This is a genomic window from Scytonema sp. PRP1 (assembly GCF_036697665.2).
Lineage (GTDB): Bacteria > Cyanobacteriota > Cyanobacteriia > Cyanobacteriales > Nostocaceae > Kalymmatonema > Kalymmatonema gypsitolerans.
Map to the genome: position 1 here is coordinate 57,672 of NZ_JBAHYJ020000120.1, position 54,995 is coordinate 112,666.

The 54,995-nt window shown below is 42.5% G+C and carries 44 protein-coding genes, 1 tRNA gene, 1 pseudogene and 1 riboswitch (1 of these 47 only partly in view); of the genes and pseudogenes, 23 read left to right on the top strand and 23 right to left on the bottom strand.

Translation table 11 applies throughout. The features are described 5' to 3' along the window. The 4 genes from rfbF to V5G28_RS32070 form a co-directional block, all read right to left on the bottom strand. On the bottom strand, nt 1–332 hold the beginning of the coding sequence (gene rfbF / locus V5G28_RS32055) for a glucose-1-phosphate cytidylyltransferase (protein WP_096564747.1). It extends 442 nt beyond the left edge of the window; only the first 332 of its 774 coding nucleotides appear in the window; it begins with the start codon at nt 330–332; its stop codon lies off the left edge, out of view. 771 nt (nt 333–1,103) lie between these two features. Beyond that, a complete protein-coding gene (locus tag V5G28_RS32060) occupies nt 1,104–3,293 on the bottom strand; it encodes a tetratricopeptide repeat protein (protein WP_096564746.1) in 2,190 nt (729 codons plus the stop codon). A 58-nt stretch (nt 3,294–3,351) separates the two neighbouring features. Next, complete coding sequence (locus V5G28_RS32065; RefSeq protein ID WP_332988213.1) at nt 3,352–4,131, bottom strand: PP2C family serine/threonine-protein phosphatase; 780 nt, start codon at nt 4,129–4,131, stop codon at nt 3,352–3,354. Between the two features lie 51 nt (nt 4,132–4,182). Further along, on the bottom strand, nt 4,183–4,857 hold the full coding sequence (locus V5G28_RS32070; protein WP_332988214.1) for a vWA domain-containing protein: 675 nt from the start codon (nt 4,855–4,857) through the stop codon (nt 4,183–4,185). A 617-nt stretch (nt 4,858–5,474) separates the two neighbouring features. Here V5G28_RS32070 and V5G28_RS32075 point away from each other — a divergent pair. Next, nucleotides 5,475–6,899 carry a response regulator gene (locus V5G28_RS32075; protein ID WP_336231514.1) on the top strand — a complete coding sequence of 475 codons (1,425 nt, stop codon included), beginning with the start codon at nt 5,475–5,477 and terminating at the stop codon, nt 6,897–6,899. A 194-nt stretch (nt 6,900–7,093) separates the two neighbouring features. On the opposite strand, the gene V5G28_RS32080 is transcribed toward V5G28_RS32075, so the two are convergent. Continuing rightward, nucleotides 7,094–7,756 (bottom strand): HD domain-containing protein, encoded by a 663-nt coding sequence (locus V5G28_RS32080; RefSeq protein ID WP_332988218.1) that lies wholly within the window; start codon nt 7,754–7,756, stop codon nt 7,094–7,096. A gap of 216 nt (nt 7,757–7,972) precedes the next feature. Here V5G28_RS32080 and pheT point away from each other — a divergent pair, with 216 nt between their 5' ends. The 3 genes from pheT to V5G28_RS32095 all read left to right on the top strand — a co-directional run bounded on the left by pheT (nt 7,973) and on the right by V5G28_RS32095 (nt 11,324). Beyond that, nucleotides 7,973–10,411 carry a phenylalanine--tRNA ligase subunit beta gene (gene pheT, locus V5G28_RS32085; RefSeq protein WP_332988221.1) on the top strand — a complete coding sequence of 813 codons (2,439 nt, stop codon included), beginning with the start codon at nt 7,973–7,975 and terminating at the stop codon, nt 10,409–10,411. A 104-nt stretch (nt 10,412–10,515) separates the two neighbouring features. Beyond that, nucleotides 10,516–10,785, top strand: coding sequence for a YciI family protein (locus V5G28_RS32090; RefSeq protein WP_041032143.1), 270 nt, complete (start codon nt 10,516–10,518; stop codon nt 10,783–10,785). Between the two features lie 134 nt (nt 10,786–10,919). Continuing rightward, entirely contained in the window at nt 10,920–11,324 is a 405-nt protein-coding gene (locus tag V5G28_RS32095; protein WP_096564742.1) for a hypothetical protein, read from the top strand. A gap of 475 nt (nt 11,325–11,799) precedes the next feature. Here the strand turns inward: V5G28_RS32095 and V5G28_RS32100 are convergent, their stop codons facing one another. Continuing rightward, nucleotides 11,800–12,171, bottom strand: a complete 372-nt coding sequence (locus tag V5G28_RS32100; RefSeq protein WP_096564741.1) for a nuclear transport factor 2 family protein — start codon at nt 12,169–12,171, stop codon at nt 11,800–11,802. A 686-nt stretch (nt 12,172–12,857) separates the two neighbouring features. Between V5G28_RS32100 and V5G28_RS32105 the strand changes: the two are divergent. Together V5G28_RS32105 and rnc are read left to right on the top strand one after the other, a co-directional pair. After that, nucleotides 12,858–13,220: pseudogene (locus tag V5G28_RS32105) on the top strand (Swt1 family HEPN domain-containing protein); the annotation flags it as partial. Between the two features lie 111 nt (nt 13,221–13,331). After that, nucleotides 13,332–14,021 (top strand): ribonuclease III, encoded by a 690-nt coding sequence (gene rnc / locus V5G28_RS32110; RefSeq protein ID WP_332988297.1) that lies wholly within the window; start codon nt 13,332–13,334, stop codon nt 14,019–14,021. 51 nt (nt 14,022–14,072) lie between these two features. Here the strand turns inward: rnc and V5G28_RS32115 are convergent, their stop codons facing one another. After that, nucleotides 14,073–15,266 carry a sensor histidine kinase gene (locus V5G28_RS32115; protein WP_332988232.1) on the bottom strand — a complete coding sequence of 398 codons (1,194 nt, stop codon included), beginning with the start codon at nt 15,264–15,266 and terminating at the stop codon, nt 14,073–14,075. Between the two features lie 268 nt (nt 15,267–15,534). Continuing rightward, nucleotides 15,535–15,749, top strand: a riboswitch (cyclic di-AMP (ydaO/yuaA leader). 97 nt (nt 15,750–15,846) lie between these two features. Between V5G28_RS32115 and ntrB the strand changes: the two genes are divergently transcribed. The 9 genes from ntrB to V5G28_RS32160 all read left to right on the top strand — a co-directional run bounded on the left by ntrB (nt 15,847) and on the right by V5G28_RS32160 (nt 25,374). Beyond that, nucleotides 15,847–16,695 carry a nitrate ABC transporter permease gene (gene ntrB, locus V5G28_RS32120; protein ID WP_096564739.1) on the top strand — a complete coding sequence of 283 codons (849 nt, stop codon included), beginning with the start codon at nt 15,847–15,849 and terminating at the stop codon, nt 16,693–16,695. A 314-nt stretch (nt 16,696–17,009) separates the two neighbouring features. Beyond that, a complete protein-coding gene (locus V5G28_RS32125) occupies nt 17,010–18,422 on the top strand; it encodes an ABC transporter substrate-binding protein (RefSeq protein ID WP_332988235.1) in 1,413 nt (470 codons plus the stop codon). A 138-nt stretch (nt 18,423–18,560) separates the two neighbouring features. After that, nucleotides 18,561–19,400 (top strand): ABC transporter ATP-binding protein, encoded by an 840-nt coding sequence (locus tag V5G28_RS32130; RefSeq protein WP_332988300.1) that lies wholly within the window; start codon nt 18,561–18,563, stop codon nt 19,398–19,400. Between the two features lie 115 nt (nt 19,401–19,515). Next, the gene (locus V5G28_RS32135) at nt 19,516–20,208 is read left to right on the top strand and encodes a universal stress protein (protein ID WP_332988237.1); all 693 of its coding nucleotides are present in this window, start codon (nt 19,516–19,518) and stop codon (nt 20,206–20,208) included. Between the two features lie 639 nt (nt 20,209–20,847). Beyond that, nucleotides 20,848–21,468 carry a hypothetical protein gene (locus V5G28_RS32140; RefSeq protein ID WP_332988239.1) on the top strand — a complete coding sequence of 207 codons (621 nt, stop codon included), beginning with the start codon at nt 20,848–20,850 and terminating at the stop codon, nt 21,466–21,468. A gap of 86 nt (nt 21,469–21,554) precedes the next feature. Next, nucleotides 21,555–23,297, top strand: coding sequence for an OmpA family protein (locus V5G28_RS32145; RefSeq protein ID WP_332988241.1), 1,743 nt, complete (start codon nt 21,555–21,557; stop codon nt 23,295–23,297). 13 nt (nt 23,298–23,310) lie between these two features. Further along, nucleotides 23,311–23,808 (top strand): Rab family GTPase, encoded by a 498-nt coding sequence (locus V5G28_RS32150; RefSeq protein ID WP_096564734.1) that lies wholly within the window; start codon nt 23,311–23,313, stop codon nt 23,806–23,808. A 3-nt stretch (nt 23,809–23,811) separates the two neighbouring features. Beyond that, complete coding sequence (locus tag V5G28_RS32155) at nt 23,812–24,183, top strand: hypothetical protein (protein WP_332988246.1); 372 nt, start codon at nt 23,812–23,814, stop codon at nt 24,181–24,183. A gap of 81 nt (nt 24,184–24,264) precedes the next feature. Beyond that, nucleotides 24,265–25,374 (top strand): sensor histidine kinase, encoded by a 1,110-nt coding sequence (locus V5G28_RS32160; RefSeq protein ID WP_442994311.1) that lies wholly within the window; start codon nt 24,265–24,267, stop codon nt 25,372–25,374. Between the two features lie 41 nt (nt 25,375–25,415). Here V5G28_RS32160 and V5G28_RS32165 read toward each other — a convergent pair whose 3' ends face one another. Genes V5G28_RS32165 through V5G28_RS32180 form a run of 4 tightly spaced genes read right to left on the bottom strand, consistent with a single transcriptional unit; the run spans nt 25,416 to nt 26,386 of the window. Continuing rightward, nucleotides 25,416–25,619: a chlorophyll a/b-binding protein gene (locus V5G28_RS32165; RefSeq protein ID WP_332988248.1), complete on the bottom strand. Its 204-nt coding sequence runs from the start codon at nt 25,617–25,619 to the stop codon at nt 25,416–25,418. Nucleotides 25,620–25,663: 44 nt separating this feature from the next. Next, nucleotides 25,664–25,867, bottom strand: a complete 204-nt coding sequence (locus V5G28_RS32170; RefSeq protein WP_096564730.1) for a chlorophyll a/b-binding protein — start codon at nt 25,865–25,867, stop codon at nt 25,664–25,666. 58 nt (nt 25,868–25,925) lie between these two features. Further along, entirely contained in the window at nt 25,926–26,138 is a 213-nt protein-coding gene (locus tag V5G28_RS32175) for a chlorophyll a/b-binding protein (RefSeq protein WP_332988252.1), read from the bottom strand. Between the two features lie 44 nt (nt 26,139–26,182). Beyond that, complete coding sequence (locus tag V5G28_RS32180; protein ID WP_332988256.1) at nt 26,183–26,386, bottom strand: chlorophyll a/b-binding protein; 204 nt, start codon at nt 26,384–26,386, stop codon at nt 26,183–26,185. Between the two features lie 714 nt (nt 26,387–27,100). Here V5G28_RS32180 and V5G28_RS32185 point away from each other — a divergent pair. Next, a complete protein-coding gene (locus V5G28_RS32185) occupies nt 27,101–30,241 on the top strand; it encodes an MFS transporter (protein ID WP_332988258.1) in 3,141 nt (1,046 codons plus the stop codon). 81 nt (nt 30,242–30,322) lie between these two features. Here V5G28_RS32185 and V5G28_RS32190 read toward each other — a convergent pair whose 3' ends face one another. Continuing rightward, complete coding sequence (locus V5G28_RS32190) at nt 30,323–31,030, bottom strand: rhomboid family intramembrane serine protease (protein ID WP_332988260.1); 708 nt, start codon at nt 31,028–31,030, stop codon at nt 30,323–30,325. A 207-nt stretch (nt 31,031–31,237) separates the two neighbouring features. Here V5G28_RS32190 and V5G28_RS32195 point away from each other — a divergent pair, with 207 nt between their 5' ends. After that, the gene (locus V5G28_RS32195; protein ID WP_332988262.1) at nt 31,238–33,331 is read left to right on the top strand and encodes a tetratricopeptide repeat protein; all 2,094 of its coding nucleotides are present in this window, start codon (nt 31,238–31,240) and stop codon (nt 33,329–33,331) included. Between the two features lie 49 nt (nt 33,332–33,380). Here the strand turns inward: V5G28_RS32195 and V5G28_RS32200 are convergent, their stop codons facing one another. Both V5G28_RS32200 and V5G28_RS32205 read right to left on the bottom strand, forming a co-directional pair. After that, entirely contained in the window at nt 33,381–35,219 is a 1,839-nt protein-coding gene (locus V5G28_RS32200; RefSeq protein WP_332988264.1) for a serine/threonine-protein kinase, read from the bottom strand. A gap of 502 nt (nt 35,220–35,721) precedes the next feature. Continuing rightward, entirely contained in the window at nt 35,722–37,275 is a 1,554-nt protein-coding gene (locus tag V5G28_RS32205) for a YcjF family protein (RefSeq protein WP_332988266.1), read from the bottom strand. 631 nt (nt 37,276–37,906) lie between these two features. Between V5G28_RS32205 and V5G28_RS32210 the strand changes: the two genes are divergently transcribed. Then, nucleotides 37,907–38,431, top strand: coding sequence for a DUF937 domain-containing protein (locus V5G28_RS32210; RefSeq protein ID WP_332988268.1), 525 nt, complete (start codon nt 37,907–37,909; stop codon nt 38,429–38,431). A gap of 273 nt (nt 38,432–38,704) precedes the next feature. Here the strand turns inward: V5G28_RS32210 and V5G28_RS32215 are convergent, their stop codons facing one another. The 3 genes from V5G28_RS32215 to V5G28_RS32225 all read right to left on the bottom strand — a co-directional run bounded on the left by V5G28_RS32215 (nt 38,705) and on the right by V5G28_RS32225 (nt 41,937). Further along, nucleotides 38,705–40,018, bottom strand: coding sequence for a hypothetical protein (locus V5G28_RS32215; protein WP_332988270.1), 1,314 nt, complete (start codon nt 40,016–40,018; stop codon nt 38,705–38,707). Between the two features lie 265 nt (nt 40,019–40,283). Beyond that, nucleotides 40,284–41,045: an ABC transporter permease gene (locus tag V5G28_RS32220; protein ID WP_332988271.1), complete on the bottom strand. Its 762-nt coding sequence runs from the start codon at nt 41,043–41,045 to the stop codon at nt 40,284–40,286. After that, complete coding sequence (locus V5G28_RS32225) at nt 41,029–41,937, bottom strand: ABC transporter ATP-binding protein (protein ID WP_332988273.1); 909 nt, start codon at nt 41,935–41,937, stop codon at nt 41,029–41,031. Before V5G28_RS32225 ends, V5G28_RS32220 begins: the two co-directional genes overlap by 17 nt. A gap of 144 nt (nt 41,938–42,081) precedes the next feature. Between V5G28_RS32225 and V5G28_RS32230 the strand changes: the two genes are divergently transcribed. Further along, complete coding sequence (locus tag V5G28_RS32230; RefSeq protein ID WP_073630404.1) at nt 42,082–42,264, top strand: hypothetical protein; 183 nt, start codon at nt 42,082–42,084, stop codon at nt 42,262–42,264. Between the two features lie 107 nt (nt 42,265–42,371). Here the strand turns inward: V5G28_RS32230 and V5G28_RS32235 are convergent, their stop codons facing one another. The 3 genes from V5G28_RS32235 to V5G28_RS32245 all read right to left on the bottom strand — a co-directional run bounded on the left by V5G28_RS32235 (nt 42,372) and on the right by V5G28_RS32245 (nt 48,666). After that, nucleotides 42,372–45,020 carry a polynucleotide kinase-phosphatase gene (locus tag V5G28_RS32235; RefSeq protein WP_332988304.1) on the bottom strand — a complete coding sequence of 883 codons (2,649 nt, stop codon included), beginning with the start codon at nt 45,018–45,020 and terminating at the stop codon, nt 42,372–42,374. Between the two features lie 19 nt (nt 45,021–45,039). Then, on the bottom strand, nt 45,040–46,428 hold the full coding sequence (locus tag V5G28_RS32240; protein ID WP_332988278.1) for a 3' terminal RNA ribose 2'-O-methyltransferase Hen1: 1,389 nt from the start codon (nt 46,426–46,428) through the stop codon (nt 45,040–45,042). A 702-nt stretch (nt 46,429–47,130) separates the two neighbouring features. Continuing rightward, nucleotides 47,131–48,666 (bottom strand): slipin family protein, encoded by a 1,536-nt coding sequence (locus V5G28_RS32245; protein WP_332988280.1) that lies wholly within the window; start codon nt 48,664–48,666, stop codon nt 47,131–47,133. Between the two features lie 337 nt (nt 48,667–49,003). On the opposite strand from V5G28_RS32245, the gene V5G28_RS32250 reads away from it, so the two are divergent. After that, on the top strand, nt 49,004–49,132 hold the full coding sequence (locus V5G28_RS32250; RefSeq protein WP_336231515.1) for a hypothetical protein: 129 nt from the start codon (nt 49,004–49,006) through the stop codon (nt 49,130–49,132). A 152-nt stretch (nt 49,133–49,284) separates the two neighbouring features. Here V5G28_RS32250 and V5G28_RS32255 read toward each other — a convergent pair. The 3 genes from V5G28_RS32255 to V5G28_RS32265 all read right to left on the bottom strand — a co-directional run bounded on the left by V5G28_RS32255 (nt 49,285) and on the right by V5G28_RS32265 (nt 52,135). Next, nucleotides 49,285–49,354, bottom strand: a tRNA-Trp gene (locus tag V5G28_RS32255). A gap of 207 nt (nt 49,355–49,561) precedes the next feature. Continuing rightward, a complete protein-coding gene (locus tag V5G28_RS32260) occupies nt 49,562–51,175 on the bottom strand; it encodes an MFS transporter (RefSeq protein WP_332988283.1) in 1,614 nt (537 codons plus the stop codon). A 255-nt stretch (nt 51,176–51,430) separates the two neighbouring features. Next, nucleotides 51,431–52,135 (bottom strand): 5'-methylthioadenosine/S-adenosylhomocysteine nucleosidase family protein, encoded by a 705-nt coding sequence (locus tag V5G28_RS32265; protein ID WP_332988285.1) that lies wholly within the window; start codon nt 52,133–52,135, stop codon nt 51,431–51,433. A 98-nt stretch (nt 52,136–52,233) separates the two neighbouring features. Here V5G28_RS32265 and hpnA point away from each other — a divergent pair, with 98 nt between their 5' ends. The 3 genes from hpnA to V5G28_RS32280 all read left to right on the top strand — a co-directional run bounded on the left by hpnA (nt 52,234) and on the right by V5G28_RS32280 (nt 54,779). After that, nucleotides 52,234–53,232, top strand: a complete 999-nt coding sequence (gene hpnA / locus V5G28_RS32270) for a hopanoid-associated sugar epimerase (RefSeq protein ID WP_332988306.1) — start codon at nt 52,234–52,236, stop codon at nt 53,230–53,232. A 111-nt stretch (nt 53,233–53,343) separates the two neighbouring features. Beyond that, nucleotides 53,344–54,366, top strand: coding sequence for an adenosyl-hopene transferase HpnH (gene hpnH, locus V5G28_RS32275; protein ID WP_096564713.1), 1,023 nt, complete (start codon nt 53,344–53,346; stop codon nt 54,364–54,366). Nucleotides 54,367–54,524: 158 nt separating this feature from the next. Continuing rightward, on the top strand, nt 54,525–54,779 hold the full coding sequence (locus tag V5G28_RS32280; protein ID WP_332988290.1) for a hypothetical protein: 255 nt from the start codon (nt 54,525–54,527) through the stop codon (nt 54,777–54,779). The last annotated feature ends 216 nt before the right edge of the window (nt 54,780–54,995 follow it).

Below are 54,995 nucleotides of genomic sequence, written 5' to 3' on the forward strand. Positions count from 1 at the left end.
TTCAAACGTCCGCCAGTCATTGTATTATCACCCGTATCTACTAGGGTGACACGCCAAGGTTCTGCGTAACCCGAAAGCACATTCATCTGGTTAAATCGCATATCAAAGGTAACATCTGACATATGTAAGAAGTAGTTCGCAAAATACTCCTTAATGACGTAACCTTTGTAACCACAGCATATAATAAAGTCATTAATGCCGTAGGTGGAGTAAACCTTCATTATGTGCCATAGTATTGGCTTACCGCCAATCTCCACCATAGGCTTGGGTCTAACGCTAGTTTCTTCACTTAAGCGTGTACCAAGCCCTCCAGCTAAAATCACTGCTTTCATGGGATTATCTCTAGGTTTTCAGGTAGATGAGTAATCAACTATCTTAGGACTGAGGAGAGAAAAATTGATTTCTCAATTTTCTCAGTATATAATCTAACTGCAAATTAGCAGTTAAGTATGAAGATCAGATAAATAAATCTATCTTAAGTGTGAAAAAATGAATAAGCTTTGTAAGTACCTGGAACTTAGAGATAACAGTATTTAGGCAGTTTCTAAAAAATACAAAATAACCGACTCTTACTATTTCAAAATGACAAGAAATAACCTGCTATAGATAGGGTTTTTAAATGATTAGACTACAAATTCTAAGGTGGGCATTGCTCACCAAAAGACTTCAAAAATTACGTGAGTAATTTTTTATAGGCAATACCACCCTACGGAGAAGGTTTGTCATTCAAAATACAAAATATAATAAACAGCAAAATTGTTAAGCCTCGTGGTGGAACAGCTTAATTTTCTCTGCAATTAACTTGTTCTTAGTACAGAATTGCACAAGTTTGTTTAAAAAGTTTTATCAAAGAGTGTGGTAGATACAAAAGAATAAGGCTACTCTCCCTTAAAGCCTAATTATGAGCTATAACGCTACAGATTTAGGAAAAACTGTAGTTGTACCAATTCTCCATGAAGATCCACTTAATATTTATTAAATAAACCGCCTTAGCGTACCCGAAGGGAGCGCTTAGCGCTTAGCGTGTCCGCAGGACATAGACGCCAAGTACGCGGCTGAGTCAAAGAGTAAGTATTAAGTGCTTTTTTTAGAGAGAATTGATATTAGTTGCTTTGTTGCGATACATTTGTGGTTTGCAAAAAAGTATCACATTTATTTTCAACGACAACACAGATGCTGCTTAATGCTTGTTGATAATTATCCATATCCTCTTGTTCGAGAGATATTTTGGCAGCTGTCTGTAAATCATCAACTGCTTGCTTATGGTACTGGCTAGATTTGCCACCTCCATATTGTGCAAGTTCGTAACGGACAACGCCTCGTTTTAAATAGACTTTTGCCAGTTTTGAATTGATATTCAATGCTTGGTTAAAGTCCTGAATTGCTTGTTTGTATTCTTGCTCAAAATCGCTGCTATATTGGGCAACTTGATAACGCACCAAACCTCGCTGAAAGTATGCTTCTGCCCTTGAAGAATTCAGGTTCAGTGCCAGGTTGAAGTCATCAATTGCTTTTTTATATTCCTGTTGAGAATCGCCACTATATTTAGCAATTTGGGAGCGAACAATACCCCGTCTGATGTATGCTTCTACTTCATTTGCATTGAGACGCAGGGCATTGTTATAGTCTGCAATTGCTAGGTTATATTCTCTATCTGGATCGCTGCTATATTCGGCAAGCATATAGCGGGCATTACCCCGATTGACATAAGCTTTCACTTCATTAGGACTGATGCCAATTGCTTGATTGTAATCAGCAAGTGCTGCTTCATACTCTTTTAGGTTGTAGTGAGCATTGCCACGGTTGACATAAGCTTTTGGATGTTTTGGCTCTTTTTGTATTGCTTCAGTGAAATTTTCAATGGCTTTTTCGTAATCTTTGATTTTGTATGAAGCATGACCCTGCTTGTAGTAATCAGCAAAATTTTTCTTCTTCTTAATCTTGTCTTTTGCCAAAGAAATCAAATTTTGCTGAGCGTAAGGACTTTCGGCAATAAAGGGGCGATTTGTAAATTTAACCATTAAATCCAAATACCCTAAAGCACCAAATAGACCAACCAAGCAAAAAACAATAGGGTATAATTTCCGCTTTTTAGGAGGTTTATAGTAAGAAATATTTTGCGGAACAACTGGAGGGCGATAATTCGTGCGGGTAAATGGAATCGCTGGTTGCGGTGTGCGAGGAACTTGAACTTGGCGTTTTTTGGGTTGTACTCGCGGTTGTAAATGTTCTCTATTTGCTATTGCCTTTATAGATGGGAATGGATCACGTCCACCTAATCGCAAAGTACGTTCGCACCAAGGACATTTGTCCAAGTGGTTGCTATAGCGATGCTGCGGGTTAACAGTACAGGTGATTAAGGAATTTTCGGCATCAGCAAGCGCCGTTAGCCAAGTTTGAGCGCTGGGGCGTAGCTGCGGATCGTTGTGACTCTCCTCAAAACAACGTACAAAAAGTTCCTGCAAGCTTAGAGGAAGAATATCCCAAGGAGGTGCAATCGGCGTGGGAATGTATGGTACACGCCGCTTGAGACTGTAGGTAAAATGTCCTGCTGCAATGCGTGCTTCGTATGCTGGAGGTTCACCAGCTCCTTGATAAATGCCTGAAAATGGGTGTGTGCCTTCCATCAACAGTTGAAATATCAGCACTGCTAACCCAAACACGTCGTGGGTAAAATTGCGATCGCACTGAGCAAAGGTTTTGTTCTGAAGTTCTGGTGGGGTAAATTCTGGTTTCCCTACATGACACCGGTAAATCACTCCACTATTTGGATCTTGTACCTGGAATGAATCGGTGTCTACTATTGTCACTAATGCCGTGTCACTGACAAGGATATTTGACTCATTCACATCGCCAACACAGTACCCACTGGCGTGCAACGCCGCAAAAGCCGAAGCTAGATTGCGAGCTGTGCGGATTAAGTACTGATAGTTGAACAAAGGACAGTGCTGGCGGCGAGTTCTAGGATTATAAAAGTCGATGATTGGACGCATTCCCTGAATGCGTGGCATCAAAAACCCTATCACTTGAGCGCTTGCATCGGTTGAGTGCAACAACTCAATGGGCCATGCTATTGAAATATGCCCCAAGCTGGCGGTTGGGTTTTCCGGCGGGTGGGCAAGCATCACCTGCAATTTGCGAGCTTGGGCAGGTGTTGGCTTGTGATAAACTTTTGCCACTAAACCAGCATCTGTTGGCACTGTGTATATACACGCTTCACCGCCTCGTCCCAAACTTACGGTAAGGTTGATATTATTAATTTTTTGGTTGGAAAGACAACGTAGTACCTGCATGATATAATTTATGGATACGTTATAAATGTATACACTTTTGCACAGACGGATTCTCCAATCAATTGCTTAAAGCAGCAATGATTAATGTGAGGTCATCATCTGTACGTTGGGTAATCCGATCCGAACGCAGAAACTTCACCAACTGTTCCTTTGCCACTGTCTTATCATCAGCATTCGCTGTAAAGTCGAACAGAGGAACGAAGAACGGTTTATGAGGCGCACCCACAGCCATATTCATCGCAAGCATTTGTAGTCCATCAGTGAGGACACCAACGTTGACTATCGCTTGACGCCATACCCTGAGTTGAGCAGCATCTAAGGCTGTCGGCGAGGTCAAAAATACTGTCTCATTAATATATTCTCCACTATCAGGCATAGTCAGTGCAATTAGATTTCCCTGAGCATCCCTCGCTACCGCCACACCATCCCCTATTTGTGCTACTGCTACAACTTCTGGGGTCGCGACTGCAATAATCAAAGTGCTTGCTAAATCCAATGGCTGCTTTTCACAAGCAACAGCTTCTTCCTCAACAGCTTTTTTGGCAGCGATTATTGCCTCAAGCAAAAGCGATCGCACAGCATCATCATCGATTAGGGTTCGCCCTGAGATTTCTTTGATTGATATGTTTTCTATCGCTGTTTCCACAGCAACCATTGCTCCCAGCTTACCCATGCTTGCAGATCCAGCTCCATCTGCCGCAGCAACAACCAAAATATTATCTGGCAAAATCTGCCAGTGGTGAGCATCCTGACACAACTGCTTGTTCTTTAAGTGGCTCGTACCACAGACCGATGCGGCTACTACCCGCCAATGAGGTATCTGTCTAGAAGTGTTCATATGATAGTCTTCCGTTGCTGCTCTTGGGATGAGCATTGCGCCATATCATTACTAAACAGAACCCCAACCAATTGGCGGTAGCGCCACCTGTTCCTCTACCTTGGAATGAGAAACAGCTGACATACTAGCTGACAGCCAAACAAACATTTCAACAAAATTCAGCCCTTCGAGTCTCAAAGGTGTACGTACAGCTATTTGACTTAAGCGTGTCATGTTCGCATTGTCTACTCCTACAGTAAAAAATGCCACACGCTTACTCGCTTCGTCTGCGTGCAAACGCCGCGCTGCTTGCTCTACAACATCTTCAAACTCGCCTTGCGGCTCACCATCAGTAATCATGAACACCCAAGGACGATAGTAAGCAATGCCGTTAGTGCGATACTGAGCTTTGCGGTCTTGGAGCAGATCCAAAGCTTTATGAATTCCAGCACCCATCGTAGTCAGTCCTTGTGCTGTCAGTATCGGCGGACTGAATTGGTCAGCAGTCACAAAGTCCTGTACTACATTTACATGACTATCAAAAGTAACTATTGCTACTTCCACCCTCCTTGCTGCCAAGGAATTTTTCGTTAATTCTTCCTTGAAAGTCTGCAACCCCTGATTCAATGAATCTATTGGCATACCTTGCATTGAGCCAGATGTATCTAGGAGAAGTACACAAGGACAACGCGGTTCTGGGTTTTCCGCAAACTCCACTACTTCATCAAGTTTTAATGTATCAGGCATAACTTTTCGTGTTATGTTATAGTCCAAAGCCAAGCTTTCCTTTTCCTCAAAGTATATAGTTTATAGCACCAACGAAACTATATGTAAGTTGTTTAATCCTAGATAGTTTACTATTTGTTAAACAAAATTTTGCTGCTAATTTTTTTACAAATTTCTGAAATCTTACCAGAGACATATCCCTGTAAAACTGAACCAACTAGGAGTCGGCATTGGCTACCGCAAAATACAAGCAAATTTTATACATAACACGTATAGAATACAATAAATTAGTACGTCAGTTGACACAAAATTTTAAAGATTCGATGTAGAAAGGTAGGATTTTAGATAAAAGCAATTAACTAGAGTTCATAAAATCAGTACGATAGCTAGACCTTTGTTACGTTGCTTGATTAATTAAAATTGAAATAACTTGAAACAATCTTTCGTTAGCTATGTTACGGGAAAATGTAACATACTAGCTATAATGTTACCTCTACAGCTTGTAATATATGTATACAATATCAGATTCTAAGAATATTTCTTTATAGGGAAATATCGAGGTAAACGAAATACCTTATTTACCGATAAGAAAGAAAATTCAAACAATCGGTCTTATTTTCCAGTAAATCTCTAAAGAAATGAATAATTTTGGCACATTCACCAAACTACGTCCCCTCAGTTTATTGAGACACCTATCTAATTGTTCTGAGAGTACTTGTTTACAAGTCCTTAGCAACTCCGTTTCCTGGTCAATTTATTTAGAACAGGGGAGAATAACTTATGCAACCCATTCAGTCGAACCCTTTGACCGACTTGAACGTCATTTGCGTCGCCTGAGCCATCATGTTCCTAACATCATCCCTGAAGTTCGTGTTCAATTACGTTTGATGTTTGAACCAGACGCAAAAAGTCAGTCAGTTGAACATAAAAATCATACCAGAGAACAGTCAATTCCCCCTCCACTCCCTCCTGAGTACCAAGCTATTTGCTGGTTAGTTAGTGAACGATACCTACATTCTACACAAGCAGCTGTGCTGATCCAAGAATTGGTCAAAGAAGTGCTTGAGCCATATCTTTTAATTAAGCATGGAACTTTTACATTAAAAGATTCTCATTATCGAGTTCCAACCATTTGCAAGCTGGATGTAGAAAAAATTGTGGAACGCTGCCAACAAAAGTTGCAGAATTGGCAGTCATTAGGTCCCCAAATTTCTTCTCCTTATCAGCGTCCATATTTGTTAATTAAAACCACAAACAGTCCAAAGAATTTATCAGGAATAGACCCTCAGTTAACTGAGTGGATGAAGGGTTTTAGTCTGCGGCATCTGTCAGTGATTATGAATCAAGACGAAGTCCAACTGGCTAGAATATTATACCCTCATATTTTAAATGGCACAATATTATTGCATGAACCAGACCCTCCCTTTGATAAATTACCAAAGACATTTCCAGATTTAGAACAAGCTTCTACTTATGTCGCCCAATCAGCTAATACTAAATTAGTTGATTCTGCAGTAGCATCAAGTACCACTATCTCCAAGGATAATCCTATCTCTACAGAGAACAGAGTTACTCATCAGCGACCAACGCCGATTTCTCCTCAAAAAGAAGAAGTTCAAGAATTAGCAACATCTAAATTTAATAATAATGGAAACTCGGGACATGATACAGAAATTCCTGCTCATTCAAGTCATCGGAAAATCTATACAGTTGTTTCTGTAGATGATAGCCCCACCATCCTTAAAGAAATTAGCCGCTTTTTAGAAGATGAAAATTTTTCTGTAGTGACGATCAACGACCCACTGAAAGCAGTTATGTCGATTATTCGGCATAAGCCAGACCTAATTTTACTAGATTTGAATATGGAAGGCATAGATGGTTATGAATTATGCCGGATTGTCCGAAATAATTCAATGTTCAAAAAAACTCCCATAATCATGGTAACGGGAAACAAGGGATTTATTGACAGAGTAAAAGCAAGATTTGTCGGGGCATCTGGATATTTAACTAAGCCTTTTTCTCGCGCAGATTTACTGAAAATGGTGTTTATGCATTTGGCTTGATGATTGAGTGATTAGTTAATAGTCAATCTTTAAAAAAAACTTGAATTAGGATGTAAGAAAACGCTTTCTATCCTAATCTTATTGCGTAAATATATTCTATTTTGTAACTTTAAATTCGATTTTTATATTTCAATTAGTTATAGCCAAATGACACGCTTGTTAAGACCAAACTCTTGTGCTGACTCGTTAAGAGTTTAATCCCTTAAGTCTTCTAGTTCTCTGGATATAGATTTGAGTTGTTGTGCTGACAAAGCCTGATTAGCACTTTCAAAAAATACTGATAAATTGCCTAGCCCAAGGTGTTCGTATACACTTGCTTGTAAAGCCATTTCTAATCGATCTAGTTGGCGAACAAACTGTGATTCAGCAGATTGCCCTTTTTCGTATTCTTCCCATAAATCAATCCACTCTAATCCATGAGGAAGTTTACTTAGTACTTGAACAATAGACTGCTTTTCTAATTGATATTTTTGATTTGGTTCAATTGCATCTTTTGGAGTAAAATCCCCTGCATATATTTCTCCCAAATCGTGTATTAAAGCCATACGAATAACCTTGGTTGTGTCTAACTCAAGGTGATATTCATCAGCTAAAAATAAAGCTAATAGCGCAACACAAAACGAGTGTTCGGCAACACTTTCACAATACTTTGGCTCAATACCGTGCTTTAACCAACCTTGACGATACAGATGCTTAAGATGATTAAACTCAAAATAAGCTTCAATAATAGGCAAAGTTTGCTTGCCGTCTAAAAGAGTAATAGGTAAAGCCGCTTTTGTGTGCATGATTTCAAGTGAACTATAAAAACCTATAGGGGACAAGCATTTGCTGTTACTTATACAGAATAACTTTACCACCAGCCCCTCCCTTTACGATTGTTGGATTTTGAGTGCCTAAAAGAAGTGGCTGTTGCCTTGGTACCCATAGTTCTGATTTTTTGCTTAAGTACCGTCGCAAGCTTGGTGTCTGCAAATAAAGACCTTGTGCCAATGCGTGAGGAATTTGATGGAATAGTTCTAGAATAGTCTGTGCATTATTATTTCGCTTAGATTTCAGACAAGGCAACACTTGACATGCGTATTTCACTGAAATGGTTGCAAGAACTAGTGGAGTTGAAACTTAGCCCAGAAGAACTAGCAGAAACACTGACATTAGCTGGGTTTGAGGTGGAAGATATTGAAGATCGCCGCACTTGGGCTGCGGGCGTTGTTGTGGGGAAAGTGCTTGAACGCCAACCCCACCCCAACGCTGACAAGTTGAGTGTTTGCCAAGTCGATATCGCCACGGGTGAAACTTTAAATATTGTCTGTGGTGCTTCCAATGTCCGGGCAGATCTCTATGTTCCAGTAGCAACCGTAGGTACTTACTTACCAAACATTGATTTAAAAATCAAACCTGCGAAACTACGAGGTGTTCCGTCTCAGGGGATGATTTGTTCGCTTAAGGAACTGGGTTTACCTAGCGATGTTGACGGAATTCATATTTTTACGCAAGAGAACCTGCAAGTTGGTAGCGATGTCCGTCCACTGTTGGGTTTAGATGATGTCATTTTAGACGTGACTGCGACTGCTAACCGTGCTGACGCCTTGAGTATGGTTGGCATAGCGCGGGAAGTCGCAGCCCTGACAGGGGGAAAGCTAACGCTTCCCGAACCAGGTGAACAGACGCATGGTACGTCTCTAGAAACGTTTCCTCTAGCTTTAAAAATCTCTGATACGCAAGCTTGCCCAGCATACATTGGCACAGCAATTGACCAAGTAAAAATTGCACCATCACCTGAGTGGCTGCAACAGCGCCTGCGTGCTGCTGGAGTGCGACCGATAAATAATGTCGTGGATATCACGAACTACGTTTTGTTGGAATGGGGACAGCCGCTCCACGCTTTTGACCGCGATCGCCTACAATCGGTTGCTGGTAGTGACCGTCTGACAATCGGTGTCCGCTTCGCCAATGCTGGGGAAACTCTCAAAACCCTCGATGGACAAACTCGGACTCTATCTACCCAAAATTTGTTAATCACCGCCAATAATAAACCTGTGGCGCTGGCGGGAGTCATGGGTGGTGAAGAAACCGAAGTGCATGATGGTACTCAAAACTTGGTATTAGAAGCTGCGCTGTTTGATTCTGTGGCAATTCGCCGTTCTTCCCGTAGCGTAGGCTTAAGAAGCGAGGCGTCTGGGAGATACGAACGGGGAGTGAACCGCGCTGAGTTGGAAGTCGCCACACGCCGCGCTTTATCACTGATCAGCGAACTGGCTTTTGGAACTATAGCCACACAGGAAATTGCCGACTCCCGTCCTGATCGTTCGACTTGGACACATTCGATTGAACTGCGTTTAGACCGAGTGAATCAGGTTCTCGGACCAGTCGATTTGGGAGAGCAAACAGGTGAAATCCAAGGCGAAGATGTTGAACGCATCCTAACAGCACTGGGATGTCAGGTGACTCCCATAGATGATCGTACGTGGACGGTTTCTGTACCTCCGTATCGTTACCGCGATTTAGAAAGGGAAATAGACTTAATTGAAGAAATTGCCCGTCTCTACGGCTACGATAAATTTTACGACACCCTACCAGAGAAGTCAGAAGCAGGTTATTTGCCCCTTGAGCAAGAACTGATACGCAAGTTACGAGCATCGCTACGGGCGGAAGGATTGACAGAATTAATACACTATTCCTTGGTAAAACCAGGGGAAGACAGACAAATCGTCCTGGCAAACCCGTTGTTTGTCGAATATTCTGCTTTGCGAACCGATTTGATCTCAGGGTTGATTGATGCGTTTCAATACAACTTAGAACAAGGCAATGGTTCGCTGAACGGCTTTGAGATTGGGCAAATTTTCTGGCATGAAGAAGGTTTGCAAGAAGCAGAAGCTATTGCTGGGATTATGGGAGGCGATACTTCCAACAGCAAGTGGACAAGAGGCGATCGCGAGCAACCTATGACTTGGTTTGAAGCGAAAGGTATTCTAGAAAGTGTCTTTCAACAACTCGGCTTGCAAGTGGAATACCAAAGCGATCGCAGAGATTCTCGCTTGCACCCAGGACGTACCGCTTCGTTGTGGGTACGGGGTAACAGCCTTGGTATCTTTGGGCAACTACACCCGCAACTGCGACGAGAAAAAGGCTTACCAGATTCAGTCTACGTGTTCCAGTTGGATCTAGATGTGCTTTTGAATTATCTGGACGAAGATGAAATTTTAGTACCGCAATTCTTGCCTTACTCCACTTATCCAGCGGCAGATCGAGATCTTGCTTTCTTCGCACCTGTGAAAGTGACAGTTGCTGAAATTGAAAAAGCAATTACCAAAGCAGGCAAAGATTTGCTAGAGTCTGTGGAATTGTTTGATGAATATCGCGGTGAGAACGTGCCCCAAGGACAGCGGAGTTTAGCATTCCGTTTGATTTATCGGGCGAGCGATCGCACCCTCACCGATACCGAAGTTGAACCAGTACACAACAAAGTCCGCGAAGCCCTAGTGGAGAAATTTGGTGTTAGCCTAAGGAGTTAACACACAAGAGTGAAGAGAGAAAAATGAAGAAATTTTTTGCTCTTTCTTCTCTCTTATGTCTTATTCCTTTTGTTTGATTTTTGAACTTTAAATTGCATAGAACCATGCCTAAATACGTATTGTGGGGAACTTACTGCGAAGACGTTCTGGAAAAACGCGCCCCTTACCGCCAAGCGCATCTAGACGGACTCGCAAAACAGAAAGAATCCGGTGTGCTGATTACTATTGGTCCTACCAAAGATGTCACTAAAGTTTTTGGTATTTACGAAGCCGAAGACGAAGCTACTGTGCGGCAGTTAGTTGAAGCTGATCCCTACTGGCAAAATGGCATCTGGACCGAATACTCTATCAAAGAATGGATTCAGGCATTCTAAATAAAAGGTACGGTAATCATGAAAACGTTTTCATCCACAAAAACTTTCCTGTTGTCTAGACTAGAGAAAAGGTAAAAAAAGTGGAACAACTTCAACTTTTCTCTAGTCGTTTAATGTCTTGAGAAGGTAAAACTATGAACAAAATTTTGAAACGCGCATTTATGCCCAGCCTCTTGGCTGCTTCTTTAGCTGGTGTGAGCTTGTTTCCAGCTCAACCTGCCTCTGCTGATGATAAGATCCTTGAGGATGTAGGTATTGGAGCAGGTGTTGGTGCTGTCTCAGGCGTCATTAGAGGACGTAATGTGATAAGGGGTGCTATTAAGGGTGCTGGTGCTGGTGCTGCTGTTAATGGTGCTAATGGTCTTAGAGGCACTCGTAGAGAAAGACAAAATCGCAACATCATTCAAGATGTTGGAGTAGGTGCCGCCACGGGCGCAGTAACCGATGGTATTATCAACGGTGGTAGAGATACCCTTGGCAGTGCAGCTGAAGGTGCAGCAACAGGTGCAGTTATCAATACAATCAGAAAGAAAAGGTAATTCGTAATTTGTAACTAGCAACTTAGTTACGAATTATCATCAATTGTAGATTGATTTTATACCTTCCCTAGTACAGCTAGGGATTGTTTTGTTTATTACTTCAGAATTAAGTCGCCTCAGATCAATTTTGATCTGAGGCGCTGTATATGTTATACAAACTTACTATGCAATCAACATCTGACGATTATCACCTTAGACCGCTCTGAATGAAGGGTTTAGCCTTCCCTTGGTAATAACAAAGTAGAGGAAGCGACAAAAACTCCACATCGTCAATGTCAACTATTTGCACTGTTCGCACATCTGACGCCGCTCTCCTTCTATGTGCAACAATGGGTCACAGCGATATAACCCCCATCCAGTGCTACTTATTTTCAATTATTAGATTAGCAAACCAGAAGCTTTTAACAAGTCATTCCACAGTTGGAGTTCAATGTCACACTAAAGTGAGAATTCTGTCTGTTCTATTTTGATACTGCTAGATGCTAACTGGTGTTTTTGTGTCAATATATTCACGCCAACGGCTAATTCGACCTTCTTTAAAATCAACAACTATAACATCGTCTGCTTTATTGCGGTGACCTGATGCTTTTTCAGTATCTTCGTAATACCATTCCACTACCGCCTGGCTTCCCTCAATAATAATCCGCTGGATATCGATTTTCACATTTGAAGATTGCTGAGCAAATTGGGTAACTTCTTCCCTTATTTTCTCTTGCCCCTGCCAACGTTTGCCAGGCACTATAAGTTCACCGTCGGGCGTAAACAACTGGGCAAGAGCATTAGCATCTTGAGCTACCCATGCATCTCTAGCTTTTTCAATCAATACACGAATATCTTCTTGATTCATAAATTGCTCTGCATATGCAGGTGTATGAAAAGTTATACAAAAAAATATAATTACTAATAATAACCATCGAGATAATCTCAACATTAAAATTTATTTTAAAAATTGGTATAACTTATTTTTACAAAATAGCAGTTTCTGAAATTAGACATAAAAAAAACGACTATCACTAGTATACAGCTTACACACACAAGCCTGTGTCTTGTTTATGACTGTGGGTTTTCTACACTTAGTGGTTGATGTGAACGTAGAAGAATACGATTGTAAGAAAGCGCCGCTCTGTTCGCGTACCCGAAGGCGAACGTACTTTTTCCGGGTGTAGCGTCCGCGAGAGAAAGGGCGTTGCATCTATCATTCCCCAAAAGGAGTGAGGTGTCGGGCTTCCGTCGGAGCTAGCTAAAATAGGTCAGCAAGAGTAAGACAAACTCCAGTTGACCAGCTAACAACATCTTAATTCCCGTTTTTGAACCTGCTGAAAGGGTGAGATGTTAGGCATAGGTCAAGTTAAATTTAGAAAATTCCTGCTTAATCTTCTTATCTACCAAACTTCCCTAACCAAGCTTGTCATGAAATTAGCAATGGTTAAAATAGTAAATCTGTCCGGCTCAAGCTTTGACAGTACCAATTTCTGGCATCTTAATAAAGTGCCTTAAATGATTACTTAGAAAAATGTTACTTTCAATACTACGATGGCTGTTAGCAACCACGAACGAATTGGCAGGGGTTTAACTCTTTTAAATCAGGGTTTATACCCTTATGTAAAAAGGGAGATGCAAAAAGTCTATGGTGAGGGTTGGCTAACAATCGCCACTTCATATATGTCTGATGACGAAACCTTCAAGCCAGAGGCGGAAGACATTCTAGGTAATAATATTCCTGTTTTATTAACACTAATAATTAAGCAATGGGATCAGGTATTCAGCAAAAAGCTAGGTTATACCGAACGTGCTTTAGTCGCTGAACTGATAGAAACCAGCAAGACTTGGGCGCATCAATCTCGCTTTTTAACAGAGGACACCTATCGCGCGATCGACACGATCGCTCGACTTCTCAAGGCTATCTCTGCGCCAGAGGTGAATGTTGCACAACAGCAAAAGCAAGAAGTCCTAGCAATCCTCAGTCCCAAGCAAACTGAAAAAGCCCCCAGAGATAAATTGGCTGAAATCATTAAACAACAAAGCTTTCAGGATAGTTCTCTTTTACGCCGTGCGCTGACGCATCGTTCCTATGTCCACGAAAACCCCCAAGAAGGAGAACACAACGAGCGCCTAGAGTTTCTCGGTGATGCTTTACTGACTTTTCTAAGTGGCGAATACCTCTATCGTCGTCACCCGGAAAAAGAAGAAGATCAATTAACCCGTCGGCGTTCTGCACTTGTAGATGAAAATCAACTGGCAAAGTTTGCAATTGAGGTGGGTTTAAACTTGAGGATGCGGTTGGGTAAAGGAGCAACTTTAGAAGGAGGTTTCCAAAATCCCAATTTGCTCAGCAGCGCCTTTGAAGCAGTCATTGCTGCTTACTATCTAGACAACAATTATGATATCGAAGCAGTTCGTGCTGTTGTGGAACCGCTATTTGATTCTGTACCTGAAAGTATTGTGGAGTTTCGCTCAAATGTGGACTCTAGAAATCGGTTTCAGGAATGGGTACAACGCAACATTACCCAAACACCTCCCAAATATGACACAGTTCAAGTAGGTGGTTCTTCTCACGCTCCAGAATTCATTTCTAAAGTATTTGTGGGAGACAAACAGTACGGTGAAGGCAAGGGGCGCAGTAAAAAAGATGCTGCAAAAGCGGCTGCTGAAGATGCGCTGGCTAGGCTAGAAAAATCAGGGCTAGGATCTGAGTAAGGGTACTTTTTTACTGTTTATTTTTTAAAATTTGGATACATACTTCAAATTTCAGATTTCTACTTTCAACGGCAAACTCACTGTGAAAGTAGAACCCACTCCCATCTCGGAGACTAAACTAATTTCACCTTGCAATAATTTCACGAGCCGTGAAACTATTGCCAAGCCCAAGCCAGTACTATCAGGAAGGAACGACTTACTACCAGAAGCAATGCGAAAGTAGGGTTCAAATATCTGGGCTTGGTCTTCTGGCTCAATCCCAATTCCAGTGTCACAAACTACAATACTCCACTTGTCAATGCCCAATGTTTCACACTTAATTTTTACAGTTCCCGACTCTGTGTAGCGAATCGCATTGCTAACAAGATTTGTGACAATTTGCTGCAATCGTAACGGATCTGTGACAACTTCTTCAGGAGCGCGATCGCAATCAACTCCCATTTGTAAATTTTTATTATCAGCTAAAGGCTGCAACATTTCATAGACATTTATGATTAATTCATGCACATTGGTTGGTTCTGCCTGTAGTTTCATCTGCCCTGCATCGTAGCGGGAAATCTCGAGTGCATCGTTAATCAGGTGGAGTAATAGCCTTCCAGAGCGTAGTACACGTTCAACGTGTTCTAAATGAGTTATACTGTCTTTCTCGTTGGATTGTTGGCGTTGGAGGCGCAAAAACAAATCAGAATAACCAATTATCGAAGTTAAAGGGCTTTTGAGTTCGTGTGCCAGAATCGATAAATTGTCTTGATTTGCCCGCACTAAACGAGTCAGTTCCTGGTTGTTGAGGCTCAACTGATTTTGCAACTGCTCTAATTCTGTTAATCGCTGTTTGGTGTAGGTTTGGAAACAGCAGGCGATCGCCTCATCCAACACCATGTCAATCAAACGCACAGCTCGCATTACTTCTAGTGCTGATGCTTGCACTAAGTCCGGCTCTAAAGTAACAAAGATGACATCACGCAACAGACGATACTCTCGGGCAATTTCTGCTGGATCGAAACCTTGCTCAGCCCTGAGAGTACCATGATGCAAACTTGCCTGAACCAAGGGTTGAATTTGATCTTCTTGATATTGAGAAAGCACACTCGCCAGCGCCGAGAGGACATGGCTAAGATGATTTTCAATAGCTGTGCGGGATAGATTATTGGTACTGGAAATCTTTTTATCCTGACGAACAGCTTCCACCCACTGCTCTAAAATGGTCTGAGTTTTATCGCGCAGCAATTGGCTAAAATCTTTCATCACTTATGGGTGGATAATAATACGAGCAGAGAAAAATATTTTATTATTTATATATGATAGAGAGGTGTTACATTTGTTTCTTAAAAGCATTTCATGTTCCAACATAAAAATACATAATTTTTAGCCAATATTTATATATCTTAATATAGATGACTTTGCTCAAGAAGGATACTTGTTTTTGAGCCTAAAAAAGTATATCCTAAGGTGGCTTGACGATACTGTGTACCAATGTTACCTTTACTTTAATAATAAGAGTAAGTCAGCCTAATCCAACGAATCGCCGAAGCGTAAGTTGGAGCGGAGGAACCAAAGTATGGGGCGCATCTCATAGAAGAAAAAGAGTGAAGAACAAATATAGTCAAGAGCAAATACAAGAACAAAAAATGATTGTATTTTTCTTTTTGTTTCTTCCTTCTTCTAAGAGAGGGGCATCTCTCAGCCCTAGCCCGTCAGCTAACTTCGTAGGCAATGAGAGGAGACTGAAGGGACGGCATTACTATAATGTTCTGATCTCATCAGTATCCTTGGCTGGTACTGCTCGGATTCCTTGTACCTGAGCTTGAGTCTGTTGAGGTCATAAATGATATTTCAACTGAATGTAGCTGCCATTCTGGCGGTTGCTGGTCAAACAGCTTGGAAACGTGCTAAACCCGTAGTCGTACGGGACGCTTTTTTGCTGCCTCTGGTTGGTTTTTTGGGCGTGATTGTTATATGGTGGATTATTGCCCTTGCCAACCATGAATTGATGCCCACCCCTCCTGAGGCGCTGGCAGCAAATTTAGATTACATCCTCAACCCATTTTTCCAAAGAGGACCAGGTAATTTGGGTATTGGCTGGCTATTAATAGCAAGTATCCGACGGGTATTAATAGGCTTTGGGCTAGGCGCTCTTGTTGCGATTCCTGTTGGTTTTCTGATTGGGATGTCCAAAACAGCACTGATGGTTCTTAATCCCGTCATTCAAATCTTCAAGCCAGTATCGCCCCTAGCATGGCTTCCTATTGCCTTGGCAATCTTTAATTTGGCAGATCCATCGGCAATATTTGTGATTTTCATCACTTCTTTGTGGCCCACAATCATTAACACTGCCTTGGGAGTTTCCAGTGTTCCCAAAGATTATATAGATGTGGCACGAGTTCTGGAAATGCCCCGTTGGCGAAGAATTACAAAAATCATTTGGCCCGCAAGTTTGCCTTACATTTTTACAGGTTTGCGGATTAGTTTAGGAATTGCTTGGCTAGTGATCGTCGCTGTAGAAATGCTCACAGGCGGTATTGGAATCGGCTTTTTTGTTTGGGATGAATGGAGTCGCCTAAACTTGAATTCTGTTTTTCTTGCCGTGCTGGTGATTGGCTTAACAGGGCTATTCCTAGATTACGCGATCGGTAGAATACAAGCTTTTGTCACTCGTCGCCCGGCAACAAATTAGCTATTTGTCAACGGTCAAAACAGGTATAAGTTCCGTTACATTGCGTTAACGCATTGGCGTGTCGCCACTTTTAGTAAGGGTGCCTTACGGTTCAAACAGCCGTTTCATGTGGTGAAATCTGACCTTTTGGAATAAAGAGCGAATAACACAGGGCGGGGGGGATAAGCAATTCACGCAATAAAAAACTCACTTTTTAGTTAGCAGCCTACCTGCATAAAACCGTACATAAATCAAATGTGTGACAGCTTAAACACATAACTTTTGCGCCTTCGTGTTAATTTTTGCACTGATTTCGCCGCCGCAGGAGGTTTTTTATGAGTGACAATAACACAAATAACTGGAAGCGACGAGACTTTATTCAAGGACTGGGAGCAACGGCATTTGCTACTGGACTTTCTTCTTGTGCGATTAATGCTAACCGTGCGCCCAAAGGAATATCACAAGCGGCATTGGCGGTGGAACCAGTGGTAGACCCCAAGACACTGGAAAAACCTAACATTACAGTGGGGTATGTCCCGGTAAATGACTGCGCTCCTTTTGCTGTAGCCTGGGAGAAAGGGTTTTTCCGCAAGTATGGTTTAAATGTCACCCTCAGCCGTGAAGCTAGCTGGGGTACGTCTCGTGATGGCATTATTTTTGGTCGCCTCGATGCTTCGCCTGTTGTAAGTGGCGCGGTGATGAATGCGAGAACAGGTGCAGAAGGCGCACGTCATGCACCTTTGTGTGCGGCAATGACCATTCACCGTCACGGTAACGCCATGACGATGAATAAGGCAATGTGGCAGTCTGGGTTGCGTCCTTGGCGAGACTATAACGGCAATTTGGAAGAGTTTGGGCGAGATTTCCGCAATTACTTTGAAAAATTACCAGCCGAGCAACGGGTTTGGGCAGTGGTGCTCAGTTCGGCAATTTATGAATACTTTATCCGCTACTTATCTGCTGCTGCTGGAGTTGCTCCTGACAAAGAATTTCGCATCATTATTGTCCCACCGCCACAGATGGTAGTGAACATGAGAATTGGGGCAATGCAAGGTTATATGGTGGCAGAACCTTGGAATACACGAGCAATTACTGGCAATGATGGAATTGGCTTTACTTTCGCTCAGGGTAGGGAAATCTGGGAAGGACACCCAGACAGACTGTTAGGTGTCATGGAGTCTTTCATCAAAGAAAATCCCAAAACCTATCGCTCCTTGGTTAAGGCAATGATAGAAGCTTGTAGGTATTGTGGTGATCCAAAAAACCGGGAGGAAGTGGCTAAGATTATCACGAATAAGTCATTTACAGGAGCAAAACTCAAATTAACAAAACCAGCAATTGTTGGCGAATACAATTACGGCGGTTTCGATGACAAAAAACGTCTTGTGAAATCGACGGATACAACAATCTTTTTTGAAAAACCTGCCAATCTTGTCAAAGTGCCAAATGACCATTCAACATTTCTGTGGCAATCTCAGAGTATTTGGTTAATGACTCAATCGGCTCGGTGGGGACAAATTAAAGAAATTCCCAAAAATGCTGAAGAATTGGCGCGTCAAGCTTGGCGCACTGACTTGTACCGAGAAATTGCTGCTGAAATGGGAATTGAATCTCCAAAAGAAGATTACAAGCTAGAACAAGCTGAACTATTTATCGACAAAAAAGCTTTTGATCCCAGTGATCCGGTGGGGTATCTCAAGAGTTTTGAGATCAGGGCAAACGCTCCTAAATCTTTCTTCATGTCCTAGCGGACTCGGCAGAGTTCATCATATTGTATTGACTGTCCTTTGTCATTTGTTTTTTGTCTTATATAGATGACTGATAACTAAAGACTAATGACCAATGACTAATGACTAATGACCAATGACTCATTGCAGGAGTGTCAAATGAAATCTACCTCTTTCTCAACAGATGCCTATGATAAGGCTTCACCTCCCACCACTGGATTTCTGGAGATTGAAAATTTATTCAAGTCATATACAAAACCTGATGGGGGTGAATTTGTCGTTTTAGATAATGTCAACTTAACAGTGGGCGAAGATGAATATATTTCTGTTATTGGTCACTCTGGTTGCGGTAAATCGACACTTTTAAAGATTGTCGCTGGCTTAGAAAAAGCGACTTCTGGATTAGTGCGGTTAGATGGCAAAGAAATTCGTAAACCAGGGGCTGAGCGGATGATGGTGTTTCAACACTATTCGCTGTTACCTTGGTTAACTGTGCGGGAAAATATCCGACTTGCGGTAGATGAAGTGCTAAAAGATGCCAATCGGGCTGAAAAAATTAGCATTGTGAACGAACACCTGGCAATGGTAAATTTAACAGCAGCCGCTGATAAGTATCCTGAGGAAATTTCTGGCGGGATGAAGCAGCGGGTGGGTATTGCTAGAGCATTAGCAATTCGCCCGAAAATGCTGCTGATGGACGAACCTTTTGGGGCGTTAGATGCCCTAACTCGGGGGAAATTGCAGCGGCAAGTGTTGGATATCTGGGAAAATCACCGACAGGCGGTCATGATGGTTACCCATGATGTGGATGAAGCGATTTATATGTCGGATCGCATTATTATGATGACCAATGGACCTGCGGCTAATATTGGGGAGATACTAGAAGTACCGTTTCCTCATCCACGCGATCGCGCTGCGATGAGAAACTCAAAAGAGTACTATGATCTCCGCAACTACGCCCTAAATTTCCTAGATCGCTATTTCACTCAAGACGAGTAATCGAAAAACTTCTTAATTCATAATTCGTAATTTCTAATGTTCAAGTCAATTACGGATTATGAATTACAAATTCGTCATTGTTTTTGTAAATTTTTCTTTAGTCAGAGATAAAACTATGAATCTCAAGCCCATATTGGTGCGTCTGCAAAACGCTATCGGAAGAGATGATTTAATTGAGCAAATGGTGTTAATCTCGACACCAGAGACACCTGTATGGAAACAGGGGCAACCTGAAAAATCAGTTAACTTAATCGTTGGTTATAATAGTTCTCCCAACAGTCATACTGCGTTAGATATTGCCTTGTTAATGGCTCATCAAACACTTTTAGCTACAAAGGCGCAAGTCACAGTTCAAGTGGTTTATGTGATCGAGGAAAATCAAAGTAGTAATGCTGCAGATGTCTTACAAAAAGAGGAATTTGCAACTCAGCGAGCAACCGAACAAAATCCTTCACACTGTTCAACAAGCTTCCCCTTAAATGAGTTTGACACAGGTGTGACAACTCAAACAAAAATGCAGGCGAACACAGCCTACTCACAAGAAAGATTAGTAGATAGATTTGCACAAGCAGAAGGTATTTTGCGGCAAGCAAGTTGTCTAGCTGCGGAATGGAAAAGTTCTTTTAAAGCTCATCTTCGGTTTGGTTGCATTGGCAAGGAACTTAGGAAAGTGGTTGTATCAGAAGGTGCAGATTTACTATTACTTGGCTGTAACTCTGTCAATCATCCGATAGTGCAACAGCTCGGTTCTAAGTTCCCCTGTTCAGTACTAGGTATACCCAATTTTGTCAATGAGAAACGCGCTTAGCGGACATAGTTGCGAATGTTGTGGAGAGACACCTAAGTATAGAAGCCCGGTTTCTTAAACCCCTTACCAATAGGATGATTATCCCTATTTCTTCAGAGTACAAAATACCACATACATATATATATTATGTATGTATGTGGTATTTTTTTTGCTAATCTGCAAAAAATCTGGGTGTAATTTCTACCAATACAAGTTGCGTTATAATATGTCATTCTGAGCAAAGCGAAGAATCTTGGGAGATACTACCCTACCCAACCGATGCACCCCCAAAGGGCGTCTAGGGGAACACGCTATGTACCATAGGCACACGCTACGCGTGATTCTTAGTGGATTAACTGTATGCTGAATACATTCTGTGGCGATGCTTGTTATTTAAAGTATTTGTATAAAAATTTAAAGATTTTTTCAAAAAATTAACTTTTATTAATAAAATTTTAACTCCTCGAAAGATTTGAAGTTTTGAAATTGTTTCAATAACCATTTGAACTCTCCCGAGGAGACGACTTGCTTTATGATTCAAAGATGCTACCCTACGGAGTATAGCTTAAAACTATTTCTAGGGAAGTACAAACACATCACATAAGATGTCAGAAAACAAGCAAATGCACAATTCATTGCAATCCCGAAAGGATTAATAACATGAACCCGCCCGAAGGAGAACATAGCAATCATAGTATGGTAGAACCACTTCAAGCAGGATCCAACCAAAATACAAATATTCCTCTCTTTAATAGTACAGATAATAGTACAGAGATGGGAGAAAGCCACAGCTTAGCAAAAGTCAGAGATATTCTTTTTGGTAATCAGATGCGGGAGGTGGAAAGAAGGTTTACCCGCTTAGAAGAGCGTCTGGTTAAAGAATCTGCTGATTTACGGGATGAAACAAGAAAACGTTTAGATTCCTTAGAAACGTACATTAAGAAAGAGGTTGAGTCCATAGCAGATCGGCTAAAAAACGAGCAAGTAGAACGCGGTAAAGCAGTGAAAGCAGTTGCTGAAGAAAACAAAAATATAACGATGTCTTTAGAAAAAAGAATTGCCCAATTTGAAGAAGAAACTGCGAACAGCCAACGAGAAGTTCGTGAGCAAATTCTTAACCAATCTAAAAGCCTACAGGATGATATCCGGCAAAAATACGAAGAAATTGTGGCTTTAGTGCAACAAGAATCTCAAGAACTTCGTATTGCGAAAACAGACCGTTCCTCCCTCGCTGCTCTTTTCTCAGAACTAGCTATCCGATTGAATTCTCAACAATCATAAGGCTTATTAGTTAGTAGTTAGTCGTACTGAGTGATAACTAACAACTAACAAGTAACTAATAACTAATGACTAATAACTAATAACTAATGACTAATGACTACTCAAATAACACTCACGTAGAGCCTAATGATGAACTGAGTGAACTCCGTAGTTTGCTTCTTGGTATTGAACCAGCTAAACTAAACAAATTATACGAGCGATTAGATAACCCACAGATAAAAGCAGAAGATATCAGCCGATTGCTTCCAGAGGCGATTATTTTGCGAACAATGCAAGATAAACAACTGGGCGAAGCAATAGTGCCTACTGTTGAACACGCCATTCAATCCTCTGTTAAACAAGATTTAAATATTTTGTCAACTGCGATTTTTCCCATAATGGGACCAGCCATTCGCAAGGCTATTACCGCAGCTCTCGAAGCAATGGTTCAATCTTTAGATGCTTCTTTAGAGCAAAGCTTTTCTCCACAAAGCCTCAAGTGGAGATTAGAAGCGCGACAGACGGGTAAAACATTTGCCGAAGTTGTGCTGCTTCGCACGCTTATTTATCGGGTGGAACAGGTATTCCTGATTCATAAAAAAACCGGATTAATGCTGCAACATACAGTAGCGCCAAAAGTCAGCGCTCAAGATCCGGATTTGGTTTCAGCCATGTTGACGGCTATTCAAGATTTTGTCAAAGATTCTTTCAATACACAAAAAAATGATGGGCTTCAAAGTTTGCACTTTGGAGAACTCACCATTTGGATTGAAGAAGGACCACAGGCAGTACTGGCAGGTATAATTCGGGGAACTGCTCCCCAAGAATTAAGATTAGTTTTTCAAGAAGCAATAGAAAAAATTCATCTGAAGCTAAACAGAGAACTTATTTTTTTTCAAGGAGAAACAGAGCCATTTGTAGCCGGTAGACCTGAGATAGAAGCTTGTTTGGAGGCTCGGTATCAAGCTCCAACAAAAAAAAATTATATTTCTGCCCGGACTTTATTAGGCACAGTAGCTATTGGTTTGGGAATTTGGAGCTTTTTTGCTATTCGAGATCATCTGCGTTGGAACGCCTATATAGAAAAACTGAACTCTCAGCCTGGAATTGTCGTGATTAAAGCTGACAAGCGAGGTGGAAAATATTTTATTTATGCAATGCGCGATCCATTAGCAGTAGACCCCAAGATGCTGATAAAACAAGCAAATCTCAATCCCAAAAGAGTTATCAGCCATTGGACGCCTTTCCTGTCGTTTGAACCAGCAATTATCAGCAAAAGAGCTGAGGAATTACTTCAACCTCCAAGAACTGTAGCCGTGAAAGTAGATGAAAAAGGTATTCTTTATCTCAGTGGTTCTGCACCTCGTCAGTGGATTCTAGAAGCGAGGAAATTATGGCGTTTTATTCCAGGAATTACTCAATTTCAGGATAAGAATCTTATTGACATAGAACTAAAGCATCTTGAGTCATATAAAAATCAGATTGAACAAGAATTGCTATTTTTTTCTGAAGGAACAACAGAGTTTTTCCCAGGGGAAGATAAGAAACTTAAGAATCTTGTACTGCAAATACAAAAACTTTTGGATGCTGCCAAATACGTTGATAAAAATGTAGGTATTCAAATAGTGGGACACACTGATCTAACTGGAACAGAAACAAGAAACATCGCACTCAGTCAAGCCCGTGCCAATAAAATCCTTTCTTATTTAGTTTCCCAAGGAATCAATACGAGCAATTTCACTACTATAGGTGTGGCTAACACCCAACCTTTACAGTCGGGATTGGTAGAAGATAAGAAATTGAGCCGCAGAGTATCTTTTAAAATCTTACTGTCTGACCAAGCTAAATAAGGATTATCCGTATATGCTCCAAAAGAAAATTTGTATGGTGGGTGCATTTGCCACGGGGAAAACTAGTTTAGTATCACGTTTTGTTAATAGCATTTTTTCTGATAAGTACCAGACTACTGTCGGGGTAAAAATTGACAAAAAAACAGTTAATCTTGGAGATAAAGAGTTAAATCTTATTCTTTGGGATCTGTATGGAGAAGACGAATTTCAGAAAGTGCGCATGTCCTACTTGCGAGGGTCTTCCGGTTATTTATTAGTTGTGGATGCAACTCGACACAATACTTTGGAAAAAGCCTTGAATTTACAAAACAGAGTAGAAGAAACAATTGGTCAAGTTCCCTTTATTTTGGTAATAAACAAATCGGATTTAGCTGATGAATGGGAAATAAGTAACTCCGAAATCGACGAGCTGAGGCAGAAAGGTTGGACGGTTATTAAAACTAGTGCAAAAAGTGGTTTGGGTGTAGAAAAAACTTTCCAAACTCTTGCTTCTAGAATATTGGAGGGATAAATAATGTTGGATTTTCCTGTTCCGGTTATTGCTTATCTTCTCAATTTCATCGTAGATCAACGTTCTCTTGCCTATCTTTTAGTTAATAAAGATGGCTGTTTGTCAGCTTGGGGCGGTAAACTATCAGTATACGGACTTACAAATTTACAAGAAGGGAAGAAAGTAGGACAGCAAGTTTTTTTTCTGGAAGGTCTTTTACCACTAGATGATTTTCCTTTATTTTTGCCTTGTATAAAAACGGAATACAGCATTTGTGCAGATCTCCATATTTTCTCTTCACAGGAAGGAGATTGGGTGTTGCTGTTAGATGCTACCTGGGATGAGATTCATGTAGGCATGATACAACAACAACTAAACTCTTCCAGACTGCTGTAGAAAAAAATTTCTATAATAGAGAATTACTGGATATTGGTTGAAAAAATTTGGTTTTGGCTTGTCTAAGTCATCAAGGGTTCTATGACAGCAGACATTTTGGCAGCATTGAATATTTTAGTATTGGAACGGTTAGATGTTGATTCATTCAGCATCACTGGAACCGTACCAGATTGGTTAACTGACTTTTGTCCTAAAAAGGTTGTATTGGAAACAGGGAGACTTATACTCAAAGAAGTCTTTCCATTTTTAGAAAACTTTTTAATTGATGCTGAAGAATTTTGGCTCTTAAGAGCAGAAAAAAAATTAAAATCTGGTATATGGTATCAACTTGATTTGTCTGGTAAAGAATCTCATTTTGAAGCTATAGCCGTTTATGTAGATAGCAAAAAATATTTATTAATAGAATCGCTTGATGAAACTTATAAGGAGAAGCAATATATTATTCAAAAAGCACGAGAAAATGAATTATATTATCAGTATATTGTGAAAGAAAACCAGAAAAAAGAAGTTTTAATTCACTGTATTATACATGATATGGCAGGACAATTAAGTGCTATTCATGGCTGTCTTAGTCTCTTACAGTTTGAAAATTTCACACAACAAGTCAGAGACATTTTAGAAATCGGTAAAATACAATGCCACAGGCAAGAGATGCTCATACGCGAAATATTGGATGGATTTTCTGCTGAAGTCAAATCCTTGGAGACATTTGCAGTCGATCTTGATAAGGCACCGAGTGCCCTGATATCTGCACAGGACATTATCCAACTTTTATCTCCTTCTTTTGCACTTAACAAAATGCAGTTACGGCTAGCTGCCAATATTGATGTGACAGCAGATTGGAGAGTCATCGGTGATGAATCGCGTTTAAATAGGGTGATTGCAAATTTGGTAGAAAACGCTTTTCGTCACAGTCCTCTAGAGTCTACTGTGACAATTGGTTTAGAACAGGATGGAGATTATATTTTAGTCAGTGTGGATGATGAAGGTTCCGGTGTCCCTGCGGAAAATCTAGAGAGTTTATTTCAAAAGTTCTCTCAAGGAAAAGGTAAATCAGGTAGAGTTGGGCTAGGGCTTTATTCTTGCCGCATTACAGTTGAACGTTGGGGAGGGAAGATTGGTTATTCCCCTCGTCCAGAAGGTGGTTCCCGATTTTGGTTCCGCCTACCAAAACCAAGACGAAATGAATGAGTAGGACCCCTCTTGGGGTGCTACTCAACTCTAACTGATGACTAGTATCCAATAAAGTGTAGAACATCACGTAATACGCTGAAGCCAGCCAAGTCCCAAAGCAAGTAAGCCAGAAAACCAATCATTGCCAACCGACCGTTCCACAGTTCAGCTTGAGGATTCCAGCCAAACAGAAAAGCATTGCGGTCTACGCCGTTATATTCTTTAGCAACAGGTGGTAAATCAGTAGCGGGACGACTTTCCATTGTTTTTTCCTCCAAGATTAAGTTGGTTTTTACGAGTTTAATTTTTAGTAGCCGATCAAGTGCAGCACGTCACGTAGAACGCTGTAACCAGCCAAATCCCAAAGCAGGTAAGCTAGAAAACCAATCATTGCCAAGCGACCGTTCCACAGTTCAGCTTGAGGATTCCAGCCAAACAGAAAGGCGTTACGGTCTACGCCGTTATATTCTGTAGCTACGGGTGGTAAATCAGTGGTAGGGCGAGTTTGCATTTTTCTTCTCCAAAATTAAATTTTTATTAGTCTTTTGTTCTTTACAAACGACTAATGACTAGTAACCAACCAAGTGCAGCACATCACGTAGGACGCTGTAGCCAGCCAAATCCCAAAGCAAGTAAGCTAGAAAACCAATCATTGCCAAGCGACCGTTCCATAGTTCAGCTTGGGGATTCCAGCCAAACAGAAAAGCATTACGGTCTACGCCGTTGTATTCTGTAGCAACGGATGGTAAATCAGTAGCAGGACGAGTTTCACGACTTTGCATTGTTTTTTCCTCCAATATCAAGTTGGTTTTTAGGACTTTAATTTTTAGTAGCCGATCAAGTGCAGCACGTCACGTAGGACGCTGAAACCAGCCAAATCCCAAAGCAAGTAAGCTAGAAAACCAATCATTGCTAAGCGACCGTTCCATAGTTCAGCTTGAGGATTCCAGCCAAACAGAAAGGCGTTACGGTCTACGCCGTTATATTCTGTAGCTACGGGTGGTAAATCAGTACTGGGGCGAGTTTCCATTTTTTTTTCCTGGTTCATGTTTAATTTGTTTCTTGACTTTACTGTAGCTATTTACAACTGGGCTGCTTTCTGTCAATGGGTACAAACTATCAGCACCTCTTGTGGACGATTATCTGAACAGTGTTTTCTTGGATAAATCCACCTACAGAGAGTGCAAAAAAAAGTATTTGTAAATAAATGTAACAACGTTAACGAAAAGCTAGATTTTACTTAATCAATTCCTGTTAAAAAGCGATGAAAAATAAAAAAGAAAATATTTGTCACCATAGTAGGTACCCAATCACTAAAATCACCGCTAGACAAATTCAATTCCCCTGGCTTGGACTTAAAGCTTAAAAGCCTACCTCCGTAAGCTTTGCTTATGAGTTAGCAAGTTATAGTCTTTTGGGAATTTATCAATTTTTGTAAGGAATCTAATCTAGAACAAACAAAGAAGGATAAAAAAAGAGCAAGGGAGAAAATACTCAATTTTTTACTTCACAACAAAGAATTTGGATTTTAGGCTTCATTACACTCTTGTTTTTGTTACTGATTTAATTAGGTAGAAAAACTTCATACCATGCAGTAGAAGATTTTCAAACTTTGGAGAGATGCTGAAAGCACCATGATTCCACGATTGTATAGCTCAAGAGTTGGGTATTGTGACAGATAGAAAATTTATTCTCATGTAACTTTTAATCCCCACCGACTTGAGCTATAGAGGAAGGAATTAGGATGTTTCAGAGTATGCACATTATGCTGGCACTGTATAAGTCACTGTTTTGGGTGGCACAAGCGCCAGTGACTAACCAGACAGATGTCTCTTTTGGATTTGGACCACACTTTTTTTTCGCTTTAGTCTCAGGTGTGATCCTGGCTTTTGCCTTACAATTAGTTCTCACAAACCTCTCAGTTGCTGCTGGGATTTCCTACCTAGGTCGTCCATCTGATTCTGATGGAGATCATCATGGAGAAGTTGGAAGTGTGGGCGGTACCATTCGCAAAATAGGCACGGCGGTGGGATTGTGGACATTAATCACTGTGACTATTGCGCTTGCCATTGCTTGTTTCCTAGCTGTGAGACTCAGTCTTTTTGGAGATTGGTCTCCAGTTAAGGGAGCAATTTTAGGGTTGGTGATTTGGGGAGCGTACTTCTTACTGTTGGTGTGGGTGAGTTCAACCACAGTGGGTTCGTTAATTGGCTCGTTGGTCAACACAGCAACTTCCGGCTTACAGGCGATTATGGGGACAGCAACCGCCGCGTTGGGGGCAAAAGCTGTCAATCAGCAAGTGGTAGCAACAGCTGAAGCAGCAGCGTCCGCCATGCGTCGGGAAATAGGCAGTGCGATCGACCCCGGCACTATCAGGGATAAGGTAGAAGATTATTTAGAAATGGTGCGTCCGCCAGAACTGGATTTATCCAAAATTCGGGGCGAATTTGAAAGGTTACTCAAAGATCCTCAAGTGATGGCGATCGCCGGTAGTACAGCCGCAGGTGGTGCAGTTCTTAGCAACATCGACCGCCAAAAGTTTGTTGATCTAGTTAGCAGTCGCACTGACCTCTCGAAACGAGATATTAACCGCATTGCTGATACATTGTATAAAGTTTGGCAGCAGACGCTGGGTCAACAACAACCAACGCAAGACCGTTTGGGAGAATTGGTTGAGTATCTCAAATCAATGGCACCCGGACAAACCCGGACAGATGAACTCAATGCCAAGCTGGATCAGCTGATGGCAGAAATGCGTGCTACAAAAGACGCTAACCAAAGGGCAACCCAAGAAGTGGCTCCTGGTCCAATTCAACGGACAGTCCAGCAGGCAATAACCTCGTTGACTGGCGTTGTGTTGGGACGAGCCGATTTGTCAGACATAGATGTAGAAAAAATCTTAGGTGCGATCACAAACGCTAAAGATAAAGTCACAGATCAAGCAGATAAGTTAGGTCTTCCCACGCCAAAGCAGCCTTATAGCCCCATTCGTGCTGATGTGGAAAACTACCTGCTCAACGCACATTCTTGGCAACTGAATTCAGAAAAAAGTGCCCAAGAATTTCGTGACGTTCTTTACGATCCAGCCGCCGATCCCGGAACAGTGCGGGGAGAGTTAGAGCAACTTTCTCGCAGCGATTTTGTCAATATTCTCAAACAAAGGGGTCTGTTGACCCAAACAGAAATTCAGCGGATAGCAGATCGGTTGGAAGTGAGCCGCCAAGAAGTTCTACTTGCAGCGATCGCAGAGGAAGAAAAAGAGGTCGTCCAAGACTTGCAACGCCGAGTCGAAAGCTATCTGCTTGTGACTCCTAAATCAGATTTGACTGCGGAAGGCATACAGCGGGATTTCAAACCGTTGCTGGAAGACTCAGATGCAGATTACGAAACTCTATCTCGGCGACTGGCTCAGTTTGACCGCCAAGAAATGCGGGAAATCCTGCTAGAGCGCAATGACATTAATCCTGAGGAAGCAGACACAATCCTTGAGCAGTTGGAAAAACAACGGGATCAAGTTTTAGTCGAATCCAAAGGAATTGCAGACCAAGCGAAATATCAGGCTGAATCGCTGTGGCTGAATTTAAAATCTTATCTGCGGAACACAGGCAAAGATGAACTCAACCCTGATGCTATCCGCGCTGAGGTGAAAAGACTTTTAGACGATCCGCAAGCAGGAATTGCGGAAATTAGGACGCGTTTGTCTCGTTTTGACCGCGATACTTTAGTGAAATTACTGAGTCAGCGGCAAGACTTGAGCGAAGACCAAGCTAACCAAATCCTTGACACTGTTGAGGAAAACTGGAGTAACATTCGCCACGTACCAAGAAACGTGGCAGATAAAGCTAAGGAGCAATACGACACCGTAACAACCACAATTGCAGATTACCTGCGCAACACTGGCAAAGACGAACTCAACCCCGAAGGAATTCAGAGGGATTTGAATAGACTGTTCCAAAATCCACAACAAGGAGTTGTTGCACTGCGTCGTCGGTTGTCACAGCTTGATAGAGACACCTTGGTGAAGTTACTGAGTCAACGTCAGGATTTGAGTGAAGACCAGGTCAATCAAGTCATTGATTCGATGCAAACTTCAATCCGCGACATGATACGTGCGCCTCGTCGCCTAGCCACCCGAACTCAGCAAAACGTGCAAAATTTCCAAGCTTATCTGGAAGCGTACCTGCGGGGGAGTGGCAAGGAAGAACTGAACCCAGAAGGTATCAAGCGCGACTTACATCTGTTGTTGCACGATCCACAAGTGGGGATTGAAAGTATAGGCGATCGCCTTTCGCATTTTGACCGCTCCACCATTATCACCCTGCTGAAACTGCGGGAAGACCTAACAGATGACGAAGCGGCACAGATTGCGGATACCATGATATCGGTGCGTGACCAGTTTGTGGAACAAGTGCGGGGTATTCAGCGGCGCATTCAAGATGTGATTGATGGAATTTTTGCCCGCATTCGCGACTACCTCAACTCTTTGGATCGCCCAGAACTGAACTACGATAGCATTAAGCGCGATGTTCGCACGTTGTTTGATGACCCGCAAGCAGGGTTTGATGCATTGCGCGATCGCCTGTCTTCATTCAACCGCGAAACCCTAGTCGCAATTATGAGTTCCCGTGAGGATATCTCCGAGGAAGACGCTAACCGCATTATCGACCAAATCGAACGCGCACGAAACAACGTCTTGCAACGGGCAGAACGCATCCAGCAAGAAGCACAGCGACGCTTAGAAGAAGTGAAGCATCAAGCACAGCAACAAGCCGAAGAAACACGCAAAGCCGCTGCATCAGCAGCTTGGTGGCTATTTGCTACAGCGCTTGTGTCGGGCATCTTTTCAGCAATTGCGGGAGCAGTCGCTGTCGTTGTATTAGTGTAGTTTAATACTTTATTTGTATTGAGCAATCTCAGCCTCTCATATGAGAGGCTTTTTTGTTGGAATTACGACACCCTACACTCTCTAAAATCTTTCCAGTAACTTGATGAAAGCTGCACCAATAAACAAGCCTGTAACTTGCGCCAAATAGCCAATGCTCACTGGGTTAAAGCCACCAGGAATATTTAAACTGCCAATCCCGTAAAAAATCTGTTGCACAAACCACCAAAATACATAGAAAGACGCTGGTAGTTGTACGGGAATAAATATAATCAAAAGGGGTAGAATACTGTCAATTTTAGCTTTGGGAAATTTAAGCACATAAGCTCCTAAAATAGCTGTAATCGCCCCATTCGCCCCAATGAGTAGCACCGTTAAGCTGGGTTCAGCTAAAATTTGTACTAGCCCAGTCAGGATGCCACAAACCAAGTAAAATAATAAAAATCGTCCAGAGCCAAGAATACTTTCCAGAGTTTTGCCAAAAACCCACAAAAATATCAAATTTCCTAAAATTTGACTAAAACTACCGTGGAGGAACATTCCCGCAAGTAGTGAAGTCGAACGCATTAGCACAACTATCCAAGCAGCTGAGTTTCCAGTAAGTGCATTTGCACTAGCTGCACTAATTTGTGCTGGAACCACACCCCAGCTATTTACAAAATTGCCTAATTCACCACCAAGCTCTAGTTTCAGTTCCCATAAGAATAAGGCAATGTTGATACCAATCAGACAGTAAATAATGATTGGCTTTCTACGCGTGAAAAAGAAAATGTTATCGCTAATAGGAATCATATTAAGGAGTCATTAGTCATTAGTTATTAGTCATTAGTTGTAGAACTCTCGGATGGCGCGTCTTTACATGAGTTATTAGTTATTCTTTTTGTCCCCCTTATCCCCTTCAATACTCGCTTCGTCTACTGTCACGCTTCTCATCGACCCATAAAAGAAGCTGTGGCAAGATGGAAATCAGACTGTACTGCATTAAACTAGGCTAACCAAATGTTGGGAAACACACTTGTTGGACGATACCAAATTATTAGTCATTTGGGAGGAGGGGGATTTGGTGAAACGTTTGTTGCTTGTGATACTCACTTACCTGGCTCACCTCAATGTGTAGTCAAAAAACTCAAGCCCCAAGCTAATGACCCTGATACTTTGCAAACAGCCAGACGCTTATTTGATACAGAAGCTCAAGTTTTGTATCAATTAGGCATTCATGACCGCATTCCTCAACTTCTAGCCTACTTTGAGGAGAACCAAGAATTTTATCTCGTACAGGAATTTATCGAAGGTCATGACCTTAGTCAAGAAATCATACCAGGAAAACCTTTAAGTCAAGACCAAGTTATTTGCCTGTTACAAGAAATTTTACAGATTTTAGAGTTTGTCCATCAGCAAAAGGTCATTCACCGTGATATCAATCCCCGAAATATCATTAGACGCAAGCCGGATGACAAGTTAGTTTTGATTGACTTTGGAGCCGTCAAACAAATCACAACCCAAGTCATTATTCCTAATGGAAAAACAAAATTTACCGTTGCTATCGGGACTCCTGGATACATTCCCAGCGAACAAGCTCAAGGAAATCCAAAATTCAGTAGTGATATTTATGCTTTAGGGATACTTGGTATACAAGCACTCGCTGGCTTATCTCCTGAGCAACTCGATTTAGATGCAGAGACGAGTGAGATTATATGGCAACATACCTCTGTTAGTGAGGATTTTGCTAAAGTTTTAGACAAAATGGTGCGCTATGACTTTCGGGAACGTTATGGTTCTGCAGGGGTTGTCCTACAAGCTTTGCATGATTTAAACAAATCTCAATCTCAGACAATGGCATTGAGTTCTCCCTTATTGCAAAATCCTATAAAAAATCCTTTAAAAACAATTAATAAACCTAAAAAAAATATAGTATTAAAGTTTTTAGGTGCCATGAGTTTAATCGGGATAGGTGTCGGTTCATCTATATATATTGTCAATGCTATCAATTCTGCAAATTCCACCGAATTGTATAAGCAAGCCAACACACTATACGAGTTACAACGTTATCAAGATGCTTTATCGACATATGAAAAAGCGGTCAACATCAGACCAGAATACGCTCAAGCATGGAATGGACAAGGGAAAACTCTGTATGAGTTGAAAGAATATAAGGAAGCACTTGCGGCTTATGATCAAGCAATTCAATTAGAGCCTGATTATTTGCCAGCTTGGAGTGGGCGTGGTTTTACACTGAATCAGTTGCAAAGATACCAAGAAGCAATTGCTTCCTTTGACAAAGCATTGCAATTACAAAATAACTATCCGGAAGTCTGGAATGCGAAAGGAGAAGCTTTAGCTAAATTAAATGAATATGACCAAGCGCTTAAATCTTATGACAAAGCTATTGAATTGAATAAAGAATATTATGGAGCTTGGTACAATAAAGCATTGTTGCTACAAAATATAAAACGTTACGATGAGTCAATTTCCGCTTATGATAAAGTGCTTGAATTAAAGCAAGACTATGAAAGAGCTTGGTATAACAAAGGCAATGCCTTGGTGAATATGCAACGCTACCAAGATGCGATCGCAGCATATGACAAAGCTGTACAATACAAGCCAAAATTTTACCAAGCTTGGTTATCCAAAGGTAATGTACTTCTCAATTTGCAACGCTATCCAGAAGCTCTTGAATCTTTTGAACAAGTCATTAAATACAATCGCAAGAACTATCAAGCGTGGTATGGTCGCGGCTGGTCATTACATCAAATAAAACGCTATGAAGAAGCAGTTACATCCTATAATCAGGCAATTGAATTGAATCGTAAAAACTATCAAGTATGGTATAACCGGGGAAATTCACTTTACAATTTAAACAAATACCAAGAAGCAATTTTATCCTATAATAAATCAGTTAATTACGAACCGAAACATTACGAAAGTTGGTATAGTAGGGGCAATGCTCTGTTTAATGTAAAACGTTATTCAGAAGCTATTGCCTCATACAATAAAGCAATTAAAATAAAGCCAGATTATCAACAAGCAATAAACGCCCGTAATCAAGCACAACAGTTAGTTCCTCCTCCCGAGTCCACAGTCATCAGTCCATAACTTAAGTTTGTTAACTGTTGACTGTCGACTGGGAACTGTTAACTGTTGACTATCGAATATTTACCTCTTGTAATTGGTTCCCTAAATCAAAAGATTTTATATTCGTAGCAGAACTGTTGCTGATAAATGGTTGATTCATATTTACAGAAGCAGGTGTTTTTGATGAAGCTATTTTTTCACCTTCTGATGAAGTTATTTTTTCACCTTCAACTTGCACAATGCGCTGCTTCTGAGAATATTCTATCAGTTTAGCTTGAGCTGTAGCAGATACAGGAGTATCTTTAGGAACTTGTTGGAGAAACTTGACAGCAGCGTCAAAGTCACCCTCTGCTGCTTTGTTGTAAGCTTTTTGTAACAAGTAAGCAGCTCTAATTTGCTTTTTCTGATTGTACTCAGCTAACTTTTGTTGAACGATTGTCCCTGCAGAACTTTCTTCCGGAATTTGATTGAGATAATCTAAAGCGCCACTGAAATCTTTTAATGATGCTTTTTCATAAGCCTGGGCTAATAAATCTTTGCTTTGTGCTTCAAGATTTGCTTGTGCTTGTTGAACTAATTTATCTGTTTTTGATTGCCAATGCAAAATATCAGGAACTTGAGATCCTGCACGCACTACATCTGCCCAACGACGCTCATTGAAAGCTTGTTGTGCTGCGTTGTATTGTTGGGCTGCATTATCCCATTGCTTTTGCCATTCGTCAATGCTAGCTTGCGCGTCAGGATAAATATTACTGTTCGAGGGGATTGATTTAGCTAGAGCAATTGCTCCGTTCAAATCCCCACCTTGATATTCTTCAGTTGCTTTATATAGTTTTTCTGTTTCTGAATAAGTTGGAGTGTTATGTATTATGGAGTAGACTCCAAATCCCATCACCAATGAATTAGCCGCCAACCCCACCTTCATTCCTGTCAACAGTGGAGAGGAATTTGGAGACACTGGACGTCTGCGCTTGCCATTTAGTCGATCTTTTGGCTGATTTTTTTCATATTCTTCTGAAAAAATGGTGTAATCAACATCTATGATGTATGAGCGTGGATCTTCCAACAGCATTTGCTCAAGCGATCGCAATGCATCACCTGCTGATTTAAAACGTTCTTTGTAGTCGTAGCGAATCATTTGGCTGATCACAGCAGCTAGATAATCGCTGACTGGCGTGTTTTGAAAACGCCACATAATCTCATTTGTTTGAGGATCTATTTTCAATTGCAGCGGTGTCAACCCTGTGAAAGCCTGAATCGCAATCATGCCTAAAGCATAAATATCACTATTAGGTTGTGTGTGACCAACAAATTGCTCTGGTGGAATGTAACCTAGCGAAGTGACAGGAATTTGATCTAAAGGCAATACCGCATCGACGATTTCAAAGTCAATTGGCTGAATTGAACCAAAATCAATCAGAACTAACTTGCCATCATAAGCGCGTCTGATCAAATTTTCCGGCTTGACGTCGCAGTGAATCACACCTTCAGAGTGAACAAAGTCTAAAATCGATAAAACATCTTGTAAAAATTGAATAACTTCACTTTCACTCCACAGATAACCCAAATTGGGATCGATTGGTAGTTCTGCAGTGAGTGCATGTCCTTCCACAAACTCTTGTACTAAGTAAAAGCGTTCATGTTCTTCAAAGCAGGATAAAAGTTCGGGAATTTGCTCATGGTGTCCCAAGTGCTTCAGTGTTTCGGTTTCTGTAAGAAAACGTAACCTAAGGGTTTGTAAGTAGCTTGGTTGGAAACTGGTAACCTTGAGCTGTTTAACAACGCATTTAGGATTCTCTGGATTCTCAATGTCTACAGCAACGTATGTTTCGCCAAATACCCCTGCTCCCAGGGTTTGGACGACTTGGTAACGTCCTTGTAATATTTTACCGATCATGTGGTTCGTCATTAGCTAGTTACTTAGTCACTGCTTATATAGGTTTTCTAACATTGCCTCATGTTTCCGGAATTCCTGATTAAATTAAATGAAAACAGCGCTGAATAAAGCGCTAAGTTCTTAAATCAGAGTCAGTTTTTTATAGTTGTTATTACGGATAAGATGATTTTATTACGTACGTAATACTACAATAATTATCAAGAAAGTATGAAGTATGTAATATTGCCACTGCTGTCAAATATGGCAGTTTGCAGCCCGGAGTAAGGTACACCAAAGAAATAATGAACCACTCATGGGACACTCGTGGAACATAGATAAATAATTATTTTATTCAAATCAGAAGCGCTATATTCGCGATATTGCTAACCTGGTCTCTGTGCCAGTTAGTGTATCTTAGCTCTTCAGTATTTCTACTGTGAAAATTTATTGTCAGGTTGCTTTTCCTCTACCTGAGATTTATCTGTTAAATTGGTGACCTGATTGTTTACCGAAAATTTGGGTTTAAAGCCCCGCCCTAGTCCCTAGCCTTTTCATTTTCTTGTTCGAGCACCTCAGAATCTTGCAAAGGCTTCACTACCCGTGCGATCGCCTGTTGTATAAACTTCTTAATAAACTCATCCCGACGATTGAGTTGAAACTGTCGCTGCACAACTTCCGTCATTCCCCCATCACCCCAATCCTGATCATGACGAAAATATTCAATAAAACTTTTCCCAGCAATCCGCGTCAAATAAGCCGCTGTCACGCCTTGAATTGCCCGCCCAACAATAAAAGTAGCGACATTGAGCTGCAAGGCGGTAGTCAGTAACTGTATAGCTCCCTTAACAATACCTAAACTAGCTAGAGTTTTCCCTAAAGACAGCGCTAATTCCTTTCCACGTTCCAAATTCAATTCACAGCCGTAAACTCTGCCAATTTCCACTACCATTTGAGCATTGACACCGGCTGTTGCCAACATATCCACCACTGGTAGAGGTGTCACCGAAACCACGCCAGCAACAATCCACTGAAATCGCTCTACAATTTTGTCAGCTTGACGGCGACGCTGAGCATCAATGAGTTTCTTCGCTTCCTCTCCCAGTCGTACAGATTGCAGGAGAATATTATCTGCCACCAAATCTTCACCCTCAGCCCGTAAAATAGCCGCCATTCGCCGGAGTAAGGGGAGAATTTCCGGTTCAGGCTGGAAAATTTCGCTATTTTCCAGGTGTACGGGTTGGGGATTCGCGGCGATCGCCACCACATCACTCGCTGGGATCAATCCCCGCACTCGCTGACGCAACCTTGCCAAAATCGCTTCTTTGTCCTCGTCTGTATACAAATCAGTTTTATTGAGGACAACCACAGACCGTTTACCGATTTCAGCCAATGCTCGTAACGGCTCAAATTCTGACTGCCGGATGTCATTATCCACTACAAACAACAGTAAATTTGCTTCCGTTGCCAGTTCTCGTGCTAGTTGTTCCCTCTCGGTTCCCGCCACCCCTGCTTCTAAAATTCCTGGCGTATCCGTAAATAAAATTTTGCGCTCTAATCCCTTCAACCTTAGACAATAAGTTTGCCCCACCTGAGTCGTTCCCATTGGTGCATCTACCTTGCCCACCATGCGTCCCATCACTGCATTCACCAGAGAAGTTTTGCCAGCACTTCCAGTGCCAAACACCACAACTTGAATTTCGCCACCAGCTAAATTCGTCTCAATCTCCCGCGACTTACTCAATAAAGCTTGGCGTGCAACTTCATCTTGAATTTGCGCCACCTGTTGCCTGACAGCATCTAAAGTAGAAGACGCCGCATCAGATTTGGCAGCAGGGACTTGTACGCTTGGGCGTTGTCTGCGTTGGCGCTGACGATTTTCGCCTCGCCCAATCACCACTACATAGTAGACAAACGTGGCAATTAAAGCTGCTATAAGGAGAATGAACAACAGCAGTAGCAGATTACCCAGCAACGGCGCTGAGTAGGAGAATTGCCAGTAAAGCCGACTTAGAGAATCAATCAGCCACAGGCTGAGTCCCAGAATAACGATGAGACCAACAATCAGCGTGACTATGCGCGACACAGGCATGGTTGGCACAAACTAAAGGATACGTACCCAGATGCTTCCCATGTTAATAGTTTCAATGTTTTTCACCACGGTGTTGACCGAAAATAATGGGATACAAGCCCCGTCCTAAAGGAGCGGCTTTTCTTCTTTAAGCTTATCAATCCAATCTTCTATAAGCTGAGTCATAGTCTTTTCCCTTTGTCTGGCAATTCGTCTCAGTTTTTCAAGTCTAGACTTAGAAACTCGTAAACTTAATCTTTCCCTCTCCATTTTATCTACCCAATATCTATCCAAATATGTTCTCATAAATGTATTGATTCAAGTGAGCCTGGTTGTGAAAGCAAGATATCAGTATCGTTTATATAGGGGCGCTTGCGGCGCATGGCAGTTGAGGTTTTACATGGTAACTAAAGTGGGCCGTAACCCACCATTGTTTCGGTGGATTACTACAAATTGGAGATTTTTTTTAGTTGGAAGTCCCTTATTCTTATGATTAGACCACACATCGTAGGTGTTCCCTACCCATAAAACTTATGTAATGGAGATTTTTTTTTAGAAAAAGCTTATCTATTACTAAATGCTCAGAAACAAGTAGTAGTTGGTATGTCAAAATTTGGTTTTGTTAGCATAAGTCAACAAGGAGAAAAAGCTCATGGGACTTTTTGACCAAATTATCAATGCAATTGACAATTCCAATCAGCAAGGTAATGCCGGGCAATTGGGTAATATTCTCAATACTGTGCAGCAAGTGAGTAATAGCACTGGTACAGACCCCTCAACAATGCAATCTGCTTTAGGGATTGTGGGTAACTATGTGCGTTCTGCTTTACAACAAAAGCAAGCCACAGAAGGTAACGAAGCAGCGCAAAATGTGGTGAATCAATTTGGCGGTACTTCGCCTAATCCTCAAGCCGTTAACTCACTTTTCGCTCCTTTTTTACAACAGCAGTTGGCTGAGACTGTTGCCCAGCGTACAGGATTAAATGCTGGTATGGTTCAACAATTACTACCGATTTTGGTTCCTGTGGTGCTGAATCTGTTGAAATCTGGAGCAAATTCTCAAAATCCTCAAGCAGGAGGAAATCCTGTGTTGAACTCTTTTCTAGATTCTGATCGCGATGGCGATGTTGATATTATGGACGCCATACAGCTAGCTAGTCGGTATTTGGGACGGTAAAACTTTGAACCGCAGATGCACGCACCCTCGACGCAGATAATTTTGCCTTATATGCCAATACGGTTGGTGATAAGACTTGATCCTCCCTAACCCTCCTTAAAAAGGAGGGAATTAAGCCCAATTCATCGGGGCTTGGGGGGATCTTCTATAACCGAACAGCACTAACTGAACTGTATTGCCTTATATCCGCATCTATCAGCGGTTGCAATTTTAGATTTGGGATTTAATTTAAAATTTAAAATCCCAAATTTAATTTTATTGATTTTTTACATATCACTTTTTCACTAAGATATATGCTGTCGCATATTCAGGCAGTTGCCTGATATGCTGGTCAAAATCTTTTCGACTTTGAAAAACACCTGCTAAAAAATCAAGTTGATGAAGATTGGGTAAAAATGCTCCGCCTGTATCTGACAGAACTCCCAATTGCAGTTGTTTGCGTCCACCTTTGGTATACTCAAGAACAATCACTCTACCCAAACCAATATTTAGGACATCTCCAGCAAAAGTCACTCCTGGTTTAATAGAAATTTTTGCATCTATCTTATATCCATAACCTTTGATAGCATCAACCTCTCTAAAATACCAATAGCGTTTTTGTGCTGTTGCTTTGACTCCTCGAAGGTAAGGCATTTCATTGTTTCTATCAACATTAAAAAGTCCTTTAGTTCCGTCAGTAAAATTAATCAATATTGTTCCCTCCATCAACGCTTCTTCTAAGCCCTCTCGAGTTAGATAAGCAAGAGGTTCAACCTTACCAAATTCTTTCCCACCTGGCTCATAAATCCCTGACAAAACATCCTGCTTTGTATACTTCGTGTAGAATTTGTTGCCAGTATTGTCTTTTAAGCTATAAATTGGTGTATTGAAAGTAGATGTTTTTTTGTGAGAACCTGGATGAGTAAAAACAGCATACTTTGTAATTCGCAATTGTTTTTGATTGGGAGTTTGAGAGTTATATGCAGACCATTTAATCACGCGAAAATTGGTGTTGATAAAATTAGGGTCTTGTAAACGAGTCGCTCGATTATTGGCAATATCTTCCTGTAAGACAGAAATCATGAAATCCAAGGTTTTGAGGATGTCTTGTACATTAACTCCTTGAGCGCCAAGTAATCCTGTACGTAGAACAGTTGGGTCTTCGGAAGCGTAGTCTTGGTAATATTTTCTAGTATTGGAGAGAACGCTTAATAAGTCTGCTTGATTGAAATTTACCTTCGTGGTAGGCAGTTTTCCTGAAGTGAAAACCTGACCGCTCTGAACACTAAATTTATACTTTTGCAACTCATCAATGACTTGATAATATGTTGAGACTGATCCTGGCTTTGGCTCAGATGAACGAGTGTTTTGTTTGTCTTGACTTTCATATGATGTTTGCTGAAAACTAAAAGCATTCTCTTGACCTGAGGCTAGAAAAATCTGCTGTTGAGGTAGGGTGGAATATTCCTGCTGAGTTTTGGATAAATTCTGTGTAGCTGGATGTGTAGTTTTTGACTGACCATATAAATAGCTAGTGCCTAAACCGACAAAGAATAAAGCAGCAAAACTGACTGTGAGGCGGAGTTTTTGACGCAATGGGAGACTCATAAGCTGGAGAATGAATTTCTACTGGTAAATAATACAAGACTTACGGCGACAAACAAGGTGGAATTGCCTCCAAGTGCATAAGTTGATTTCACTGGCAGCTATTAACTAATTAGGCTGCTCATTGCCTACACTCAAGGTAACTCTCTACCCCCTTAGCTTTAGGTTAAGGGGTTTTTATTTGGCAATAGTAGCAAAGGTGCACGGCGCTTCATATACCCAATCTCGCCTTGTGGCTAACTTTTGCAAGCCTTACTTCGCATCTCATCTACCGTTGTCGCCAATCTAGCTTAAGTCCAACCCACCAAAAGGTTAATAGGGAAAATCCTACTAAAGCAGTCAAATCGACTACCACTTGCCCAGTTATTGGTCCTAGTAAGGTTTGTCGAAGAGCAGATGCAGCGTAGGTTGCAGGGCTTAACCGTCCTATGTATAACAGAATATCGGGTAAACGGTTGTCTGGGATGATGACTGGACCAATAAACAGCATTACCATCGTCAAGAGTAAGCTGAAAGAATCGCTTTCTTGTGGTGTACGAGCATTCGTTCCTATTAGCGCACCAAGTCCGGCAAGGGGTAGCACACACAAGGGTATCACCAATAGAATGATGGGGTTTAAACTCACCGAAAGCTTGAGGAACAGGATACCAAACCCCAGGATGCCTAACAGTGCTGGTAGGGAGAGGAGAAAAAATGCCAGAACTGAAGCAATGATTAAAGCTTCTCGGCGAATTGGTAAAGTAGCATAGTATTCCAAGGTTCCAGAAAATCGCATATAGGCAAATCGATCTGCCATTTTGTTTAAGTTACCGAACATCAGCGTCATCACAAGATTTCCCGTCAGGATGTATCCTAGCGTTTCCTGTCCAGTTCCTTGAGCAAAGCTACCGAGGGCGATGATACTCAGCATCGGAGCAACGAAACTCGTGAGTATGATAGCCCGCCATGACCAACGCCAGTTTGTCAATTCCATCAAGAATAAGTCCATCAGTTGCACAAGAAAAGACGGTGGGTTACGCTTGTTGTGCATAATGCAGATATAAATCTTCTAAGGTTGCTGAGTACAGGCGAAAGTCATCCACCATGTCTAAGTTTAGAGAATTGAGGGACAAAGTGACTTGGTTCCATTCCAACAACACCCGCCAGTGACCGGGTTGCAAGGGAATGAAGGTTAGATCGGGTGGCAGAGTTGGGGGGTTTTCTGGTGAAAAAAAGAGTTCCAAGCGTAGCATTCGGTCAACTTGCTGCTTGAGTTCGCTGGGACGACCTACTGCAACCAGTTCCCCAGAACGCAGAATACCAACTCGTTGGATTGCCTTTTCTGCCTCAATCGCATCATGGGTAATCAGAATAATAGTTGTGCCTTGCTCCTGGTTGATACAGCGCAAATTGTCCCAAACCAGCTTGCGGCGTTGGGGGTCGAGGTCATTTGTGGGTTCATCCAGCATCAGCACAGGTGGCGAACCTGCCATTGCTACAGCTAACCTCAGTAGTCGCCTTTGCCCACCGGATAGCCGGGAACTCGGTTTGTGACGCAGTTGTTGAATTTGCCATAAATCCAGCAAAGCATCACACTCCTTGCGAGCATCGTTGCGGCTCATTCCACGCAAATGAGCAGTGAAGAACAGCGCCTCACCCACTGTCAAATTGTTGAGTGCTCCGCTTTCCTGAGGCATATAGCCGATATTCATTTGTACGAGATGGGGAGCCTTGATGATGTTTTGTCCGAAGAAGGCGATCGCCCCGGAATCAACAGACAACAAATTCACCATCTGGCGTATGAGGGTACTTTTGCCCGCCCCGTTATCGCCCAAAATCCCAAAGATTTCACCTTCATAAATTTGGAGTGTGATGTTCTTATTGGCGGGTTGGGTTTGTCCTGGATAGAATTTCACCAAATTTTGGATGTCGTAGACAATCACGAGTTTCCCTCAAGGAAATCTGAATTAGAAAATACATCTCTCAAGAACATATGACAAAAATCTCATTTTCATCAAAGTAAGCCAGGCTGCATAAGTTGTCAAAAGTCACTGTATTTATATTCAGATGGTTGTTGGAGCAAGGTTATGCGAATCTACTGGAAGCCGATTATTTGTGAGGTGATATTAGAAATTCTGCTAGAGGTAGCCCCAGGCAGCTATGGTATGATGGCGACTATTAGCGAGTATTTGGTGGAATCGACTTGGGAAGCTAGCAGAGCTTCAATTCAACTGGTCTTAGGAATGAATTCCCAACCAGCTTTCCAGTAATGTCTCTAAAAGAGATAAGTGCCATCTGCTCCTCAAAACATTTACGTTACAAGACTTGCAGACAAATTTTGTTTTCCCCCAAAATGAGCTAGTGGCTACAAAAGTTTTTACAATCTTGGATCTACAGGTTCGCTCTCCATCGCTAAAATACCAAAAACGCATTCATGCACGCGACGCAGAGGAGCATGGGCAACAAATCGCTCCAACGCTTCAACACCCAAGGCAAATTCTCGCATAGCCAAAGACCGCTTGAGTGATAACCCACGTTGGCGCAGACGTTGCAAATTCTCAGGCGTTGAGTATTCTGGACCATAGATAATTCGCAGATATTCTCGCCCGCGACACTTAACAGCAGGCTGCACAATACCGCGATTGCCTTTAACAATAAACTGCATCGGCTTAACAACCATGCCTTCACCCCCTGCTGTGGTCAGTTCTTCCCACCAGTGAACCGCTTCTGCTAAACTGCTCGGGTCAGTCAAATCTATCACCTTGTATGCCGTTGCTAGCAGTAGATCCGGGTCACACTGAGCAATTTTCGCTGCTTGCTCCATGTGCCAGCGATGGTCTTTATCTGTGTGGATGGTTCCCTCTGTTGCCAAAATGTGGAAAGGAGCAAGTTTGAGGTCGGATATATCATTCACTGACCAACAATAGCGGCGGTAAGCACTGACGTACTGCTGTGTCATTTCTGCACGTTGTTGAAATTGGCTCAGTTGGGCGCTCACCTCAACACCCCGCTGCTGTGCTTGCTGCAACACACTTACAGCATCCCCAAGAGCAAGGCGTGACGATATCCCAACGGCTGCATATTGTTTCCGCAGCAACCCCTGTGCTTTGGCTGACCAGGGCATGAGTTCGCAGTCCAAGCAAACCCAATCGGTATTGAATGTTTCCCAAAAGCCACTCTGGGAGAGAGCAGCATTGACTCGCGCCAAAAATTCTACCTCTAAGTTTAGATTGTCAAAAAAGCGCCTTCCCGTGCGGGTGTAGCAGATACCAATCCCCTCATTTACCACGCCAAAGCGTTTCTTAGCAACTATTTCATCTCGGCATACAATGACCACCGCCCGTGAACCCATGTGCTTTTCTTCGCAGATAACTTCAGTGATTCCTTGGTTTTCGTAGTAGGCAAAGGCTTGTGTTGGATGTTCTAGATATCCTGTTTCTTGAGATGTCTCCACAGGCGACATAGTAGGTGGCAAGTAAATCAACCATTTGGGATTAGCAGCAAAACGGCTCATCACCTCTAAGGCGGCGATCGCATTTTCTTCTCGTATCTTAATGTTGGGCGAAAGTCGGGTGCTGATGATGCGCTTACCAAGTACATCTTCAATATGAAGCACATCATCTAACTGCTGCTGTAGACTTGTAGAATTCTCGGATGCAACATCTCTACCCAACCCTTTAATAGGTCTAGCAGGTTCGTAGTAAGTGCGCGCAGCAGGAACGCTCACCAGTTCCTTCTCTGGATAACGCAGCGCAGTCAATTTGCCGCCAAAAACACAGCCTGTATCAATATCAATTGTATTATTGAGCCATTCGGCTTCTAAAACAGGGGTGTGTCCGTAGATAACCATCGCCTCACCCCGGTACTCCGCCGCCCAGTTGTAACGAACGGGTAAGCCAAACTCATCAATTTCTCCGGTAGTTTCGCCATACAAGGCAAACTCGCGCACTGCCCCAGATCCGCGTCCCTGCATTTCCTGCTTTAACCCCGCATGGGCAACGACAAGCCGCCCTGCGTCGAGAACGTAGTGACTCACGAGGGAATCGAGAAACTCATACAGTTCTTTAGTAAAGGGTTTGCGTATATCCTCTGGTAACGCCTCAATTTCTGCCAAGGTTTGCTCTAACCCATGATTACTCTTGACATTTTTACCTCGTAATTTCCGCAACAACTTGTTTTCATGATTACCAGGAACGCAAATAGCCGTACCTGCTGCAACCATGTTTCGCACAAGCTTAACTGTATCTAGGATACGTGGTCCCCTGTCTATTAAATCACCAAGAAAAACAGCTTTGCGTCCCTCGGGGTGGTAGTACGTGGGGAAGTGCAGGGATGAGGGGGATGAGGGGGATGAGGGAGAAAAAGAGGTTACTTCGGCAACTTCAGCTACTTTTCTTGTCTCCGTGTCCTTCTCGTAGCCTAATTTCTGTAGTAATGCTTCGAGTTCGTCGCAGCAGCCGTGAATGTCGCCAATGATGTCAAAGGGACCGTGTTCGTACTTACGGTTGTTCCACAGAGGTTGACGCTCAATTTCGACGGCTTCAATTTCCTCTTGGGAATTGAGGACGTAGACGTAGCGGAAGCCTTCTCTTTCCAAGCCTCGCAGGGAACGGCGCAAACATTGGGTGTGACGGCGTACGACATGAGGACCAAACTGGCGATCGCTTCTTTGCTGGTTGCGTTGGTGACACAGTTCTTCTGGTAAATTGAGGGCGATCGCCACGGGAAAACAATGATACTGCCGTGCTAATGCCACGAATCCTTTACGGTCTTCTGGTTGGACGTTGGTAGCATCAATCACCGTCATTTTCCCTGCTGCCAGTCGCTTTGCGGCAATATAGCGTAGTACCTCAAAGGCATCATGGGAAGCAGATTGATTGTTTTCATCATCGGACACCAAGCCACGGCAAAAGTCTGAGGATAAAACCTCAAAGGGCTGAAAGTGCTTGCGAGCAAAGGTCGATTTGCCAGAACCCGAAGCACCAATAAGCACAACCAAGGAAAGTTCGGGAATATTTAATTTCATAATTTTGCGGTCAAGTTCGTCAAATTTCATGGCGAAACACCCCCATCTGCGTAGGAGAACCAACTTCTGGATCTTCGACTCCTACAGGTTGAAACTGCACCGTGTAGCCAAAGCGTTCTGCAACTTGCTTTGCCCAAGTCTCGAATTCTTGGCGTGTCCATTCAAAGCGGTGGTCTTTATGTCGCAGTTTTCCAGCAGGCAAGTTCTCAAATTTAACGTTGTATTCTATATTCGGTGTAGTCACCACTACCGTCTTCGGTTGGGCAAACTCAAACAACACCCGCTCAAAAGCAGCAAGACGTGGTAAGTCGAGATGCTCAATCACTTCAATGACCGTGGCAGCATCGTATCCTTTAAAACGTTTATCCTGGTAAGTGAGTGCGCCTTGAATCAGTTGTAGGCGATTCGATTGGTTGCTAGGTAAGTGCAGGCGGTCTAATCGCTCTTGTGCTACCTCTAGCGCCCGATAGGAAACGTCAACACCTGTAATTTGCTCAAAAAAGCTGTCTTTGAGCAGCATACGCAACAAAGTTCCCTGACCGCAACCTAAATCAATAACTCGTTTTGCACCATTTTCTTTCAAAGCAGCATCTACGGCATTCAACCGCTGCTGCTTTAAGCTCATAGGCTTTTCTACAGCTGCTTCTTCTTCTGCATGGTTTTCTTCAGCACTGTCTGGATCGAGTTCGTCTTCCTCTGCAAGTTGTGCTAAAGCAGCGCGAGTTAAGCGGTGCTGTCGTTTTAAGTAACGACGAGTAATGGCTTCCCGCGCTGGATGCGCCCTTAACCAACCCTCACCATGACGCAGTAGCTTTTCTACTTCGTCATCGTCTACCCAATAGTGTTTATCGTCATCCAATACAGGAATAAGTACGTACAGATGACTCAGCAAGTCGGCAAGGGGTAGGGTATGCTGCAATTCCACGGTGTAATACTTGCTGTCTCCCCAATCAGGAAATTTCTCATCTAGAATGTGATTTTGGGCAGTCACAGTGTAGCCCAACGGCTCAAAGAGCTGCCGCAGGAATCCTTCGCCACCTCGACAAGGTAAAACAGACAATTTCGCAACCAGAGGTAGAGGAGTTTGTGTCAATTCTGGTTTGTCTTTGCAACGACCTGCAAGCGCAGTACTGAAGACTTGGGCGATCGCCACACTTAAAAATGAAGAAGCGACGTAAGGGCGATCGTTCACATATTGTTCCAGATTTGTACTCCGTCCGCGCACCAACTTCACTGGGTCAATATCCAAAAGCAGCGCCGCAGTACATCGTTGCTCACTGGCTTCTGGATAGAAGACGTGCGCTTGTCCAAAAGAAAGAGCAAAAGATTGGCAGCGATCCGGGTGTTTATGCAGTAAGTACCCTAAATCCGTTGCTGGGTAAGATGTGGTCGTAATCAGCAGTAGCATTCACTTGTGCAGAGGTTCACTTTGGCGAGGATAATTATGACTACTGCTCAATGCCAAATGATTACGGAAAAATTTCATGTCTTTTAGGCGTTAATATTATTACTTTGCTTTATAAATTGTTACAAAAAGGCTTTTAATTGAGCTTACGCCATATTTGCCGCTGGCATTGATGATGAACTACCCTATTTTCCTGTTTTTCATTTCATTGATTGTATATGGAATTGAAACACTCTAGATCATTAGGGAGCATCTTGTGACAATCGACACTGATCGCGGTAGCGGCAGGTTTTTTCCTTGAAGATTTCCGTTAATCTTGAACCTACGCACTAAAATTTTTGTTAAGACTGGGAGTGAGGAGTCAAGTGTGGAAGTGTAGTGACGATTGTGGCATTTTCCCTACACCCGTACGGGCGCAAACGATTACACTTTTAGCACGCCAGTTAACTCAACGCGAGGGCAGTGCGTCCTTGCAGGTTTCTGTTATGAGCACAAAGTAGACGCGTAGCTGCTTGTTGTGGGGGTAGCAACTGCCTATTGGCGAACCCCGCTTTCATTACGCTTCCCTTCACCGTACATTCGTTCAAAACCTTCATTTTTCGTTTCACTGCGTAATTCCTGTTCATCAAGACCCCACCTAGTTGCTGTCTAGGTGGGGTTAGATTTGGGCATAATTTTTGTCTAAGTCCCGTTATTACGGTTTTATTAGCGATTAATCCGAATTAAGTCGGTCAAAATGCTATCTAAGCTCCCATTGACTTGAATTTTCTCAATCTTCTCTGCAATTCGCTCCAATACTTCTAATTCCTTCAAACGTAACGCGACGGGGTTATCCTCCATCACCTTGGCAGTATTCAACATACTGCGAGTCGCAGCAGTTTCTTCACGACGACGAACTCCATTTGCTTGGGCTGCTTTTTCGGCTTCCACTACCTTGCCCAAAATCGTCTTAATCTCACCAGGGAGAATAATGTCTTTTACTCCTACCGAATCTACTTCAATTCCATAGTCTGAGGTTTTTTGACGAATGTAATCAAAAATACTTCTATCAATCGCACCTTTATCCTCCAGTAAGGCATCCAAAGTTTTTTCGCCAACAGCACCACGTAAAGCAAATTGTAGCTCTTTGTATAAGTAGCTAGTAATATCTGATAAACGGTTTTTGGCTGTTAGTGGATCGAGTATGCGGTAGCCAGCAGTTAAGTTTAAGCGCAAAGGCACTTTATCTTTAGAAAGAATGTCTTGACCGGATACTTCCATAGTTTGCAGGCGTTGGTCGAAGACTTCCGTTTTTAAAGAACGCCCAAACACCCACCATGCGTGCCTTCCTGGCTGGAGTTGTGTTTGAAACTCTTGATTGATGTACAGTAGCCCCATGTACTGTGCGGGTACTTCACAAATATGTAAACAATTGCGGCTCAAAGTTAAAGTCTCTGGCAAACCGGAAACTAACTCAGCAACTAAGGGAGATGGCAACTTAGCATCGGTGGTGATGTCAATTACCTCTATCTCCACACCTTGCCAAAACAGCTTGCGACTGCATGGCGCTAGGATGGAAACGACTTTACCTTGATAGCGTACAATGGCTACTTGCTGATTCTGTAATTGTACTATTTCGCAGTGAGCGGCTACAAATTCGGGATGTTGCTCAATTAATACATCTTCTAAAGGAAATTGTGGATTAGGTAGAATACGGCTCTGGGTACGGACTGCAACATCTCTATTCACAGCCCAAAAAGCGTACTCGCCTGGTTCTAGCGATCGCACAAAGTTATTCTGCACGTAAAGCAAACCAATCTCATACTCCGGAATTTGGAATTTCTTGATTTCATTCAAGGCAATTCCACGTACTTGCTGTACGAATTCAGTAGGTAATTCCAAGCTTTCATCTAAGTTGAAAAGATGTGATTCTACGTCAATAAAACCACGCCAAAAAGCTCGTAATTGATTTGGTGCAACACTGACCCAATTTTGCCCCAAGCGTACTAAAGCAGCTTGATTGAAAGCAGTCCTGACTACTAAAAGATATTGCTGTAACTCTGCACTATGATTTCGCAGCAACAGTTCCAAGTTCTCTATCTTGAACTCAGGTTGGTTGAGGTCATAAGTTTTTACTTGCCAATGCCGACCAAAATAGGTGTAAGTACCAGGCTGCAAAATTTTTTTAAAATCACTGCGGTGATATAAGATTCCAATCTCGTTTGGCTTGATATAAAAAGTTTTCCAAATGGAAATTTGCATAAATAACTTGGGCAGTTGTAGCCGATGCAGAAGGTTTGATAAAAACATTTATAGATTTGGCGTGGACAATTTAACCCTGTGTTCTTATAAAGAAGCTGTATCTCGTGCATGAGTTAGAGGTAGAGACTCCAGCTTTGTTCTGAATTTGGCACTAAAGGAGTCAATAACTTTTGATCTTTATAATACATATACTACACAATATTTTTAAACTCTGCAAATGCAGGTGTTTACAGTTCAGTTGCGGGCAAATTGCATCTCCTCTCACTGGATTAAGATTGCTGGTTCTTATACCTAGACTACTTAAGAGCAATCTAGAAAAAGACAACAACGCTCAAATATGTCGTTCGGTTTGCCAGTTCCAGAAAACTGGATGTGGAAACCGAAGGAACATACTCAAGTTAGGGAGATAACATCTGCTCTGGCTCCTTCACTGCTACTACCGAACATCATTTATGATGACCAGTAGTAAGCCTGCATCGCAGAGTTTATACTACGTAATTCGCTACCTTCTTTTGGTAGTGTCTTTTGACCCGGACAGGGTTGGCGGAAAGTACAGGAATCGAACCTGGAACACATCGATTATCAGTCGATCGCTCTACCAGTGAGCTAACTTTCGGGAGTTTGATGTAGGAGTTGAACCTACGTCCAGCCGATTGGTTCGGATGCTCTGCCACTGAGCTAATCAAACGATAGAGTAGTGACACATTGCACAAGCGTTACACGTTCAATCCAGAGGTTGGCATGCCAGTTGGGTATACAGAACCCAAACTATAGCTCGGCTTATGTATTACTCCTTGTTACTAACTGTAGCACAAAGCTTAGATGAGATTGCATCCTCACTAAATTCGGAAAGGCTTTTTTCCAACAGGGTATGAAACTCCTACTTAAAAAGCATTCAATAACACGGATGCTTGTCAGGATTTGAATAAATCATCTGCGAAACCTTGGGCGGTTGATCACCAATGTGAAAGGCGCGAACTTGTTCCTCAATCACTCTATCCGTATTTGTCACCCGCACAAATTGCCTTTTGTGTTCTGCCCAAGACTCTACAAGCAATGTTTCCACAAAGCGACTAGGGTCTGATAAATCTTGATACACGCCCCACTGAATCGCGCCATCACGCCGACGAATTTGACTGAGTGTTTGCATCACCTTGGTAAACTCTTCGGCGTTTGCTGGATCAATGCGATACTCCAGGGTAATTAAGACGGGACCATCGTTTGGGCACGGTTCAAAAGCGATGCGTGGCTGCTCCCAGTGCAGGGACGCCTGCAAATCCAATTTTTCAGCACAGCGAAGACGATAACGCACTGTTAGCAAAACACACACAATTAATCCCACAGCAGCACTGGCAAGGGCAATTGAGATACTTGTCCGTTGAGCTATAGTACCCCACAAAAGACTGCCCAGCACCATAGTTCCCTGGAATACTAACAATTGCACAGATAAAGCTCTGGCACGTACCCACGTAGGAACCGCTGTTTGCGCTGCGACATTGAGACTTACCATAACGCTGAGGGACGAAATTCCCACCAGCAGCATCACTACCCAAACCAGTGGTACGATGCGGAAAAATGCCAGCGCCAACATCATCACGCCCATCAGCAGGGAAGACAGCGCCACCACCCTGTCGCTGGAAAGCTTCTGCCGTGCTTTGGGTAAAATGAACGCTCCTGCTAAACCACCTATGCCCCAAAAGCCAAGAACTATACCGTACCCCAGCGCATCCAACTTTAACTCTTGACGTCCCAGCAGTGGTAGTAGAGCAAACAAGGCACTGGCAAAGAAAATATAAGCAAAAGTTCTAATTAGCACAGACTGAAAGACTGGGGCATAACGGATGTAACGTACGCCTGCTTGCATTGCTCCTACGACGCGTTCTGTGGGTAAGGCACTCTTTTCATGCCTGCGTTGCCAGCGATAAATCACAAGTATCACGCTCACAAATGAGGCAGCGTTCAGCAGGAAAACAACACCCGTTCCGGCTGTGGCGATGATTATCCCGGCGATCGCTGGACCAATTGAGCGAGATAAATTAACAACAATACCGCTGAGAGTCACAGCTTGTGGCAGTTCTTCTCTAGGCACGAGTTCGGGAGTGACAGCTTGCCAAACAGGCATATTCATCGAACTGCCGAGACTCAGGGCAAAGGTCAGCGCTAAGAGTATCCACGGAGTTGTGATGTGAGCTATTGTCAGTACACCTAACAAAGTCGCCATAGCGAGCATCCAGCCCTGCGTCCATAGCAACAACTTGCGGCGGTCAACAACATCGGCGATCGCTCCTGCTGGTAACGCCAGCAAGAAAAACGGCAAGCTAGACGCCGCCTGCATCAGCGCCACTAACAACGGTGAATCGGGTGCAAGAGTTGTCATCAACCATGCTGCGCCGACATCGTGCATCCAAGTCCCAATGCTTGACACCGCCGATGCCACCCATAGGGCACGAAACACTGGCTGACGCAGGGGAGTCCACATGGAAATAGCAACTGCTGATGGTGATGTCATAGGGAGATGCAGGAGTAGGGTGGATGGAGCAAGTCAGGGCTATTTCATTTACGCTTGTAACTGCCCTGCAATTCATAATACTCTTAACAAAAATAACTATTTAAGCTATTAAATTTCTTGCAAAAATCCAATTTAAGGGTATTTTGAACCGCAGATACACAAAGCATTGGACGCAGACAAACACTAGTTAATTATCTGTGTCCATCTGTGTCCATCTGTGGTTTGACATTCAAAAAATCGACTTTTGCAGGAGGTCTATTGACTAAACAAAAAAGTTGTTAAATCCTGTAAGATACCTAATCCCCTAAGAGAACCAGAAACTAGGCGAGTTGCCGCAATTGGTTGTTTGAGTAGTCCCATTGCTAAAGGAAACGCCTGTAAAGAACCATCATGAAATGCATTGGTGAGGTTTGGAATATTATGGCATGCGTCGTCGCTGATAACTCGCAGCATTGCTACGGCAATTCCCAACTCATTCAAAACTTGTAAGGCTGCATATCCTTCCATGTCTACAACGTCAGCATTATAAGCTTGACCTAATTGCAGTTTTTCACTGGCAGAATAAATGAGGCGATCGCTCGTCAACCCAATCCCCGTAAAAACTCTGTCTTGTAATTTCTTTTGCAGTATCTCTGTTAACTCTGGATTGCAGAAAAGCTCAGTAGCCTTTTTATTTTCTTCTGCAACGGGATAAACGCAACTTCGATACAGGACAGCCTCCCCAACGCCGTATTTGGGCGACAAACTTCCACATAAACCCATGAGCAAAACTTTAGGTTGCGAATGATGAAAAAGGTGTCCAGCTTGTAGCCATTGTTCTAAATATTTCCTTAATGCTGATGGACCCATAGGAATCGGGAAAACGGGCGGTGTAGGAACTGCAACGCGATTTAATCCTTTGCAAACAGATTTGTACTCTGGTCCTTGAGCAACCAGAATGGCATCAACAGGCATTGTCATTATTCTCTGCCCTATGTTTTTCCATAGTTGAGGCAATTATAGTTTTTCTAGGCGTATTGAGTTTAACAGCGTTACAGCAAGGTACACGACTTATGACAATTCGCACGTTTGTGACTGGTGCTACAGGCTTTGTTGGTGCTAACTTGGCACGGTTGCTTGTACAGGAAGGCTATGCAGTCCGGACGCTAGTTCGTCCTAACAGCCGTTTGGACAATTTACAAGATTTAGACGTAGAGATTGTCAAAAGCGACCTGAACGATCCGGATTTACACCAGAAAATGCAGGGCTGTCAGGTACTATTTCACGTTGCAGCTCACTATTCTCTTTGGCAAGCTGACCGAGAGTTATTGTATCAGAATAATGTCTTGGGAACGCGTAATGTGTTAGCAGCTGCGCGTCAAGCAGGGATTGAACGCACAGTTTATACCAGTTCCGTCGCCGCTATTGGGGTAGGTGAACCAGGGAAGGTAGTCGATGAAACACATCAAAGCCCGCTTGAGGAACTAATTGGTCACTACAAGAAGTCTAAGTATCTAGCTGAGCAGGAAGCCAAACAAGCGGTAAAACAGGGTCAAGATATCGTGATAGTCAATCCAAGCACTCCAATTGGTCCTTGGGACATTAAACCAACTCCTACTGGAGGGGAAATTATTCTGCGATTTCTGCGAAGGCAAATGCCTGTTTACCCAAAGACGGGTTTGAATTTTATCGATGTGCGCGATGTGGCGAGGGGACACCTACTAGCTTTGGATAAAGGAAAAACAGGAGAGCGTTATATATTGGGCAACCAAAATCTTACTCTCAAAGAATTGCTTGATCAACTTGCCGAAATCACAGGTCTGAGTTCCCCTCAAAAATCTATCCCAGGATGGATACCTCTAAGTTTAGCTTGGATTGATGAGCGAATTCTCGCGCCTTTGGGCAAAGCGCCTTCGATTCCTTTGGATGGTGTTCGTATGTCGCATCAACCGATGTATTACAACGCTTCCAAAGCCGTCAGAGAATTGGGTTTACCTCAAACGCCAATTAGAACTGCTTTACAAGACGCCGTAAATTGGTTTGTGGCTCAGAAATACGTTGAGGTAGCATACAAATAGAGACTTTTCGGTCTAACATAACCATACAAAATTGTCATCAGACATTTTGCTTAATTGGTTGAGTGCAGACTGCTGATAGGTAGAGTCCATATCAAGGTGTTGAGGAGAATTATGGGCATTCAATTACAACAAGCTATTGAAATAGGTAAGTATTTAGTGACTCAACGTCTGTTGGGTCGCAAACGTTTCCCTCTGGTTCTGATGTTGGAACCGCTGTTCCGGTGTAATCTGGCTTGTTCCGGTTGTGGAAAAATCCAGCATCCTAAAGAAATACTTAAACAACACTTAACTCCTGAACAATGCTTTGCCGCAGTGGAAGAGTGTGGCGCACCAGTTGTCTCTATTCCTGGAGGCGAACCCCTACTACATCCCCAAATTGATGAGATTGTCCGAGGCTTGGTTGAACGCAAAAAGTTTATTGTTTTGTGTACCAATGGATTGTTGTTAGAGAAGAGCCTCGATAAGTTTCAACCTTCCCCTTACCTGACTTTCAGTGTGCATTTAGACGGGATGCGGGAGCTACACGATAAGTGTGTGGATCGCAAAGGAGTTTTTGATATTGCAATTCAAGCAATTCGTGCAGCAAAAGCGAGAGGATTTCGTGTCGCTACAAACACTACGGTTTTTGAAGGAGCTGATCCTAAAGAATTGCAGGAGTTGTTTGACTTCCTCACGAGTTTGGGTATTGATGGCATGACAATTTCCCCAGGCTACAGTTATGAGTGGGCACCAGATCAAGACCATTTTCTTCAGCGCGAACAAACACGGGCACTCTTCCGGCAAATCTTTGCTCCTATGAAAGCAGGTCAGAAAAACTGGGATTTTATTAATAGCCCACTGTTTTTAGATTTTCTCATTGGTGAGAAAGACTACGATTGTACCCCTTGGGGAAGTCCCAGCTATAGCGTTCTTGGTTGGCAAAAGCCTTGTTACCTTCTCAATGAAGGTCACTACAAGACTTTCCAAGAACTGTTGGAAAAAACAGATTGGAAGCAATACGGTCGTGCTAGTGGCAATCCTAAGTGTGCAGATTGCATGGTACATTGCGGTTATGAACCCACCGCTGCTATGGATGCGATGCAGCCGACAAATATCGGGCGATCGGTGAAGGCAATGTTAGGAATGGGGAGCTAATCTGACGGTTGAGCTTAGTAGATAATTGCACAAGTTCCTAATGTTACACATCTGATTCTATTAGCGTGCCTCTTGCGGAGGAGGCACGCTGCACTAACGTTGATTTCAGTTCCTACAATAGAAGATAGAGGTTTCTGACAACGATTAGGGATTTTGTAATGCCCAAAAGTCTTGCTAACAAAATAGTTGTATTTGGCTTACTTGGTTCTTTGCTAGCACTTACAACTGGCTGTGGGGATGAAAGTTCTAGTGACACGAACTCTTCAGAAGTCAATCAAACAACAGAAATCAGGAATGGTGAAGTTAAACTTAATTGTTCGTCCAACTCACCAGATGATCAAGTGACTACAACCGCGACTGTTAATGGCAGAGAGTACAAATGTGAGAATGGACGGACAGTTAGGGTCAGATAAAGAGCAAGACACGGATAGAGTAAAAAATGTGACAATAGTTTTGGGAAACTAACCGTACATTTGACCTGAAGAATTTAGTTTTCGTTGATGAGTCTGGGGTAAATATAGCTATGATATCAAGCCCGGTTGAATACTTATCATTACCCTAAGAACCCCACCCCCGTAAAGCTACGCTTCACGTCCCCTCCCCGCAAGCGGGGAGGGGCGGCGCGGGGT

Coding starts and splice junctions, on each gene's coding strand:
- V5G28_RS32205 (WP_332988266.1), bottom strand. CDS start 37,275: ATGCCTGTGTCGCGCATAGTCACGCTGATTGTTGGTCTCATCGTTATT.
- ntrB (WP_096564739.1), top strand. CDS start 15,847: ATGATATTTCAACTGAATGTAGCTGCCATTCTGGCGGTTGCTGGTCAA.
- V5G28_RS32075 (WP_336231514.1), top strand. CDS start 5,475: ATGAATAATTTTGGCACATTCACCAAACTACGTCCCCTCAGTTTATTG.
- V5G28_RS32125 (WP_332988235.1), top strand. CDS start 17,010: ATGAGTGACAATAACACAAATAACTGGAAGCGACGAGACTTTATTCAA.
- V5G28_RS32090 (WP_041032143.1), top strand. CDS start 10,516: ATGCCTAAATACGTATTGTGGGGAACTTACTGCGAAGACGTTCTGGAA.
- V5G28_RS32180 (WP_332988256.1), bottom strand. CDS start 26,386: ATGGAAACTCGCCCCAGTACTGATTTACCACCCGTAGCTACAGAATAT.
- V5G28_RS32170 (WP_096564730.1), bottom strand. CDS start 25,867: ATGCAAACTCGCCCTACCACTGATTTACCACCCGTAGCTACAGAATAT.
- V5G28_RS32280 (WP_332988290.1), top strand. CDS start 54,525: ATGCCCAAAAGTCTTGCTAACAAAATAGTTGTATTTGGCTTACTTGGT.
- V5G28_RS32135 (WP_332988237.1), top strand. CDS start 19,516: ATGAATCTCAAGCCCATATTGGTGCGTCTGCAAAACGCTATCGGAAGA.
- V5G28_RS32185 (WP_332988258.1), top strand. CDS start 27,101: ATGTTTCAGAGTATGCACATTATGCTGGCACTGTATAAGTCACTGTTT.
- V5G28_RS32115 (WP_332988232.1), bottom strand. CDS start 15,266: ATGAAAGATTTTAGCCAATTGCTGCGCGATAAAACTCAGACCATTTTA.
- V5G28_RS32095 (WP_096564742.1), top strand. CDS start 10,920: ATGAACAAAATTTTGAAACGCGCATTTATGCCCAGCCTCTTGGCTGCT.
- V5G28_RS32235 (WP_332988304.1), bottom strand. CDS start 45,020: ATGAAATTAAATATTCCCGAACTTTCCTTGGTTGTGCTTATTGGTGCT.
- V5G28_RS32175 (WP_332988252.1), bottom strand. CDS start 26,138: ATGCAAAGTCGTGAAACTCGTCCTGCTACTGATTTACCATCCGTTGCT.
- V5G28_RS32060 (WP_096564746.1), bottom strand. CDS start 3,293: ATGCAGGTACTACGTTGTCTTTCCAACCAAAAAATTAATAATATCAAC.
- V5G28_RS32200 (WP_332988264.1), bottom strand. CDS start 35,219: ATGACGAACCACATGATCGGTAAAATATTACAAGGACGTTACCAAGTC.
- V5G28_RS32250 (WP_336231515.1), top strand. CDS start 49,004: ATGTCGTTCGGTTTGCCAGTTCCAGAAAACTGGATGTGGAAACCGAAG.
- V5G28_RS32260 (WP_332988283.1), bottom strand. CDS start 51,175: ATGACATCACCATCAGCAGTTGCTATTTCCATGTGGACTCCCCTGCGT.
- V5G28_RS32215 (WP_332988270.1), bottom strand. CDS start 40,018: ATGAGTCTCCCATTGCGTCAAAAACTCCGCCTCACAGTCAGTTTTGCT.
- V5G28_RS32165 (WP_332988248.1), bottom strand. CDS start 25,619: ATGGAAAGTCGTCCCGCTACTGATTTACCACCTGTTGCTAAAGAATAT.
- V5G28_RS32160 (WP_442994311.1), top strand. CDS start 24,265: ATGACAGCAGACATTTTGGCAGCATTGAATATTTTAGTATTGGAACGG.
- V5G28_RS32190 (WP_332988260.1), bottom strand. CDS start 31,030: ATGATTCCTATTAGCGATAACATTTTCTTTTTCACGCGTAGAAAGCCA.
- V5G28_RS32065 (WP_332988213.1), bottom strand. CDS start 4,131: ATGAACACTTCTAGACAGATACCTCATTGGCGGGTAGTAGCCGCATCG.
- V5G28_RS32140 (WP_332988239.1), top strand. CDS start 20,848: ATGAACCCGCCCGAAGGAGAACATAGCAATCATAGTATGGTAGAACCA.
- V5G28_RS32210 (WP_332988268.1), top strand. CDS start 37,907: ATGGGACTTTTTGACCAAATTATCAATGCAATTGACAATTCCAATCAG.
- pheT (WP_332988221.1), top strand. CDS start 7,973: ATGCGTATTTCACTGAAATGGTTGCAAGAACTAGTGGAGTTGAAACTT.
- V5G28_RS32150 (WP_096564734.1), top strand. CDS start 23,311: ATGCTCCAAAAGAAAATTTGTATGGTGGGTGCATTTGCCACGGGGAAA.
- V5G28_RS32265 (WP_332988285.1), bottom strand. CDS start 52,135: ATGACAATGCCTGTTGATGCCATTCTGGTTGCTCAAGGACCAGAGTAC.
- V5G28_RS32100 (WP_096564741.1), bottom strand. CDS start 12,171: ATGAATCAAGAAGATATTCGTGTATTGATTGAAAAAGCTAGAGATGCA.
- V5G28_RS32220 (WP_332988271.1), bottom strand. CDS start 41,045: ATGCACAACAAGCGTAACCCACCGTCTTTTCTTGTGCAACTGATGGAC.
- hpnH (WP_096564713.1), top strand. CDS start 53,344: ATGGGCATTCAATTACAACAAGCTATTGAAATAGGTAAGTATTTAGTG.
- V5G28_RS32155 (WP_332988246.1), top strand. CDS start 23,812: ATGTTGGATTTTCCTGTTCCGGTTATTGCTTATCTTCTCAATTTCATC.
- V5G28_RS32195 (WP_332988262.1), top strand. CDS start 31,238: ATGTTGGGAAACACACTTGTTGGACGATACCAAATTATTAGTCATTTG.
- V5G28_RS32070 (WP_332988214.1), bottom strand. CDS start 4,857: ATGCCTGATACATTAAAACTTGATGAAGTAGTGGAGTTTGCGGAAAAC.
- V5G28_RS32145 (WP_332988241.1), top strand. CDS start 21,555: ATGACTAATGACTACTCAAATAACACTCACGTAGAGCCTAATGATGAA.
- V5G28_RS32245 (WP_332988280.1), bottom strand. CDS start 48,666: ATGCAAATTTCCATTTGGAAAACTTTTTATATCAAGCCAAACGAGATT.
- V5G28_RS32240 (WP_332988278.1), bottom strand. CDS start 46,428: ATGCTACTGCTGATTACGACCACATCTTACCCAGCAACGGATTTAGGG.
- V5G28_RS32230 (WP_073630404.1), top strand. CDS start 42,082: ATGCGAATCTACTGGAAGCCGATTATTTGTGAGGTGATATTAGAAATT.
- V5G28_RS32130 (WP_332988300.1), top strand. CDS start 18,561: ATGAAATCTACCTCTTTCTCAACAGATGCCTATGATAAGGCTTCACCT.